Source organism: Bradyrhizobium sp. 179, from assembly GCF_023073535.1.
Taxonomy (GTDB): Bacteria; Pseudomonadota; Alphaproteobacteria; order Rhizobiales; family Xanthobacteraceae; genus Bradyrhizobium.
In genome coordinates this window covers 1-45,326 of record NZ_JADPJR010000032.1, presented here as the reverse complement: position 1 = coordinate 45,326, position 45,326 = coordinate 1, and the positions used below count along the sequence as shown (strand labels likewise).

General features: G+C 59.5%; 40 protein-coding genes and 4 pseudogenes. 27 read left to right on the top strand and 17 right to left on the bottom strand.

What is annotated here, in order from left to right:
- Positions 1–876 precede the first annotated feature (876 nt).
- The 4 genes from repA to IVB12_RS07770 all read left to right on the top strand — a co-directional run bounded on the left by repA (position 877) and on the right by IVB12_RS07770 (position 5,063).
- Positions 877–2,091 carry a plasmid partitioning protein RepA gene (gene repA / locus IVB12_RS07785; protein ID WP_247297394.1) on the top strand — a complete coding sequence of 405 codons (1,215 nt, stop codon included), beginning with the start codon at positions 877–879 and terminating at the stop codon, positions 2,089–2,091.
- Positions 2,088–3,107: a plasmid partitioning protein RepB gene (repB, locus tag IVB12_RS07780; RefSeq protein WP_247297392.1), complete on the top strand. Its 1,020-nt coding sequence runs from the start codon at positions 2,088–2,090 to the stop codon at positions 3,105–3,107. The genes repA and repB overlap by 4 nt, the downstream gene beginning before the upstream one ends.
- A 197-nt stretch (positions 3,108–3,304) precedes the next feature.
- Positions 3,305–4,537, top strand: a complete 1,233-nt coding sequence (gene repC, locus IVB12_RS07775; protein WP_247297391.1) for a plasmid replication protein RepC — start codon at positions 3,305–3,307, stop codon at positions 4,535–4,537.
- A 106-nt stretch (positions 4,538–4,643) separates the two neighbouring features.
- The gene (locus tag IVB12_RS07770) at positions 4,644–5,063 is read left to right on the top strand and encodes a hypothetical protein (protein WP_247297389.1); all 420 of its coding nucleotides are present in this window, start codon (positions 4,644–4,646) and stop codon (positions 5,061–5,063) included.
- A gap of 86 nt (positions 5,064–5,149) precedes the next feature.
- Here the strand turns inward: IVB12_RS07770 and IVB12_RS07765 are convergent, their stop codons facing one another.
- Positions 5,150–5,485, bottom strand: coding sequence for a hypothetical protein (locus tag IVB12_RS07765; protein WP_247297387.1), 336 nt, complete (start codon positions 5,483–5,485; stop codon positions 5,150–5,152).
- A 123-nt stretch (positions 5,486–5,608) separates the two neighbouring features.
- Positions 5,609–5,809, bottom strand: a complete 201-nt coding sequence (locus IVB12_RS38345) for a hypothetical protein (protein WP_247297380.1) — start codon at positions 5,807–5,809, stop codon at positions 5,609–5,611.
- A 1,006-nt stretch (positions 5,810–6,815) separates the two neighbouring features.
- On the opposite strand from IVB12_RS38345, the gene IVB12_RS07755 reads away from it, so the two are divergent.
- The gene (locus IVB12_RS07755; RefSeq protein ID WP_247297378.1) at positions 6,816–7,127 is read left to right on the top strand and encodes a DUF736 domain-containing protein; all 312 of its coding nucleotides are present in this window, start codon (positions 6,816–6,818) and stop codon (positions 7,125–7,127) included.
- A gap of 62 nt (positions 7,128–7,189) precedes the next feature.
- On the top strand, positions 7,190–7,333 hold the full coding sequence (locus IVB12_RS07750) for a hypothetical protein (protein WP_247297376.1): 144 nt from the start codon (positions 7,190–7,192) through the stop codon (positions 7,331–7,333).
- A 47-nt stretch (positions 7,334–7,380) separates the two neighbouring features.
- Here the strand turns inward: IVB12_RS07750 and IVB12_RS07745 are convergent.
- The 7 genes and pseudogenes from IVB12_RS07745 to IVB12_RS07715 form a co-directional block, all read right to left on the bottom strand.
- Positions 7,381–7,656: pseudogene (locus tag IVB12_RS07745) on the bottom strand (HU family DNA-binding protein); the annotation flags it as partial.
- A gap of 735 nt (positions 7,657–8,391) precedes the next feature.
- Entirely contained in the window at positions 8,392–9,627 is a 1,236-nt protein-coding gene (locus IVB12_RS07740) for an arsenic transporter (protein WP_247297374.1), read from the bottom strand.
- A 17-nt stretch (positions 9,628–9,644) separates the two neighbouring features.
- Positions 9,645–10,930: pseudogene (locus IVB12_RS07735) on the bottom strand (MFS transporter).
- A 49-nt stretch (positions 10,931–10,979) separates the two neighbouring features.
- A complete protein-coding gene (locus tag IVB12_RS07730; protein WP_247297372.1) occupies positions 10,980–11,597 on the bottom strand; it encodes a hypothetical protein in 618 nt (205 codons plus the stop codon).
- A gap of 41 nt (positions 11,598–11,638) precedes the next feature.
- The gene (locus IVB12_RS07725; protein WP_247297370.1) at positions 11,639–12,367 is read right to left on the bottom strand and encodes a hypothetical protein; all 729 of its coding nucleotides are present in this window, start codon (positions 12,365–12,367) and stop codon (positions 11,639–11,641) included.
- Between the two features lie 113 nt (positions 12,368–12,480).
- Positions 12,481–13,855 (bottom strand): annotated as a pseudogene (locus IVB12_RS07720) (sigma-54 dependent transcriptional regulator).
- Positions 13,840–15,294 (bottom strand): HAMP domain-containing sensor histidine kinase, encoded by a 1,455-nt coding sequence (locus IVB12_RS07715; RefSeq protein WP_247297368.1) that lies wholly within the window; start codon positions 15,292–15,294, stop codon positions 13,840–13,842. Before IVB12_RS07715 ends, IVB12_RS07720 begins: the two are co-directional and overlap by 16 nt.
- A gap of 411 nt (positions 15,295–15,705) precedes the next feature.
- On the opposite strand from IVB12_RS07715, the gene IVB12_RS07710 reads away from it, so the two are divergent.
- The 4 genes from IVB12_RS07710 (at position 15,706) to IVB12_RS07695 (ending at position 19,516) form a co-directional block, all read left to right on the top strand.
- Positions 15,706–16,512, top strand: coding sequence for a ParA family protein (locus IVB12_RS07710; protein ID WP_247297366.1), 807 nt, complete (start codon positions 15,706–15,708; stop codon positions 16,510–16,512).
- Positions 16,502–17,488 (top strand): ParB/RepB/Spo0J family partition protein, encoded by a 987-nt coding sequence (locus IVB12_RS07705; RefSeq protein WP_247297365.1) that lies wholly within the window; start codon positions 16,502–16,504, stop codon positions 17,486–17,488. The genes IVB12_RS07710 and IVB12_RS07705 overlap by 11 nt, the downstream gene beginning before the upstream one ends.
- 436 nt (positions 17,489–17,924) lie before the next feature.
- Complete coding sequence (locus IVB12_RS07700; RefSeq protein WP_247297363.1) at positions 17,925–18,443, top strand: MobC family plasmid mobilization relaxosome protein; 519 nt, start codon at positions 17,925–17,927, stop codon at positions 18,441–18,443.
- The gene (locus IVB12_RS07695; protein ID WP_247297361.1) at positions 18,440–19,516 is read left to right on the top strand and encodes a relaxase/mobilization nuclease domain-containing protein; all 1,077 of its coding nucleotides are present in this window, start codon (positions 18,440–18,442) and stop codon (positions 19,514–19,516) included. Before IVB12_RS07700 ends, IVB12_RS07695 begins: the two co-directional genes overlap by 4 nt.
- Positions 19,517–19,668: 152 nt before the next feature.
- Here the strand turns inward: IVB12_RS07695 and IVB12_RS07690 are convergent, their stop codons facing one another.
- Genes IVB12_RS07690 through IVB12_RS07680 form a run of 3 tightly spaced genes read right to left on the bottom strand, consistent with a single transcriptional unit; the run spans position 19,669 to position 21,374 of the window.
- Positions 19,669–20,088 (bottom strand): hypothetical protein, encoded by a 420-nt coding sequence (locus IVB12_RS07690; protein ID WP_247297359.1) that lies wholly within the window; start codon positions 20,086–20,088, stop codon positions 19,669–19,671.
- 57 nt (positions 20,089–20,145) lie between these two features.
- Positions 20,146–20,772 (bottom strand): tetratricopeptide repeat protein, encoded by a 627-nt coding sequence (locus tag IVB12_RS07685; RefSeq protein ID WP_247297353.1) that lies wholly within the window; start codon positions 20,770–20,772, stop codon positions 20,146–20,148.
- A gap of 11 nt (positions 20,773–20,783) precedes the next feature.
- The gene (locus IVB12_RS07680; RefSeq protein WP_247297352.1) at positions 20,784–21,374 is read right to left on the bottom strand and encodes a hypothetical protein; all 591 of its coding nucleotides are present in this window, start codon (positions 21,372–21,374) and stop codon (positions 20,784–20,786) included.
- A gap of 65 nt (positions 21,375–21,439) precedes the next feature.
- Between IVB12_RS07680 and IVB12_RS07675 the strand changes: the two genes are divergently transcribed.
- The 10 genes from IVB12_RS07675 (at position 21,440) to IVB12_RS07630 (ending at position 32,600) form a co-directional block, all read left to right on the top strand.
- On the top strand, positions 21,440–22,390 hold the full coding sequence (locus IVB12_RS07675; RefSeq protein ID WP_247297349.1) for a restriction endonuclease: 951 nt from the start codon (positions 21,440–21,442) through the stop codon (positions 22,388–22,390).
- 46 nt (positions 22,391–22,436) lie between these two features.
- Positions 22,437–22,799 (top strand): hypothetical protein, encoded by a 363-nt coding sequence (locus IVB12_RS07670; RefSeq protein WP_247297347.1) that lies wholly within the window; start codon positions 22,437–22,439, stop codon positions 22,797–22,799.
- 33 nt (positions 22,800–22,832) lie between these two features.
- Positions 22,833–23,651 carry a nodulate formation efficiency C protein gene (locus tag IVB12_RS07665; RefSeq protein ID WP_247297345.1) on the top strand — a complete coding sequence of 273 codons (819 nt, stop codon included), beginning with the start codon at positions 22,833–22,835 and terminating at the stop codon, positions 23,649–23,651.
- A gap of 291 nt (positions 23,652–23,942) precedes the next feature.
- On the top strand, positions 23,943–24,275 hold the full coding sequence (locus IVB12_RS07660) for a hypothetical protein (RefSeq protein WP_247297343.1): 333 nt from the start codon (positions 23,943–23,945) through the stop codon (positions 24,273–24,275).
- Positions 24,276–24,888: 613 nt separating this feature from the next.
- Positions 24,889–25,893 (top strand): ABC transporter substrate-binding protein, encoded by a 1,005-nt coding sequence (locus IVB12_RS07655; protein ID WP_247297341.1) that lies wholly within the window; start codon positions 24,889–24,891, stop codon positions 25,891–25,893.
- A 153-nt stretch (positions 25,894–26,046) separates the two neighbouring features.
- On the top strand, positions 26,047–27,012 hold the full coding sequence (locus IVB12_RS07650) for an ABC transporter substrate-binding protein (protein ID WP_247297339.1): 966 nt from the start codon (positions 26,047–26,049) through the stop codon (positions 27,010–27,012).
- Between the two features lie 396 nt (positions 27,013–27,408).
- The gene (locus IVB12_RS07645; protein WP_256467098.1) at positions 27,409–28,185 is read left to right on the top strand and encodes an ABC transporter substrate-binding protein; all 777 of its coding nucleotides are present in this window, start codon (positions 27,409–27,411) and stop codon (positions 28,183–28,185) included.
- A 169-nt stretch (positions 28,186–28,354) separates the two neighbouring features.
- On the top strand, positions 28,355–30,955 hold the full coding sequence (locus IVB12_RS07640; protein ID WP_247297335.1) for a cache domain-containing protein: 2,601 nt from the start codon (positions 28,355–28,357) through the stop codon (positions 30,953–30,955).
- A complete protein-coding gene (locus tag IVB12_RS07635) occupies positions 30,952–31,347 on the top strand; it encodes a response regulator (RefSeq protein ID WP_247297333.1) in 396 nt (131 codons plus the stop codon). Before IVB12_RS07640 ends, IVB12_RS07635 begins: the two co-directional genes overlap by 4 nt.
- Entirely contained in the window at positions 31,344–32,600 is a 1,257-nt protein-coding gene (locus IVB12_RS07630) for an adenylate/guanylate cyclase domain-containing protein (protein WP_247297331.1), read from the top strand. The genes IVB12_RS07635 and IVB12_RS07630 overlap by 4 nt, the downstream gene beginning before the upstream one ends.
- Positions 32,601–32,987: 387 nt before the next feature.
- Here IVB12_RS07630 and IVB12_RS07625 read toward each other — a convergent pair whose 3' ends face one another.
- Complete coding sequence (locus IVB12_RS07625; RefSeq protein WP_247297329.1) at positions 32,988–33,983, bottom strand: ABC transporter substrate-binding protein; 996 nt, start codon at positions 33,981–33,983, stop codon at positions 32,988–32,990.
- A gap of 189 nt (positions 33,984–34,172) precedes the next feature.
- Positions 34,173–35,156, bottom strand: coding sequence for an ABC transporter substrate-binding protein (locus IVB12_RS07620; protein WP_247297327.1), 984 nt, complete (start codon positions 35,154–35,156; stop codon positions 34,173–34,175).
- A gap of 286 nt (positions 35,157–35,442) precedes the next feature.
- Here IVB12_RS07620 and lspA point away from each other — a divergent pair, with 286 nt between their 5' ends.
- The gene (lspA, locus tag IVB12_RS07615; RefSeq protein WP_247297325.1) at positions 35,443–35,934 is read left to right on the top strand and encodes a signal peptidase II; all 492 of its coding nucleotides are present in this window, start codon (positions 35,443–35,445) and stop codon (positions 35,932–35,934) included.
- Here the strand turns inward: lspA and IVB12_RS07610 are convergent.
- Positions 35,846–36,478, bottom strand: a complete 633-nt coding sequence (locus tag IVB12_RS07610) for a hypothetical protein (RefSeq protein ID WP_247297323.1) — start codon at positions 36,476–36,478, stop codon at positions 35,846–35,848. The two genes, lspA and IVB12_RS07610, sit on opposite strands and share 89 nt — an antisense overlap.
- A gap of 252 nt (positions 36,479–36,730) precedes the next feature.
- Here IVB12_RS07610 and IVB12_RS07605 point away from each other — a divergent pair.
- From IVB12_RS07605 to IVB12_RS07595, 3 genes and pseudogenes are all read left to right on the top strand, one after another.
- A pseudogene (locus IVB12_RS07605) lies at positions 36,731–36,982 on the top strand (transposase); the annotation flags it as partial.
- A 402-nt stretch (positions 36,983–37,384) separates the two neighbouring features.
- Positions 37,385–37,747 carry a hypothetical protein gene (locus tag IVB12_RS07600; protein ID WP_247297321.1) on the top strand — a complete coding sequence of 121 codons (363 nt, stop codon included), beginning with the start codon at positions 37,385–37,387 and terminating at the stop codon, positions 37,745–37,747.
- Positions 37,748–38,393: 646 nt separating this feature from the next.
- Positions 38,394–39,353, top strand: a complete 960-nt coding sequence (locus IVB12_RS07595; protein ID WP_247297319.1) for an ABC transporter substrate-binding protein — start codon at positions 38,394–38,396, stop codon at positions 39,351–39,353.
- A gap of 88 nt (positions 39,354–39,441) precedes the next feature.
- Here IVB12_RS07595 and IVB12_RS07590 read toward each other — a convergent pair whose 3' ends face one another.
- Positions 39,442–40,014 carry a tyrosine-type recombinase/integrase gene (locus IVB12_RS07590; protein ID WP_247297398.1) on the bottom strand — a complete coding sequence of 191 codons (573 nt, stop codon included), beginning with the start codon at positions 40,012–40,014 and terminating at the stop codon, positions 39,442–39,444.
- A 415-nt stretch (positions 40,015–40,429) separates the two neighbouring features.
- Here IVB12_RS07590 and IVB12_RS07585 point away from each other — a divergent pair, with 415 nt between their 5' ends.
- Entirely contained in the window at positions 40,430–42,457 is a 2,028-nt protein-coding gene (locus IVB12_RS07585) for a GAF domain-containing protein (protein ID WP_247297317.1), read from the top strand.
- A gap of 2 nt (positions 42,458–42,459) precedes the next feature.
- On the opposite strand, the gene IVB12_RS07580 is transcribed toward IVB12_RS07585, so the two are convergent.
- Positions 42,460–43,689: an MFS transporter gene (locus IVB12_RS07580; RefSeq protein WP_247297315.1), complete on the bottom strand. Its 1,230-nt coding sequence runs from the start codon at positions 43,687–43,689 to the stop codon at positions 42,460–42,462.
- Positions 43,690–43,743: 54 nt separating this feature from the next.
- Here IVB12_RS07580 and IVB12_RS07575 point away from each other — a divergent pair, with 54 nt between their 5' ends.
- Both IVB12_RS07575 and IVB12_RS07570 read left to right on the top strand, forming a co-directional pair.
- Positions 43,744–44,352 carry an Ada metal-binding domain-containing protein gene (locus IVB12_RS07575; protein WP_346658488.1) on the top strand — a complete coding sequence of 203 codons (609 nt, stop codon included), beginning with the start codon at positions 43,744–43,746 and terminating at the stop codon, positions 44,350–44,352.
- A 116-nt stretch (positions 44,353–44,468) separates the two neighbouring features.
- Positions 44,469–45,326: transposase (locus IVB12_RS07570; RefSeq protein ID WP_247297314.1), on the top strand; the 858-nt coding region annotated here is incomplete at its 3' end.

Genomic DNA, 45,326 nt, shown 5'->3' with positions numbered 1-45,326 from the left:
TGTCCAGAGCCCTAATGGACGGACCGAGGCGTTCGACCGTCAGTAAGGTCTGGCCCAAAAAGTTCGTGAAGCAAGGTTGGTCAAATCCGGCCCGGCGCGAGATCAACCTGCAGCAAATGCTGGCCGACCGGCCCGACTGCACGTCGCCTTGCTCTTTCGCCGTGCCGGCACCGCACCGAGGCCCGGACCTGTAGCCGCGTCGCCTACGACAGGCCCGGCGGTGCAGCGAGGTGACGCGGCGGCCTCGATCAACCGCCGCGACGCTCCGGCGTGTGGCGGAACCCCAGCGAGCCGACATCGCCGATTATACGCTGCCTCGCCATCCAACTCGGGCGCCTACGGCCGGTGTCGCAGGCGAGGCGGGGAGGGTGCTTCTGGGGGCCGTCGGTCGCAGCGTCAGACCAACGGCCCGAGTGAGTCGACGCTACCATCGGCGCGATTCTCCAGACTAACGATCGCTGGGAGGCGGTGGAAGAGAGTTAGTGCCGCAGTCGATCAATCTTTCGACAAGCGGTGGCGCGCTGGCCGGCCTGGAAGCGAGGGAGTTTGCCGCACATCGGAGGAAATTAATGGACGGTTGCGCGCCGCGGCGACCCGTTGCCCCAGGTGGCGAGCTACAAAGATGAAAACTGAACGAGGACGCGTGGAAGGCCATCAGGCTCACGTTATAGGAGATGTCCAACCCACTCGTTGGAAGTCGCTGTTGTCGCTGACAACAGCAAGTCGGTGCACAAAAGTCGCTACCCACCGTTGGACACGCCATTAGGCGTTAACAACTCGTTAACCCTTTAATTCTTGCTCAAATCATAGAATCGTGGCCATCTCTCAAGACGGAGATCAGGCGTCTGACGCGCAGAAGCCGTCTTGAGAAAGCAAATGCCAAGCTTAGCGGAAGATTCGCTTACCATGAGCGAGACTGCGTCTGCGCGGATCACCCGGCATGCCGGCATCCTTTCCGGCCAGCTTCGCTCGCTGGCTACAACGCTTTTTCCGCCTTCAGCCAGTAAGTCTCTCCGCTCGTTCACCTCAGGGGAGGTGGCGCGAATTGCCCGCGTCTCCGACGGGTATCTTCGACAGCTCTCGCTGGACGGACTTGGACCAACCCCAGCGACCGGACTTGGGGGGCGCCGATCATATACTCTGGCTCAGATTCACGAGTTGCGCGCGTATCTAGCCACGGCTCGGCCCCGAGAAGCCCTGGAATTTCTCCCGCGCCGCCGCCCGGGCGACAAGCTTCAAATTATCACGGTCGCGAACTTCAAGGGCGGTTCCGCCAAGACAACGACGGCATTGTATCTTTCCCAATACCTCGCGCTTGCCGGCTTTCGGGTCCTCGCGATCGACATGGATCCGCAAGCTTCGCTTTCCGCAATGTTCGGGTACCAGCCCGAGTTTGACATCGCGGCGAACGAGACGCTCTACGGCGCCATCCGATATGACGAACACCGGCGGCCAATGCGCGAGATTGTCCGGCCGACCTATTTTGACGGGATAGGTCTCGTTCCGGGCAATCTCGAACTGATGGAGTTCGAGCACCATACGCCTCGCGCAATGATCGAGCGGCGTGAACGCGGACACGACCTGTTCTTTCGCCGCGTCGCCAGCGCCATCGACCAGGTCGCCGACGACTATGACGTTGTCGTCATCGACTGCCCACCCCAACTCGGTTACTTGACCATGGGCGCGCTAAACGCGGCAACCGCGATGCTGGTGACCATCCATCCTCAGATGGTCGATGTCGCATCCATGAGCCAATTTCTCCTCATGACCTCGGACCTCATGTCCGTCATCGAGGAGGCTGGCGGGCGACTCGATCACGATTTCATCCGGTATGTCATCACGCGTCATGATCCTAATGACGTGCCCGAAGCGCAAATCGTGGCGCTTCTCCGGACTCTTTTTGGATCGGATGTGCTCCAGGCCACTGTGTGGAAATCGACTGCGATCGCCAACGCCGGTCTCACTAAGCAATCACTCTATGAGCTGGAGCGCGGCGCCGTAGGGCGCGGCGCCTACGACCGGGCGTTGGAATCGGTCGACGCGGTCAATGCCGAAATCGCGCAACTTCTTAAGAAGGTGTGGGGTCGATGAGCAAACGCACTGACACTATCAAGAGCCTTTTCACGGCCCCGCAATCAACTGCGTTGTCAGCTGACAACATGCCAGGTGCCCTGCCGCGGGTCTCGTCAGGCTCGGTCCGCTCGTTGAAAGACTCTTTTTCCGAAGTCGAGAAAGAGAACGAGGAGCTTCGCGAAAGAATCGCATCCGGGGCCATGATCCTTGAAATCGACCCCTCGCTTATCGATCCGTCTCCGTTGGCCGACCGCTTTCGCGACCAAGCTGATAGCTCGTTCGAGGCACTTAAGCAGTCGATCGCACAGCGTGGCCAAGAGGTGCCCATTCTCGTTCGGGAGCATCCTGAAGCAAAAGGGCGCTACCAGAGTGCGTATGGTCATCGACGCGTCCGCGCTACGCGCGAACTAGGCATTTCCGTCAAAGCGATCCTGCGAGCTCTTTCAGATGAAGCGCTTGTCGTGGCGCAAGGACTCGAGAACGCTCCACGCGAAGACCTGAGTTTCATTGAGCGCGCCACCTTCGCGATGCATATCGAAGATGCCGGGCATAGCCGAGCAATCGTGCAAGATGCGTTGTCGGTCGATCGGGCGGAGGCCTCGAAACTCCTTGCTGTCGCTCGATCGGTTCCGGCCGAAGTTGTTCAAGCAATCGGGAAGGCTCCGAAAGTTGGCCGCGGCCGCTGGCAGTCATTCGCTGAATTGATCAAGGATGCCGCGGCGCTCAAACGTGTCAGAGCGGCGATTGCTGAATCGAAATTTGCAGAGCGAGAAACCGACGCCCGGTTTCTTGCAGCATTCACAGCGGCAAGCCGTCCATCTTCCGCGGGCACATCGAAGGCTTCCGAAGAGAAGCCGGTCTTTTCCGCATCCGGAGACAAGATTGCGCACGTGCGTCACGCCGAGCGCGAATTGAAGCTTATCCTCGACAAGAATGTCTCGGCGACATTTGCGGCATTTCTTGTCGATCAACTCCCGGCGCTGTTCGACGCCTTTTCCAAGACGAGCAGTGGTCAGGAAACTACCGAGGCCTGACGGCCTCGTCCCGTAAACACGAACCAGGAGCAGACAAGGCAAAAGAAAAAGGCCCCCGAAACGGAGTTCCGGAAGCCCTTCTCTTCAAGTTTGGCGACTGACAGAGAATCACTTTCGCGAATCGCAGTCAAGAGTTTCTACGCGATTTCATCGTCGTTTCGGCGAGCAGGTTTCCTTTGCCCATCTGAGGCAAAGACATGCAGTCACATTCTCCAACGACGCCCTTTGGGCGGCGATCGTTGACGCTTGCCCACGTGGCAAGCCAGATGGTCGCAACCGAACGCCCTCCCGAAAAGATCGTGCACAAGTGGAAGATCTTCCACGCCATCTGTACGGCACGGCCGCGCCTTGGCGTCTCCGAGCGCTCGCTGTCGGTGTTAAATGCGCTCCTGACCTTCCATCCTGAGACCGCGCTCACAGGAGAGGATGATCTGATTGTCTTCCCGTCGAACCATCAGCTCAGCCGGCGGGCGCATGGCATGCCGGCATCGACGCTGCGGCGTCACCTCGCTGTGTTGGTCGACGCGGGACTGATCGTTCGGCGCGACAGTCCAAATGGGAAGCGGTATGCGCGGAAGGATGGTGCTGGCGAAATCGAGCTCGCCTTCGGCTTCGATCTGTCGCCGCTCGTCGTGCGTTCGGAGGAGTTTGAGCGCCTGGCGGCTGATATCGAAGCCGAGGCCCGCGCCCTCAAGCTCGTGCGCGAGCGGATCACGCTGTGCCGGCGCGACATCGCGAAGATGATTGCAACAGGCATCGAGGAAGCCGTCCCGACGCGGAGGGGAGGGCAGGGGCCTGCCGATTGGCAGGTCGTGCATACCGCCTTCCGTGCGATCGTCGATCAGATTCCGCGTACTGCCACGCGCCAGCAGCTCGAGCCGATCGCCGAAGAGCTTTCGCAACTTGCAGACGACGTGCTCAATCTGCTGGAATCGCATATCAAATCCAAGAATCCGAGCGCCAATGAGTCCCACTCTGAGCGCCACATACAGAATTCAAATCCAGACGCCCTTATTGAACTTGAACCTGTCCTTCGAGAAGGCAGGGCGGCGGGAGCTGAGCCCAAACCTCAGCCATCGCGAGTCGGGGAGGGAGCTTATCCGTTAGGAATGGTCCTGAGTGCGTGCCCGGACATCGTCGATTATGCGAAGGGTGGGATTTCGAACTGGCGCGATCTCCTGGCCACAGCGGCCGTTGTACGATCGATGTTGGGGATCAGTCCGAGCGCCTGGGAGGAGGCGCAAGCGGTCATGGGCGAGGTCCCCGCAGCCATCGTCGTCGCGTGCATCCTGCAACGTGGCGCCGCGATCAATTCCGCCGGCGGCTATCTGCGCGGTTTGACGCGAAAAGCCGAGGTCGGCGAATTTTCGCTTGGCCCGATCCTGATGGCGCAGATCAATTCCCGGCGGCGAGACAAGCAGCGGGCGTGAGGCAATGAGGTGCCGCTCCCAGACCTTGCCTTTTTCGTGTGATCGAAGGTGCGCGCTGGCACGGCTGCTGCACTGTGTCGGTGCAAAGCCGTTCGGAGAGATCGTCATGGCAAAATGTCCTCCAATCATGCTCACGCCGTTCTTCCAGCTTCGCGATGAAGACGCCGTGGAGCAAGGGATGTACGTGGCAGGTTTCGCCGACGAGGCGGGCGAGGCTTGGGGGACGCTGGTCCCGTTGGATGCGGAGATGGTCGAGAACGCCGTTCTGGGGCAGCAGACGTTTACCGTCTGGTGCAACTCTGACGGTTGCATCCAACCGCAGCCGACCAGCGATGGCCTGTTTGAAGAGCTTCTGGAGAGGGGCCAATTGAAGGAGATGCCCCTCGATGAACTCGTCGCCGAAGCCATCGAACAGGGCAAGAATGAACCGAATGATGACATCCTCGATATGTTCGAGACCCTGCATGATCGGTTGGTGCGGGCGCAAGGCATGGTCGCTGACGAGATCGCGCGGCGCAGGCGATGACTCCGCGCGCCGCGTATGCGCCTGCGCGGTTCAGTTCTGCGTCGAGCGCGCGAGTTGGCTGCAACAACGGTCGCGGCTGTATTTCTTCAGAACGGCTCCGGGCCAAGAGCAAGGCCGAAGGCCATAGCCGCCACAAGGGTGAACAGCAGACCGGCACCGCAGAAGATCGCGATGGTCTTCAGTTCCTCAACGTCGGTTGCCGGACGTCTGACGCGCGAAAGCGCCCTCGCCAAGGTGGCTATCATCTGTCTCCTCCGAAGAACGCGAGACGAGACCATAGAGGACCGGGCCGCGGAGCCGTGTGAGCTACGTCTCAATGACAGCTCGATTTTCGAGAGCCGGTTGGCGGGCAAGCATTGCACCAGCTCGGTGCCGCCGATTTGCAGTTGTCGACCACGCATCTCGACGCTGTCGAGCGGCACGGCTATCTCGTAGCAAAGAATGCGAAAAGCGGGCCGAGATGGCCCGTGGACCGAGTCGTGAACACTCGTCCCGCTTGATGAAGACACCGAAAACTGACGACCGGCCCGCGCTCGGACGACGTCTTAAGCTTCGCCGGACCCGGAAAACAGCGCCGTCGGTGGCATCGCGCGCGGCGGCGGAAGAGTCCGACCGCCTCCGGATCCTGGTTTGCTCTTGAGGTCGTATCGCTGGGCTAGGTCGAGTAGCCGCCGCCTGGTGAACGGGTCTGCGTTCTCGGCCAGATTGCGCGCCCGCTGCGCAAAGCCCCTGTAAAATTCTTCCACGACGCCACCCCCCGCAACACCACTGAAAACCGGATTTCAGTGTGAGACGCGCTCCGCGTCAAGCGGTCTGATGCATGCGGACAATTTCGGCGATCTACTTGTGCTCGCGGCGCACCGGGAACTAAGCTGGTCCTAGCAGGGAAAAACCATGACTCCGCTCTACCTGAGCCGGAAGCCGTGCCCGACGACGTCGCGCCCAGTCGGCCGCGCTCCGTCTGCCTGGTCTGCGAGGACGATCCGCTGCGCGATCCCGCCGCCCGGAAGTGGGCGGAAAGCCCGCTGCGGCCGCCGGCCAAATAACGTTCGAGTCGAAATCGAGCCCGGCAGCCGGATTGCTGTAGAGGCCAATGGTGCTCACAACCCTCTCCAAATGCTGTTGCAATCCGAACGCCCAGCTTCGTTCCATCGCGCGCGCCGGCGGAACCGCTCGGACTCGGTGGCGGCATGTCCAGCGACGCTAGCATCTGTCTGACGCCTCGCAGCGCGGTTGGTCGCATGGATGGGGAGGCGAGGTTGCATCCACATGGCGAGGACACGGCATGCCTGGTTGTCGATCTTGCGACGGCGACTTCGACAGGAGGCGCCGTCATTGATGACAGCGACGATCTCCATCGTAGGTGACGACGCGGTGCTTAGGTGGCCTGCTTAAGGTGAACTACATTCCGCTGCGACGCGCGTTGCCTTGAGATGCGAATGACCGAGCCGACTAGCGCCTGTCTTTATTCCATGTGTTTTCGCGGCGGGCGCACCCATCTGCGTCCTCGATAAAGGCTGGTCTGACCGAAGGCCGATCCCGCTTTGCGGGCTCTCGATCTTGTCCCTGCAACGTCCGTCCTCGACTTTCTTCCCCTGGCGCTGCGCACCATTCCTCGCGGTCCAAGAAAGTCGCTGCCGGCCGCCCTCCATTTCATTTCGGCCCTTTGGGTGCAGGTCGGTCGCCTCCGGTCTCACGACCGCCATCGAGGTCGCGATAGGCGCGGCCCGAGAAAACAAAGGGAATGAGACAATGGCTACCATCGGCACCTTTACCTCCACGGGCAACGGCTTCTCCGGCGCGATCAAGACGCTCAACCTCAACGTCAAGGCCAAGCTGATCCGCGTCGAGAACCCTTCCGACAAGGGACCGCACTTCCGCATCTACTCCGGCAACGTCGAGTTGGGCGCTGCCTGGCAGAAGACCGCGAAGGAGACCGAGCGCGACTATCTCTCCGTCAAGCTGGACGATCCGAGCTTCCCCGCTCCGATCTTCGCCACCCTGACCGAGGTCGAAGGTGCGGAAGGGCTCCAACTGATCTGGTCCCGGCCGAACCGGGACTGAAGCTCAGCCAGTGGGCTCCGCCGCAAGGCGGGGCCTGCTTCCCTTCGATCGGAGATACGATCATGACCATCGACACCATTGAAGAATTACGCGCGGAGCTGCGCGGATGCGTATTCACGCCGGCGGAGCGCAAGGCGCTCGAATTCGAACTGGCTGAACTCATCCGCCAACGCAACGAAGCGCTTGCGGCCGAGGAGGGGGCATAAGCCCCCTCGTCTTGCGTCTTATGATCCAGCGTCGCTAGGTCCGCTGCTCCGTTGAGGACATCCTTGATGGCTTTGGCAGGCGCAAAAGTCAGCTTCCTGGAAGCTGTGATCGCAATCGTTGCGCCGGTCGACGGATTGCGACCCTCACGCGCGGGGCTATCCTTGACCTTGAATTTGCCGAACCCAGGAAGGCTCGTCTCGGCTCCGCTTACGGCCGCATCCGCGATCGCCTTGAACACGCTATCGACGATCGTTTTCGCCTGAGCCTTCGTCAGGTCGTTCTCGGCTGCAATCTTTCCGGCGATCTCATCGGCAGTGGTCATCGGACGAGCTCCGTCTTGTTTCGATTTTGCTCGGTCCGACATCAAGGGCGTGGAACAGATAGAGCCGGCATCACATGCAGAGCCTTAATCCCCGGCTGTCGGGACGCGCGCGTCGCAATACTTGGTTTGTAATTGCGGCTGTCTTTATCGCAACGGCCGGCCGTGGACGAGCTCGAGCTGGCGACACGACTCTCGCTCGCGATAGGTAGAATGTATTCTCATCGATGCAAATAGCCGTCGCATAGAAGCATTCGTGTCCCGTAGGCAACTCTTGCAGCAGTGGACGCTCGGGCGAGCCCCTCCGGGGACGGCTCTACTCGCGCCGCGCTGCGACGCTCCCGGAGCCCGCAAGCGGTCTCCGCGCTTCACGTGACGATCCTCTCGCGACCGTGTCGCAGAACCGCCCAGCAACGAGCATGGGCGGCTGACGCGGAAAGCGGAGGTCGGGGAGTTTTCCCTTTGGCCGATCCTGATGTCGCAGATCAATTCGCGGCTGCATGAAAAGCGACGTGCCTAAGGCGATGGAAGTCTGCGCCTCGCAGTATCAGCGCCTTGGACCGATGCGGTGGCACGCCTTGCACCGGCTTGGAATGGGATTCCGTGTCGGCGAAACACAAGAGGGGAGACTCGGAAGAACCACTGCTTCACCCAGAACTGAACTAAGGCGTTCTTATTAGCCGCGCCGCCTTACTCGTTCCAAACTTCGTACCGCCTTCCGGTCGTCACGAGTTGCGATCATAGGACCGCAAACGAGATTGCCGCCAACAACGCAGGTGGCATTACGAGTAGGCCGAGCCAGAGGAACTGCCAAGCACTGACGTCGATTTTTTCCCGGCGCAGCGCCACGAGCCAGAGAATAGTGGCGAGCGAGCCCGTAACGGACAGGTTCGGCCCAAGATCGACACCGATCAGCATGGTGCCAAACACCTGCGGCGGAAGATGATCGCTCCCGACCACCGATCCCGCGATCAACCCGACCGGCAGATTGTTGGCGATGTTGTCGGCGACGGCGGTGATGAGGCCCGCCGCCCATGCTGTCCTTGGGACGGACTGCGCCACTGCTGCGTGAAGGGTGTCGCTCAGTTGCGCGATCGCGCCGCTGCGTATGAGGGCCTCCACCATGACGAACAAGCCCGCGACCAGCGGCAGTACGCTCCAGGATATTCCCTTGATTAACGGCCGCGGCGACTGGCGGCTCAGCACCAGTACGGCGGCGGCCGTGACTGCACCGCAGATGAAGGTTGGCAACCCCAATTGCATGTGAAGCGCCGAAGCGCCAATCAGCACGATGCCGATAGCCACAATGCCATAGGCTGTCAGCCAACCGCCGCGGCTGAGCTTTGGATGAGGTGCGCGGCATTCGATGCGTTCGGCGCTCAACGCGCGATGCTGGGTCAGGCGCAGCACGACGTAGGTGACGACGATCGATGCTAGCGACGGCAACGCGAACTGGCGCAACCATTCCGCAAGATGCGGCATGTGCGCGCCGAACACCACGAGATTGGCCGGATTGGAGATCGGCAGCACGAAACTTGCGGCGTTAGCGATGAAGGCGCAAACGAGCAGATAGGGCAACGGTTTTGCGCCGGCCGCGCGGGTGGCGGCATAGACGGCCGGAGTCAGCACGATAGCGGTGGCATCGTTGGACAGAAAAGCGGTGATGAGGATGCCGACGAGATAGATCAGAATAAACAACCGCTGCGGCGAACCTCGCGCATGTTCGACTGCGAGCGCCGCCAGGAAATCGAACAGGCCTTCCTGCCGCGCGAGCTCGGCGATCACCATCATGCCGATCAGGAACAAGTAGACGTCGATGCCCTTGCGCATGCCGTTGATCGCGTCGCCGAAGGGCAGGATCCCGAACAGCACCAGCGCCGCAGCGCCAGCGAGCGCCCAGGTCGCTTCTGGCAGGCGGAAGGGCCTGATGATGACGCCTGCGGTAGCAAAGACAATGATGCTTGCAGTCAGCAAATGACACCTCGATGAGACTATTCTGGAACGACGCCGGGGATCGGCTGCGCGACCGGCGTGCAATTACGCCTGCTCCTGCCGAGATCGCTGCACGTTTCCGGCAGCGCCACGAAGCAAACGGCAGCTCCGACGCCCGCGACAGCGCCCAATGTGAGAAAAGCTGCGCTGTAACTGGCGTGGACGGTGACCAGTCCCGCAAGCGTGGTTGACAGCGCGGCGCCGATGCTCTGCGCGGTGATGATCGTCCCCTGCGCTACGTTGAAGCGCCCGGTGTTGCGCATGAGATCGGCGATGATGACCGGAAAAATCGCTCCGAAAATCCCGGCCCCGACGCCGTCGAGCAACTGCACCCCGACCAGCCAACCAGGGCTGTCGGAGAGGGTGTAAAGCGCGCCACGGATCGGGAGAATGAGCAGCGCGGCAAGAAAGAATCGTTTGTGTCCCACTCGTCGGCTTTCGCGCCGACCAGCATGGCCATCGGTACCATCACGACCTGGGCCGCGATGATGCAGGCCGACATCAGACTGGTGCCGAGATTCCTGTCCTGGAGAGCGAGCTTCTGTCCCACCAGCGGCAGCATCGCCGCGTTCGACAAGTGGAAAAGTGTCACGCATCCCGCGAAAATCAGGAGCGGGCGGCAGGTAAGGAGGATGCTCAGCCCAGAAGGCCTGTTTTGATCCTGCCCGGCCCCAAGCCTGGCCTCGGGCAGTCCGCGCGCGACGTCGTGGTGAACGGCGCTCTCCGGTATCGCCAATACGCTCGCGATGCTTGCTATCGAGATGGCGGCCAACAAGAAGAACACGACCGTCGGACCAAACATGTAGGCCGCAAGGCCTGCAATCACCGCAGCCGTAGCATTGCCGGCGTGATTGAAGGTCTCGTTGCGGCCGATTCGCCTGGTGAACTTGCGTGGACCGACCACGCCCAGCGATACACCCGCGATCGCCGGAGCGAAGACCACGCCTGCGGCATGCGCAATGCCTTGCGACACGGCAACTGGCCAGAAGCTCGGGAATACCGGCAGCAATAGCGAAGCTAGCGTAACGAGCAGGGCGGCAGCGACCATCACAAGCCGCTTGGCTCTCGTTCGGTCAATCAGGGCGCCTGCCGGCGTCTGGGCGAGGATGCCCGCAAAGCCTGCGATCGACATCACGAGGCCGATTTGGGCTTCATTCCATTTCTGCTCGGTCAACAGATAGATCGCGAGATAGGGGCCGAGCCCATCACGGACGTCGGCGAGGAAGAAATTGGCGGCATCAAGCGCACGGTTGGCGCGTTGCTTCAAGTTAGCATCTTCCGTCATGGCAAACCTCGGCTTGATGCCGCCTCCTTTTCGCGGGAGTTCGCAACTGTCAGGCGCGCGCCTCATGTTGGTGCTTTGGCTTCGGATGATCGTGCTTGGGCTTCGGCTTTTGGACGGGCCGAAGATCGCCAGGCTCGATGCCGATCGCTTTCACCTCGACGACGGGCCCGTGTTTGGTTTCGATGCCGTCGCCGCTCGCTGCGACCTTTGCGCCCGGAGCAAGCAATTCGGCGACCTCTCCGGCTTGCTTGGGGCCGATGCGCAGGATCGTGCCATCTGCAAGAAGCGCCCCGCGCAGCTCGCCCTTGGGGCCGAACAGCGAGAGTCGCACAGTGCCATTTACATCCATCTTGCGATGGTCCGGCTTGGGGTGTTTCCGGTCGTGCTCCGGACCGGGGTCGACGATGTGGCGGCCGTTTGCTGCCAAGACCGCCACTGCCGCAATCAGTTGAGTGCCGCGCGGCCGTACACCTCGTACGGCGACCTTGTCGGTCGCCTTCACGTGGTGCGTCAGCTCATGTTCCATGTGCGGCGGCGTGTGAATGAGGATCGGCACCTCGGCCTGATCCACCATCACGAAGCCGTCGACCTCACCATGAGCATTGACGACAAAGCGTTCGAGCGTACCTGCGACTTCCGGCAGGCTTTCGGGGTCAATCCAGTGCATGCTGTTCTCCTGTTTGCTTCTGTTGAACGAGATCTTCGCCTTCAGCCCCGCGGCGGGGGTGGCGGCCCGAAACCCGGCGCCGGTGGCGATGGCGGCGGAGGGCCGAGCCTGTCAGGACCTCCCTTGGGTCCGCGCGGCGGACGAGGTCCAGTGAGCTCGGTCATCTGTTCAGGCGAGGTTCCGAGCGCGCGCACGTCGATCACCCTGCCGAGCGCGGAATCGAGCGCCTCACCGCGGACCGAGACCGCTTGTCCCGGACGCAGCCAGGACTCCAGGCGCTCGGCTTCCGGCGGCGGAAGGCGAAGCACGGTGCCGTCCTCGAGCAGCGCGCCGTTCACCTCCCCGCGCTTACCGTGCAAGGTCGTGGCGATCCTGCCGCTGTAGGATTGCTCATCGCCGGCCCGATCCGGAGGACCGTTGTCGACTACGCTCTTGCCGGTCGCGACATTGGTGATGAATGACGCATCGATCAGTGGAATGGCGCGTGCACGCAGTCCTCGGATCGAGACCGCGTCGCCCGGCCGGATCGCAAACACGATCTGCCCTGTGAGATGCGGCGGAAGCTTCACCTCGGTGCCGTCGGTCAGGATCAAACCGTCGACATCACCGCGCGGGGTGAGCGTGTATTGCTTGACCGTGCCGCGCGTTTCCGGAAGCTGCGAGGAGTCCCACACCGCGCCCGCGGTCTGCGCTCGGGCGGTGGGGCTGGTGATGATTGCCGTCGTGGTGAGAAGCGCGCCTACGAGCGCAAGCGTCCATGGGATCTTCATCGGAATACTCCTTCGAAATTGGCGACGATGTCGCCGACAGCGAAAGGCACAGCAACCGGCGTGCCAGGGCCGATGTCGTTGATTTCGAAGGAGTTCTCTTGAGCGCTGGGGCGTTAGTTGTCGTCTTTTCCGACGGAGGGCGTCGGCCTTCCTGACAGCTCGCCGTCCGCGAGCCCGTAGCGCTGCATCTTGGTGTAAAGCAGCTGGCGATTGATGTTGAGACGGCGCGCGGCTTCCGTCCTGTTGCCGCCACTTGCCTCCAGCGCGTTCCGGATCATCGTCTCTTCGAGCTTCGCCACGGCGGAAGGCAAGTCAGCGTCGAGTAGGGAAGACGCACCCGGTGAGCGCTCCTGGCCGCCCACCGATATCGAGATCGCCTGCGTCGATGAAGTCGCTTCTTGTCAGCACGCAGGCACGTTCGATGACATTGCGAAGTTCGCGAACGTTGCCGGGCCAATTGTATTGAGAGAGTTTTTCGATCGCCGCCGGCGTCAGTTGCTTGTCCGAGCCTCCGGCTGAGGCGGCAAGTGTCAAGAAGTGTTCAGCGAGCGGCACGATGTCGGATGGCCGCACGCGCAAGGGCGGAATCGCGATCGGCACGACATTGAGACGAAAATAGAGATCCTCGCGGAATTGGCCGCTTGTGACGAGATTCGTCAGATCGCGGTGCGTGGCCGCCACCACTCGGGCGGAGACTTTCACCGGCTTGCCGCCGACCGGCGTGACGATCCGCTCCTGCAGCGCGCGCAGGATCTTGGCCTGCATTGCCAGCGGCATGTCGCCGATTTCGTCGAGGAACAAGGTGCCGTTCTCTGCTTCGCGGAAGGCGCCCGTGCGGTCGCTGGATGCCCCCGTGAACGATCCCTTCACATGACCGAACAGCTCGCTTTCGAGCAGGTCGGCAGGAATAGCGGCGCAGTTCACTGCGATGAATGAATGATCCTTGCGGCGGCTGTGGACGTGCAAGGCGCGCGCGACCAGCTCTTTGCCCGTACCCGTTTCGCCGAGGATCAACACCGTGGAATCGCCGTCGGCGGCAAGACCGATGGTCTTCTGAACTCGCCGCATGCCGTCACTCAATCCGATCAGCGCATCAGCCCGGCTTTGCCTGGCGGCCGCTCGCGTTGGAGTTCGCTGCGGCAGCCGATCGAGCAGAGCCTTCAGCTCGGCCCGTCCGATCGGCTTGGTCAGATGATCAAAAGCGCCCAGCCGCATGGCTTCGATCGTGTTTTCTGCGCTCGCAAACGCGGTCAGCACTACGACCGCCGGCGCGTCTTGCTGTGAGCGAATACGGCGGAGAACGTCGATACCATCGAGTCCGCCGGGCATGCGCAGATCAAGCAGCACAGCATCGATCTCGTCCGACAGCGCAGCCAGGCCGTCTCGACCCGAGGACGCCAGACGGGGTGTGTGGCCGAGATCGGTCAAGGTCTCGGCCAAGCTCTCGCGCAAAGCCGCGTCGTCATCGACGATCAGGACGGTCGCCATGGCACCTCGATTTCAAAGCTGGCTCCGCATGGGCTGGCCGCAAGGCGCGCATTTCCGCGATGAGCCCGCGCGATTTCGCGCACGATTGCGAGGCCGAGTCCCGTTCCGTCGGGCCTCGCCGTTACGAAAGGCTCGAACAGGCGGTCGCGAACATCTTCGCCGACGCCAGGACCGGTATCGCTCACGCGCAACAGCAAGTGTTCTCCCTGATGAAGCGCCTCGACAGTAACACATCCGCCGGCGGGCGTATTCTGAACGGCGTTGAGGATCAAATTGTCCAGGGCCCGTTGCATCTGAGAGCGATCAAAACGTGGCAACGAAGGATATTGCTGATGATCCCCCACCCTCAAGGATAGCCCCTTCGCACTTGCCACCTCTCGGTGGTTTTCGATGGTGTTTTTAAGGAAGGGCGTGAGTTCGACGTCCGCGAGCTTAGGTTCGCCGCCCTGGGTCATTGCGAGGAGATCCCGCAGGAGCGCATCCAGCCGGCCAACCTGCTGCAGGATAGCTTCCAGTGCCTTCGTCTTCCGCGCGTCCTCGTTCGTGGCCAGCGCATTCTCCGCCTTCAGGCGCATCGCTGCGATCGGATTGCGGATTTCGTGGGCAAGGCCGGCGGACAGTCGCCCGACGGCGGCGAGCCGCTCGGCGGCGGTCGCCCGCTGGCGCTCCCGCGCAAGGCGTTCGCCGGTGAGGTTCAATGCATCCACCAGGCGGTCGAGTTCCTGTTCGCCCGTTCGGGGCATAGTCGGAAGATCAGTTGCACCGCTGGTGCCCTTGCCGAGAGCTCCCTCGATCAGCGCAATCTTGCGCGACCAGGACACGAGCACGCGTGCGAGCCACGCCGCCGAGCCAAAGATCGTCAAAGCGAGCACGGCAAGGCCGGCCAGCAACTGGTTGTAAGCCGGTCCCTCTGCGGTAAAGGTTCGGGTCATGGTCCAGGCCGTTGCGCCGGGCAGCGGCCCGCGTAACGGACAGGCCTGCACGATCAGAACCTGCGAGCGTCCGGCCTGGCGAATGACGGCGGGACGCCCTGAGCGCAAGGCTTCCGCATTGACCTCGCGAATGGTGCTCTCTTCGGCTGCCGGAAGGTCCGTCTTTGGCCCCGTACCTTCATAAGACGGGAACGCGTAGGCCAGCGATCCCGAATCGGCCTGCCAAATCCCGCCCTCAACACCGGTGGTCCCTGAAAGCGCGGTTTGGACTACAGTGATGAGATCCCGCCTCAAGCGGCCATCGATGGGCCCGCCGCCCCAGCCGGACACGAAAAATTGGTAACGGTCGGCGACATCGCGACAGGCGCGCGCCACCAGTTCTTCCGAGCGCGCCACCCGCGCATTCGACGTCTGCCGGAAGGATTCGAACAGAAGATATCCGGTAGCCGCCCCTGAGACGACCAGCATGATCCAGAGAGCCAGCAGTCGGGATCGAAGAGATCGCATCGAGCCGATTCCGAGATGAGAAAGGCCTAATCTTATCCGAGATCTTTCGCACGATCTCTCGTGAGCGTCGATGCGTCCATTCTAAATCATGTTCTCCGCCCGGGGCACCACCCTGGCACTGTGGCGCAAAGATGACCACGCGGTCACTCCAACACTCCTCCGTGCCCTCCGGCCATGTTGGTTTAAACCAACACGGCCGGAGCGCAGAGGGCGAATATGGCCCCGCAACATTCGCCCTCGGCACTTTCCCGTTTTGCCGTCGGCCCACCTGACTCTTCTGGCAGGGGATTTTGGGTCTGCTTTTCAGGAGTCTGCGGCACGCGCTGGTCCGCAGCCGGTGTTGGTTCAAACCAACACCGAGGATGAAGAGGCCGGTCTAGTCAGGACCGAGCCGGTAGGTGTCGGAGGAACATGGATGAAACGGGCGCTGATAGCTTCATCGAGGTCAACCCGGTGAACACGATCGTCATCAATAATCAAAAGGGCGGCGTCGGCAAGACGACGCTCGCCGTACATCTGGCCTGGTTCATGGCGGAAGCTGGCCGCCGGGTTCTGATGATCGATGTTGATGCGCAAGGCAACGCAACCGACACGCTCAAGCAGCATACCGGCTCGACCTCGGCGGCGGATCTCTTCAAGCCGGCGGCCCGATTTGTCGCTGGCGAAAGCGACGGTATCACGCTCGCGCCGGCCGATAGCTCCTTGACGGATATCGATCGCGGCAATGCTGCCGCCGTCATGACCCTGCAACAGAATCTCGCCGATGCCGCCGAACTGTTCGATATCTGCGTGATCGACACTCCGCCATCGCTTGGCCTTCGTACCGTCGCTTGCCTGGTTGCCGCCTCGCACGTGCTGGCCCCAATTTACCTGGAAGATTACTCGATAAAAGGCGTCAAAAGCCTGATGCAGACCGTGATTGGCGTTCAACGACGATACGATCGCCAGGACACGAGATTCCTCGGCCTGCTACCGTCGAACTTTAATACGAAGTCGCCTCGTCAACGAACACACTTGGAACAGTTATTGCGCGAAGCCGGAAAGTACGTGTTCCCAGGCCAAATTGTTGCTCGGGACGGCTATGCCGAAGCCGTGGCGGAGAGGGTGCCGGTGTGGAGCTTGAAGCGTCGCTCGGCACAAGAAGCGGGTCGGGAAATCCGCGCGGTTCTCGCCAAGGTCGCCGAACAGCTCGATCAGGGGACGACGAATGACGCTTGATCTCAGCTTTAAGGAGCTCGTCGACGCTGCTGCAAACCCCAACGCGGCAACCGGGCGGCCGCTCTTGGTCGCGATCGACTGCATTGACGAAGACCCCGATCAACCACGCCGCAACTTCAGCGAAGAGGAACTGGAGGAGCTTTCACAATCGATTGCCGAACATGGCGTGCTGCAACCCATCGTGCTTCGCCGTTCCCATGATGATGGACGCTACGTCATCGTCATGGGTGCGCGCCGGTACCGCGCTGCGCGGCGCGCGAGGCTGCGTGAAATGCCCGCATTTGTTCAAGACGCCGGTTTGCCAGACCGATACGCGCAGATGATCGAGAACATCCAGCGCGATGATTTGCGCGCGCCTGAGATCGCGAGGTTCATCGCAGACCGGTTGGACACTGGCGATACCCAAGCGGATATCTCGCGCAAGCTCGGCAAGTCAAGAGACTGGGTGTCCCGCTACGCGTCGGTTCAAAGCATGCCGGAATTCCTCAGGGCGAAACTTAAGAGCAGCTCGATCCGAGCGCTTTACGAACTCTACCAGGCCTGGCGTACGCATCCCGATGAGATCGAACGGCTATGTGCGACCCAGGACAGCTTCACGGATGCGCAGGCTCGGCAGCTGGCCCGGGACGTGCGCGCCGATGTTGACCGCGCCCAAGCTCGGAACCAACCGCGTCCCGAGCTACCCCGATCCGAAAGACCTAACCTCCTTCCGGAAGCAGGGCCTCCACGCGCCGCTCCGAAAGACCAAGAAGCAACAACCGAAGATCAAGCTCCAAAAACTCGCATCCTTTCACAATCCAGGTCCGTAGCACGGCTGGCGATCAGGGTTCGCTATCAGAATAGGGTTGGACAGCTGATTATTGATCGACTCGCGACGCAAGGCTCCCGCCACGCTGTGGTTTTGGTCGATGGAGCGGACAACGCCGAAGAAGTTCCAGCATCGGCACTCACGATCGAGGAGATCTTGCCGAGATGAACTCGTCCGACGGTTTCGTATCCGCGAAGACAGAGTACCGGTGTGCGCTGGCGGAGCGGATTTCCCATCCGAAGGATGGCGCGTTAGCGCAGCAGCCGGAGGCCGAACGCGCCCCGCACAGCGCTGTAGAGAGGCCGGAGGCTGCTGGAAAGCCGCGGCCCACATGCTCGGTGCCAATTTTGCGAGTCTGGACGCGCGGTGCTCGTGGGATACGAGCATTAGGGGTGACGGCTGCGTCATTCCGAAAGGTCAGGTCTGAAGAACTCTCAGCATCGACCGTCGGCCGCGTTGGATCTCGCCTTCAGCAACTCCCGAGCCCTGAATGCCGTGCGCGTTGGTTTGAACCAACATGGAGGGGGTGGAAGGAGTCGCGTTTTCTAGTGCAGGATAGGCTTCGCGCCAGCGATGTATTACATCGCAATTGGGACTGGCGTGCATGGCTCTGATCTCGCTTCGCGTCTCCGATGACGTCGCGGCGCGGTTCTCCGCTCTTGCGGCGACCCAGGGCGGCAAATCCGCGCTGCTGCGACGTCTCATTGCGGATGCACTAGCTGCACCAGCGCCGCGTATGTTGGCGCTGCCGGTTGGACGACCGGAGAAAGTGACGGTGCGATTTCGCGAGAGCGAGATGCGGCAGCTCGCGGAAGTGTCACATCAGCGCGGCATGACCCGAACCGGCTGGATCGTCGCACTGGTGCGCTCGCGGTTGGCGTCACCCGTGCAGCATTCCCCAGGCGAGCACGAGGTGCTCCGCGCGATCGTTCGCGAGCTCAACCGGATCGGCGGCAACATCAACCAGATCGCGCGTGCCGCAAACACCAGCGTGCTGCAGGGCAGGGTGGTTGAGCCCGATCTGTCCGCCATTCAAGAGGCGAAGTTGGCCATTGAAGCAGAGCTGGCGCGATTACGTAATGCGCTGAATGGCAACGCGGATTATTGGGACGGACGGCGATGAGCCGGCGCTCCTCGCCGCGCCCGAATGCTCTGGGCTCCGAGCTTCCGCCGATCTCGTATGTCTGGGAAACGCCCATTCGGCGTCCACGGCGGCCCGAGTGGGATATCCCCGATCCAGCTGCTCCCGGTCGCCTGACGCCGGCGATGCGGGCAAAGCTCGAACGCATCGTGCGCCGAGCACCAGAGGTGATGGTCAAGATCACCGGCCGCACCAAGGGCGTGGCGCATCTCAAGTCGCACCTTGCATACATCACGCGAAACGGTGAGCTCGATGCGGAAACGGAGCAGGGCGCGACAATGACGGGTCGTGCCGGATTGAAAGATCTGCAGCAACGATGGGAGGATGATTCTGTTCTCGACAACAGGCGCCGCCGCGATGCGTCGCTTTCGATCAACATCATTCTGTCGATGCCGGCTGGTACCGATGCCGTCGCCGTCAAGGATTCGGCTCGTGCATTTGCCATCGAGACGTTTGGCGATAAGTACGACTACATCTTTGTGCAGCACCTCGACGACAAGCATCCCCACGTGCACTTGACCGTCCGGTCCCTGAGCCACGACGGCAAGCGACTCAATCCCCGCAAGGCGGATCTTCAGGCCTGGCGGGAACGATTTGCTGGCGAACTCCGGCTTCGCGGGATCGCGGCGGAGGCTACGCCCCGCCGAACCCGCGGACGGGTTCGAAAGGCCGATCGCGGGGCGGTGCTCGCTATGCGCAAGCGAAAGATCACGCCCGAGGTTGATAGGCTCGCCCGTAAGGAGGTGCTTTCGGAAGTGAGGGGCGGCAGGGCCGCCAAACATCCTTGGAACGAACAGATTAAGTCACGCCAGGACGCTATCCGCCGGCGATATATCGACTATGCCGCCGAGCTAGAGCGGTCTGGAGTGGCAGAAGATCGCGTGCTAGCGCGACAGATACGGCAATTCGTCAACGATATGCCCGCTGTCGAAACCCGACGTCATGCGTTGATGAATGAGATTGCGGAACTCGCCCAAGGCCGGCGCCACAATGTCGGACGGGGAGTCGATGCCGATAGGCGCGGTCACAAGCGAGACGATGAGCGGACGAGGTAACTGCCCGGAGGATCTCGACGAAGGCCGTCGTCACCTCGTCACCGTCCGCAAAGCGGAAAGCGGGCGGTTAGAGATTGACTTCAAGCCCGAGCTGGGACGCGCCTTCATCGAAGCGTCCAAGGGTGTTCCCGACAATCGGCCAAGCTAGTGGCTTAATCCTTCATATAGGGATCTAATAGCCGCAAGAACTCTTGCTCGGAAGAACAGTGCACCTCGTCAATCGAGCAAATGAGGTCTCCTTGCGTCTCTGGGCCTGCGAAGGTGGAGTATTCCCTGTTTTCATTGATATCGAATAGTCGCAGCGTTTTGAAGGTCTCGGCGCCGCGCTTGTAGGTCGTACTGATCTCTAGATAGAAGCATTTGTTAAGCCGTTCGTTGTAATGGTTTTGGTAACTTGCACGTATTTGTCCGCCATTAGAATTTACGGTATTGCCTCCCCATTCAGCTTTGAACGTTGCAGCGGCTTGTTTGCTGCAACGTTCCTGAAGCGCGTAGCGCTCTTGATTGGATTGAGAGTGGGCCGGGTAGGTGACAACGAAAAGGCAGGCGACCAAGGCCTTTGTGAAATCCATCAACCGCATTCTTGTCTCGCCTTGTTAGCTCTTGCCGTGCATCATCCTGCGCATATGTCAGTGCGGCTTCCAGTCTCGCGACAATCTTTGCGCCTCAGCAATCTGTTCGGGAGTCATCCTAGCTGCAACTAGGTCCCGCATCTGCGTAGCATTGTCTTGATTTTGTTTGTTGGCGTCTGTCGTGGACCGAGACGCGGCGAGGTTATACCACTTGTACGCTTCTACGTAGTCTTGAGGCACGCCCGTACCGCTGGCGTAAAGACCACCGGGGACGGTCTGTGCGTAGACATGACCTTGCTCGCCAGCAAGCCGCATCCATTTCGCGCTTTCGGCATCATCCCGAACGACGCCCTTTCCCTTGGAGTACATCATTGCCAGATTGAATTGCGCGAAGCCAAAACCTTGCTCTGCCGACCTACGATACCACCTTGCCGCCTCCACATCACTCTGCGGGACGCCTCGCCCCGTTTCGTACATTCCTGCAAGGACGAATTGCGCGGAGTACGCGCCGCTCTCGGCGAGCGGTCGATAGAACGCAAGCGCTGTAGCGTAGTCGCCGCGTGCATAAGCTGCATCAGCATCCTCCACCCGCCCCGCAAGGGCGAGGCCAGCGAAAGGCGTTAACAGCGCGAGGGCCACAGCCGTAACAGTCGCGCGAACTAATCCACCATCAAGACGCAGCATTTAGGCTCTCATTACTTGCAGGCGATTTCTAGTTCGTCCGTGTCGCGAATTGCTTCGTCCTTTTCGCTGGCCTTCGCGCTGACAAACTTCATGTTCACGCGGGGCGGGACCGCGAAGTCTACGTCGAGATATGCGGTGCCTAGCCGCATCGTACTTTGGATGCGCTTTGCGGTCGCGGCGCTTGTGATAAGGGCGGAGACCAGCACCCCGCCGCTAGTCGCCTTAGCCGTGACGGCATTCACCTTCTGAATGTCGGCGTTTCCATTAGACTTCAGTCGAAGCCGAGCCTTTGGCGGAAGAGCCCACGTCACCTTAAACGTAGTGACCTCATAGCCCATCTGTTCTAGTATCGGCAGCGCCTCCCCAACTTGTTGCGTAAACGTATTGAATTCTGTCATCATCCTGCCCGTCGCGTCGGAGAAATCGGGGAGGGATAAGTCAGGCATCGACGGCAGTGAAACGGACGGGAGCGAGGGCATAGCAGGCATCATGTCGCGCGCCGACTTGGTAATGCTGTCGATCCGGCTGGGAGCGGGAGCGTCTTCCGAGTGAGCGGCGCCGGGGGCAACCATTAGCAACATCAATACAAATGCCGTTCTCATATCTATTTCCTTGGCTAAAGTATCGCGTGCAAATATAAGGCGGTTCGCGACCTTAGGACGCAACTATGTTCGATGCAATTACAGAAGGCATTAAGATTTGGCTTGTTGGACGCTTTGCGTCAGCCATTAAACATACGACGCGGGCGGAAGATCGGGTGTTTGCCATTCAATGGCTGAGCGATTCACGGGCTGTTGTCGCTAGCGATCTGCGCCCGGTCGAAAAATTCAAGAAGCTGAACTCGCTAATCAATTCGCGGATTGCAATCAGCGCGATTGCGAAGAGTGTTTCGGAGGCTGTTTCAAATTACCGCAACTCGGACCTTCCGTTGCCGATGAAGATCGCTTTACCTGCGACATTCGCTGCTCTTCCGTTGGTCGGGGGACAAGCGGCCGGTATCGCGGCGTTTGGCGGTGCTCTTGGTGTCCCAGTTGTACTGCTGATCTTTCTCGGAGCGGCAGGCATTACGTCGATAATCGAAGCGGTAGTTACTAACCCAGAAGCGCGGCCCCACATTGCTGAAGTCATTGATGCCATAGTCCAAGATGAGCGTTTGCGACGTACTAGCGCGCAAATGAAGGCCGCGATGAAAGAGCAGCCGATAGACCCCACCCGCTTTTCTGTTCCGCCAGAGGACGCCGCGCTGCGGGCTTACCTACTTGGCATGGACCCGTTCCAGTTCGAACGCCATACCATGAGTTTCTTCAACGCTGCGGGCTTCGAGGCCTGGGCGACGCGGAAGTCGAACGACTTTGGCGTTGATGGCTTTGCTATTCATCCGGAAGGTTTGATGATTGTTCAATGCAAGCGCAGTTCCGCAGACAATAAGGTTGGGCGGCCTACGATCCAGCAATTCAAGGGAGTTATTGAAGAGCAGAACGCTTTGCGTGGTTACGTCGTCACAACATCCACCTTTACTGAAGAAGCAATGGAGTCAGCCCAACTATCGGAAAAGCTCATTTTGATCGACATGGAGTCTCTCGTGGGATGGCACGCTGAAACTCCGACGTTCTTATGAAGAGTGGGAGACGGGCGGCTCTAAAGATCAAGCCATAAACAGCGACATGACGGACAAAGCCACAAAGGACAAAGAGGAAAGACGGCGTGCGGCCTGCTTCGGGGTTGGTCTAATGCTGCTCGGGTTGGGCGCATTAATATTCGAGTGGGTCAATAGAGACACTGTTGCGATTGTCGGCGCGGTGCTGCTCGGCTTTATGATTGGAATGCTTGTCGGCTTCTTTGTGCAGGAGGCCAAAGAGTGGACGCAATCAGCGATGGCGGCATCTGTTGCAGTGCTTGCCAGCGCGGGCGTTTTGGCGTTGTTGCGTTACGGTGCCCCTGATCCGCATGACGTTTGGTTCTATCCGGCGGGTCTTGTCATCGGTTTCGGCTTCGGGACGTTTTGGGATGCAATCGATCCGGCGTAGCGCCAGCGGTCTGCTGGAGCGGGAGTGGCCTCAGTGCGGCAATTGATTTTGACTGGCATGGGGGTTCTCGTGCTTTCTTGCGTCGATGTTCATGCGGACGACAGAGCCCTTATTGAGACCGTCAAGAACAAGTGGCGAGCGCAAGACGGCGAGACCGCCGAACAAATCATCGTCAAGGCGTCAAAGGTGGCCCACTTCGTTCCGAGAGGATGGGAGGCCGGTCAAAAGACTAACGTGGGCGAGTCCGTGATTTTATCGTGGGCGAGGGATCGCACCGATAAACCAGACGACGAATATACGATCTTATGGGAATTGCATTCGGATGGCGCGATCACGGTGGGGTCGCCCTACGCCAAAACAATGGTATTGGGCTGGCAGGCGTTCGCGCTCTCGCTGATCGCTAGCGAGGCTACAGACGAAGAAAAGGGTGTCAACCTTCGCTTTCTGCACGACCCCGCCAACTTCAATTTCGTGACGACGGGGCGTGGCAAGCTAGGGGACCTTCTCAAACGCGGCCGTTGCACTATCGGGGATCCGATAGGCGTGGATTACTTGCCGAGGGTAGATGAGAAGCAGACCGCTAAAGGCGACCTGTGGCGTGTTCAGCTGTCGGTAAACTGCGACATTGCTGGGCCTCGATACTTCACCCGTGACGGAGCCATCGTTTTCGAGAAGCGCGAGGGGCACGATTGGGAGCCGCAATCGTTCTTTGCCAAGCGTATCGCCACCTATGCGCCCGGCTCTTGGTTTGACCTTGCGGACCCAAAAGAGCAAGAGACGTTCGATGCGGTCCGAAAAGCCAATGAGGGCGCAGGCATTCCGACACAGGGATTGAAATCGCCGTTGAGGTGATAAATCAATTCTCACGCGGTAAAGCCGCGATGGCTCGACGGAGCTTGATCTCAATGCATCGCGCGCAAATCAGCTCGCCATGGCCAGACGGTGGGTCAAGAACGACCAGTTGTTCAGGCATGAATTCTTCTTCGCAGTGATCGCAACGGAAGTTTTCGGGCATCCGGCATCTGGTCATGTGTCTGTGGCGAAATTCGGTAAGCGTCGGAGTCGGGTTCCTCTGCGAATGGAAATTGCAAACGAATTCGGCAGGCCTTAAAAACCGCTCTTCGCTAGTGCCGGAGATGCTCGATGTCTTACGATGATGACGACGAACCGCCGTCAAAGGTTTTGTTCCAGAATCACCAGTGGTCAGTGACCGACTACGGCGTTGAGGCGGTGAAGCCCGCGCCCTACTATCATTTTGACAAAACGCGGTTGCTGGAAGCGACGGACCACGGCAGCGGTACAATGTATGATTGGCCGGTCCACATGGCGGAAAAGACTTGGGTCGACATCGAGGCATTCATAGAGGTTTTCGTGAAGGCGCTTGATCTACACGCCGGGAGTTATGGCGGGACGGTTGATAAAGGGATGTTGGCAAAGAGCCTCGCCACTGCGCGGAAGGAAGCCGTCCGGAGGTGAAGACGTGGGGTAGGTGGAGAAGGACCAAAAACTAAAAGTCTATAGCAAATTCAATGTCAAATGGCGGACACTCTCTCCGCCATCCGCGATTGAAATTGTTGATTTGTTTTCTCGCTGATGGGTTCGACCCCCGGCTCCACCCCCGGCATGCCTCAGCAGTGCCCCCTCCAGAGCATTTCAGAGTTAACCAGATTGTTCATTGATGACTCTTGGTTCTTGTTTCGTTCTTTTGGGCAAAATCCCAGGTCCGAACATGCCCACACTCGAGTACGTCCGCTCGGAAATCGAGCACATGCGCTCGCAGATTAGCCGCCAGCGCAAGGAAATCCTCCAGCTTCAGCGCGCCAATATCTCGACCGCGTGCGCATATGCGCCATCCCGCATCTTACCTGCACCAGCGGAGTTATCAGTACGCCAACCACCTCGCCCTTAGCCAACCACCTTGTCGGCTATCAGCGGCAGAGCGAACACAGAGTCGGATGGCTTCTAGTGCTGCTTGTGACCTAAACCGGCCCAACACTCCGTGAGGAAAGACTTTCAATCAGCCTCACCGAGGATGCGACAACGTGGTAGTCTCCAACTCGTACCGGGCGTGGACTTTTAGGAGGGAGTCATGCGACGGCGGGAGTTCGTTACGGGTACGGCAGTCACCGCCTTGGCCCTGACTAGGCAAGCGCATGCCCAGACCGTCAGATCGACAGAAAGAAGACGAATTGCGCTAGTCTCACCCGCACGCCCCGTTGAGGGACTCAAAACTCAACCTTACTTCCGGTCACTTCTCGACGAACTGAGCCGGCGCGGCTTCGTCGATGGAGAAAACCTAGTCGTCGATCTCTACTCAGGGCGAGGTCACACAGGCCGCTATGCCGATCTCGCGCGAGCTGTTGTGGACACCAACCCCGACGCCATATTCACTAGCGGGTATCCGATGGTCTCAGGGCTTAAAGCTGCCACAACGACCATTCCGATTATTGCGACCATAGATGATCCGATCTCCGAGGGGCTCGTGCCCAGTTTGGCCAGGCCCGACACTAATCTGACAGGCGTGACTGTCGATGCCGGTTTAGAGCTGTATGGAAAACGGCTGACGTTGTTGGTCGAAGTGCGGCCAAAAGTATCGGCAGTTGGATATCTGTCATCGCATGAAAATTGGAGCAGGCCGACGGGTGCAGCCCTGCGGAAGGCGGCCCAACAGTCAGGAATGGCATTGCAGCATGTGGACCTTGGAAAGTCATTCAGCAAGGAGACCTATTCAGCAGCGTTCGCGTGGATGCAAAAAGCCCAAGTAGACGCACTTCTCGTATCCGACGAGGCGGATCACAATGCGAATGTCAAAACGCTGACTACTCTTGCCGCGAGCGCTCGAATTCCAACGATGTATCCATTCCGCGACTTGGTAGTGGGGGGCGGGCTTATGGCCTATTGCATCGATCTACTCGACGCGTTCCGTTACGCGGGAAGTCAAATCGCTAGAATATTGCGAGGCCAGACCCCTGCCGAAATTCCGTTTTATCAGCCGACGAAGTTTCAATTCATCCTCAATACGAAGGCAGCCCAGCAGATCGGCCTTGAGATCCCGCCACGGCTCCTTGCCCGCGCCGACGAGGTGATCGAATAACACGCAAAGTGCTCAAGTCCGGAACACGCTATGCTCAACCTAAGTTCTTCCGGGGCCCGACCCCACTGCGACATAAGGGTTCATTGTATTCGGTCGGCTTGTGCAGTTTTATTAGCTACGGACGGCACGCGTCACACGTTCAACGAGGTTTGAATGAGGCGGCGTCAGGTTCTCACCCTTTTGAGTGTTTTCGCCGCCTATTCGGCTGCCACGCTAGCTCAATCTAAGAGCATTCCGAAGGTCGGAATTGTTGGCTCACTTAACCAACGTGCAATAGATGAGTTCAAGGGCGGGTTGCGCGACTTTGGCCTTATCGATGGCGATACGGTCATAGTGGTTGGAAATCCAGCAAGGGCCGCTTCCCCGGAAGCAGTGTCAAAGACCGTTTCTGATTTCATCTCACAAGGTATAAATGTGATCTTCGCCTCGGGAGCGGTCGCTGGAAAGGCCGCCAAAAACGCGACTAGCACGATCCCCATCGTTTGCCTCACGGGCGATTTGGTCAAGGCGGGACTAGTTGAGAGCCTCGCAAGTCCGGGCGGAAATGTTACCGGGATTAGTATTTTGACAGCGGAGGCAAGTGCAAAGCGATTGGAGTTACTGATTCAGATCGTTCCCACTCTTGAACGGGCGGCGGTGTTCTACAACCTTGACGATCCTACGGCTTCCCTTTCTGTAGAGCCGACCAAAGCTGCGGCAGCTAAGATGCAGGTCAGACTTCAGGTAATAGGAGTACACGGACAGAGCGATTTCCCGAGCGCGATTGCCGCGGCGGTGAACGCCAACGTGCAAGCGATCGCCCTGACGAGCAACCCTCTTTTTGATATAGCCGGGCAGCAGATAGCTGAGCTCGCGCTACAGAACAAACTGGCGACAGTCAGTTTCGCAGACTCCTTTCCCGAAGCGGGTGGACTGTTGTCTTATGGCCCGAGTATCTTTGCCGAATATCATCATGCTGCTCATTTTGCTGCTCGGATCTTACGCGGGGCCAAACCAGCAGATCTTCCGGTCGAGCAGCCCACTAAATACAGGCTGGGCATCAATCTGAAAACGGCAAGAGCGCTTAATTTGAAAGTACCGGAGATGTTGTTGGCGTCTGCCGATACGGTGATTGAATAGCGCCATATTACGGCACATAAGTCCGAAACTGGCCCATCGCTTCACTCAGTGCGATGCAGCGGCACGTCCGGAGTTTTTGGGACAGACCGCAACTGGCTGGCAAAGCGCCAAACTGACTAGATTGACCCAATTCGGAAGTTGAGCAACGTGGTGTTAAGACGTAAGCTAGGGACGGAGGGCTGAGGAGAAGGCGCTAATGAAGAGGCGCGACTTCATAGCAGGGTTGGGTGTTGCGGCTGTTCTACCTGCTATTTCAACAGCCCAACAGACGGCCCCGACCATTGCTTTTCTCAGCACGCGTTCGCCCGATGAAGCGGCAGCACACACGAATGCTTTTAGGCGTGGCCTCGAAGAGATGGGTTATGTTGAAAGCCGTAGTATCAACATCGAGTATCGCTGGGGCAGGGTGACTATGGCAGCTTGCCGTCGTTGGCGGCTGAACTGGCCAACCAGCCGATTTCGTTGATTGTGGGAGCGGGGGATCCAGCTGCACGCGCGGCCAAATCGGTGGCCCCGGCGATCCCCCTTGTTTTTCTCGTCGGCGAGGATCCCGTCCGCGCGGGGCTAGTCACCAGTATGAACCGGCCCGGCGCCGCAACGGACGTAAACTTCTTCACAGGGGATTTGGGCGGCAAACGTCTGGAACTTATCTGCGCGATGGTTCCCGGCGCACGCGTCGTGGGCTTGCTCGTCAACCCAAGCTTTGGGGTTGAAGTGGTCGAGCAGCATCAGCAGGCAGTGGCCAGAGCGGCCCAGTCCCTTGGCCGCGAGCTCGTCGTACAGGCCGCGACCACGCACGCCGAAATTGAAGCGGCTTTCGGCCTGCTCGCGGAGGCCGGCGTTGCTGCTCTCATCGTGCAGAACGATCCGTTCTTCGACTCCCGACGGAGGCAGATACTGGCACTCTCATCGGGTCATCAGTTGCCCGGCATCTTCCACATTCGAGAGTATCCCGCCGATGGCGGGCTGATGAGCTATGGCGCCAGCCTTTCCGATACGTATCGCCAACTTGGTGTGTATGCCGGCAAGATTTTGCACGGAGCGAAACCCGACAACCTTCCGGTATTGCGGCCAACGAGGTTCGAACTCGTCATCAACTCGAAGTCGGCCAAGGCGTTTGGCCTCGCAGTGCCGCAGCCCGTTCTTGTCGCGGCCGATGAATTGATCGATTGACCGCTTCTGGCGCGAATGCGAACTTCGGAGGAGGCTTTGAACTCTCGGTCTACCAGGGGCAAACCGGAAGCAGTTCGACGAACTTGCGAATGGCGCTCTTCGACCCGAAACGCCCATTTATATGTTGCCACAGAAGACAAGCTCCGGCCATCTCGTTAGGCTCGTTTGAATGAGCATTTCACTTCACCCTGACACGTCGCAGCTCCGACCGCTGCCCAGCTCCGCTCCGGCGGATTCCGCCACCCCCGCGGTGGGCGGTCATCGAAAGATTAGGACACGGCTGTTCACCAAATATGTTGCGCTGTTCGTGGCGGTCGTCGGCATGGCGCTGCTCGCCAACGGCGTTTTTGAGGTCATTTTCTATTACCGCGAGCACAAGGCCGCCCTGATCCGAATCCAGCATGAGCAGGCTGAGGCGGCGGCTGCCAAGATTGGCCAATTCGTCAAGGAGATCGAGAGCCAGCTCGGCTGGACCACCCAGTTGCCCTGGTCGGCGGGTTCGGCCGAGCAGCGCCTCTTCGACGCGCTTCGGCTGTTGCGGCAAGTGCCGGCCATCACCGAGCTTGCTCAGGTTGATTCGACAGGCAAGGAACGGCTGCGCGTGTCGCGAATCGCGATGAACGTGATCGACAGCGGAGTCGACCTGTCGCAGGATCCGAAATTTGCCGAGGCTATGGCCCATAAGATCTACTACGGCCCGGTCTATTTCCGGCGGGAGTCAGAGCCCTACATGACCTTGGCTCTCGCCGGTGCGCGCAAGGACGGCGGCGTCAGCATCGCGGAAGTGAACCTGAAGCTGATCTGGGATGTGGTCTCGCAGATCAAGGTTGGCGAGCATGGACATGCCTATGTGGTCGGCTCGCAGGGGCGCCTGATCGCCCATCCCGATATCAGTCTCGTGCTGCGCAACACCGACATGTCTCGTCTCGCTCAGGTGCAAGCCGCGCAAGCCGGCGGTGGGACCATGCCGGACGCACTGCAGGAAGCAACCAATATTCAGGGTCAGAAGGTGCTAACTGCGTCCGCGCCGATCAGCCCACTCGGCTGGACCATGTTCGTGGAATTGCCAGTGGAGGAGGCCTACGCCTCGCTCTATGCTGCGCTCAAGCGGCTTGCGCTCGTACTGCTCAGCGCCTCGATCTTCGCGGTGCTGGCGGGAATCCTTCTGGCTCGACGCATGGTGGGACCTATCAAAGCGCTCGGCCACGGAGCGGCGCGGCTTGGTGGTGGGGACTTTTCCCAGCGCATCTCAATCAAGACGGGCGACGAACTCGAAGGTCTCGCTGATCAATTTAACGAAATGGGCGCTCGGCTCCAGGAATCGTATGCCAGCCTGGAGAAAAAGGTCGAGCAACGAACCGCTGAGTTGCGGGAAACGCTTGAACAGCAGACCGCGACGGCCGAAGTGCTGAGGGTGATCAGCAGCTCACCAGGGGACCTGGTTCCGGTGTTCGATGCCATGCTCGATAAGGCAATGCAGCTCTGTGAGGCCGATTTTGGCGTGCTCAATACATTTGATGGCCAGTCGTTCCACACCGCCGCAACCCGCGGACTTCCTGCTGCCTATGACTCCTATCGGCGGAGGCAGCCCCTAAAATACGGTCCAGGCACTGCGCCAGCGCAGTTGTTGGAAGGTGATGAGTTTGTCGAAATTGCCGATCTTCTCGAATCTGAGGCCTATCGAAAAGGTGAGTCTAACCGGCGGGCGCTGGTCGATCTCGGGGGAGCGCGCTGTCTCCTCGCCGTGCCGTTGAAGAAGGATGCCCGGGTCGTCGGAAATGTCATGATCTTCCGGCAGGAGAAGCGTTCATTTTCAAAGAAGCAAATCGCGCTGCTTCAGCAATTCGCCTCCCAGGCGGTGATCGCAATCGAGAATGCACGGCTGTTGGCCGAGTTGCGCAAACGAACGGAGGAGTTGTCCCACTCTCTCGAAGAGTTGCGCACTGCGCAGGACCGCCTGATCCAAACCGAGAAGCTGGCCTCGCTTGGCCAGCTCACCGCCGGAATCGCGCACGAGATCAAGAATCCGCTCAACTTTGTCAATAATTTCTCGTCACTGTCGACAGAATTGATCGACGAGCTCAACGGCATTCTGCAATCGGCAGAGCTTGACAACAAAACCAAGGAAGAAGTCGACGAACTCACCCACATTCTCAAGGGGAACCTCGAAAAGGTGGTGCAGCACGGCAGGCGTGCCGACTCGATCGTGAAGAACATGCTCTTGCATTCGCGCGAAGGCTCCGGCGAGCACCGCGCCGCCGACATCAACGCGATTGTCGAGGAGAGCCTAAACCTCGCCTATCACGGCGCGCGCGCCGAAAAACCGGGCTTTAATGTCACGCTCAAGCGTGACCTGGATCCAGCCGCGGGCATGGTCGATATTTATCCGCAGGAGATCTCTCGCGTCTTTCTCAATCTGGTCTCGAACGGCTTCTACGCGGCCGCCAAGCGCAAGGAGAGCGAGGGCGAGGGCTTCGAGCCGACGCTGAGTGCCGGCACGAAAAATCTAGGCAACAGCGTCGAGATCCGGATCCGCGACAATGGTACCGGCATCCCGCCGCAGGTGAAAGAAAAGATGTTCAATCCCTTCTTCACCACCAAGCCGGCAGGCGAGGGAACCGGTCTCGGCCTGTCCATGACTTACGACATCGTAGTCAAACAGCATGGCGGCACGATCGACGTAGTTACTGAGCCTGGTGCATTTACCGAATTCGTCATTACGCTGCCACGAGCGCTGGTGGAACAAGGCAATAAGGGAGGCAGGACTTGAGCGTCTACATTCTGGTGGTCGACGACGAGCCCGACGTTGAGGCGCTGTTTCGTCAGCAGTTCCGGCGCGACCTGCGTGCCGGCCGCTTCCAAATGGAATTTGCACCGTCGGCGCAGGCAGCGCTTGAGCGCGCTGTCGAGGTTCGCGATCCCTCGCTGATCCTGATCCTGATCCTGTCCGACATCAACATGCCAGGCATGAGCGGGCTTGACATGCTGCCGAAAGTGCGCGCCCAGCGTCCGGACGTTCCCGTGATCATGATCACGGCTTACGGCGACGCCGAGACGCGCAAGAAGGCGATCGAACGCGGGGCCATTGGGCTCCTGACCAAACCGGTTGATTTTGCCTTGCTTCGACACGAGATCGATAGCAGGCTCGGGCACGCGGCATGACCACGCCGGTTATCCTGGTCGTTGATGACGAGCCTGATCTCGAAGTCCTCGTCCTGCAGAAATTTCGCAGGCAGATCCGCGATGGTCTCGTCTCCTTCGTGTTCGCCCACGATGGCGTGGAGGCGCTGGAGTCGATCGAGCAGCATCCTCATGTCGACCTGGTCGTCTCCGATATCAACATGCCGCGTATGGATGGGTTGTCCTTGCTGCAGAAGCTGCAGGAAGCGGAGGACAAGAAGTCGACCATCATCGTCTCGGCTTATGGCGACATGAACAATATCCGCACAGCGATGAACCGCGGCGCCTTCGATTTTCTCACCAAGCCGATCGACTTCGCCGATCTCGAAACCACGATCCAGAAAACCCTCCGCCATGTCGAGATGTTGCGCGAGGCGCGACTGCGCCAGGCGGAGGCCGAGCGCGCCCATGCCTCGCTGTCACGCTATTTCTCTCCGGAGATCGCCAGACGCCTCGCTCTGGCCAATAGCGAAGGCAATGGCATGGACGTGCAATGGCGGGACATTGCGACGATCTTCACCGATATTACGGGCTTCACGACCCTAGTCGAGAGTGCGGCGCCTGAGACGCTTGGCGCGCTGCTGAACGAGTATGTCGGCGGGATGACCGACATCGTGTTCAAGCACGAAGGAACGGTTGCGAAGATCATCGGCGATGCCATCCAGGTGCTGTTCAATGCACCCGGCGATCAGCCGGATTTCGCAACGCGCGCGGTCGCCTGCGCTTACGATCTGGACGCCTGGGCCGAGGGCTTTCGCAAGCGCTGGAAGGACAAGGGTGTGAATTTCGGTGCCACCCGCATCGGGGTTCATGCCGGCCCTGCGCTGGTCGGCAATTTTGGCGGCAGCCGCTTCTTCGACTACACGGCCTATGGCGACACCATCAACACGGCAGCTCGGCTGGAAGCCGTCAACAAGCACCTCGGGACGCGCATTTGCGTCAGCGCGGCGGTTGCCAATACGGCAGAGAACTTTCAGGGGCGCCCCGTTGGGGATCTCGTGTTGCGTGGGCGAAGCGCGCCACTGCGAGCTTACGAACCGCTGCCGGCTGCGACTTTAGCCGGAGACGCTGCGGCGCGGTACACCGAGGCCTTCGCCAAGTTGGAAGCGGACGATAGCGCCGCAATGGCAGCTTTTGCCGCTCTCGTAGGTCTCCACGCGGATGATCCTCTCGCCGGCTTCCACCTAAAACGCCTGCTCAATGGGGCAAAGGGCGTACGCATGCATCTCGAATAGTTTGCTTCTTGGCAAGTTGCGGGGGGCTATTATGCCGGCCACGGAATTGAACTCGACGGGACCAACTACCTGATCCCCACTGACGCGACGCTCGAGACTGACAGCGATGTCCTCGACGAAACGCCCCCGCTAGATCGGGCCCTGTTCGCCGTCGAACCTGCCAAGCAACTGCGCCTCGTCATCCCGGGACGCCTGCTGAGACAATTCCGTCGCCAGGTCCGTGAGCGCACGATTGCCACAAGGGCCATCTCGGAGCGGCAAAGTCCGTTTGGGGTCAATCGCATCGGTCTTGCCCTCTGCCGGTCACTTCCGGTCTACCCTCCACAGCTGACATGTGGACGGAAGCTGGTATTCGTCGGTATGGGCCAAACTCGGAAGCAATCTCTCTCATTCGATGACTTCGTCGGCGCGGGCCAGCAGCGAGGGAGGAATTTCGACGCCAAGTGTCTTTGCGGTTTTGAGGTTGATAAAAAGTGCAAAGTTGGTCGGTTGTTCGACGGGCAACTCAGCAGGCTTCGCGCCTTTAAGTATCTTATCCACGTAGGCGACACAGAGCCGGTTGAAGTCGGTAATATCCGCTCCATAGGACATGAACCCGCCGAGTTGTACAAACTCTTTGCCCATAGCCATTAATGGCAGCCGATTCTCTGCCGCGAGATCGACAATGCGTTTTCGTTGATTGAAAAGCATCGGGCTAGGAAAGATGAGAAGGGCATCCGCCCGTTGTTCGGCAACCTTGGAAAAGGCGCGATCTAAATCATCGGGAACGCGCACGGCAACAAGTCGAAGGTGAACTCCCAGGGCCAGTGCCGCCGCCTCTGCTTCGTTCATCATGTCATTCATCGTGCGCTCGCCATAGGCACCGGGATGCCAGAGGGCGGCGACCTGCGAAATCGTAGGTAGCGCTTCCTTGAGCAGGGCTAGGCGCTTGGGGACAAGCTGCGGGCCAAGGAAAGTTAAGCCTGTGATGTTCCCTCCCGGTCGAGCGAGGCTGGCAACGAGCCCGTCACCGACAGGATCGCCCATAACCGGCACGACGATTGGAATAGTAGTGGTCGCTTGCTGTGCGGCGCGCGCGGCGAGCGAATTCGAGGCAACGATGAGATCGACGTTAAGACGGACCAGTTCACTCGCCAGAGCCGGAAATTGCTCGACCTTCAGGTCCGCCGCTCGGACCTCTACGAGGACGTTTTGACCATCAATATAGCCGTATTCGCGTAGACCTCGACCGAAAGCTTTGAGCGATGCGCGCGCCTCGGGAGATTCGATCGAGCCTGTCACCAGGAAGCCAATTCGAGGAACGTGCTTGGGTTGCTGCGCCAACACCGTGAGCGGCCACGCCGCTGCTCCGCCGATAACACCAAGCGCTTTTCGCCGCTTCATAGGCTCTCTCACAGTCGAGAAACAGCATCCTATCGGCTAACACGAGTACCTTGATAGGCTGAAACCAGCTTCGCTATCAGAAAATGGGAAACTGGCTGATGTCTGGACAGGTCCGGTCTGTCCTCAACTAGGGAATGGGCAGCCCACGCCCAGACGGCTGCGAAGGGCCAATTCCGGACTTCTCTGATCTCACTCAATTATTTCATCGGCTTCGATGAGGATGGATTGTGGTACCGCAAGGCTGAGTGCTTTCGCGGTCCGCATGTTGATAACCAGTTCGAACCTTGTCGGCCGCAGGACTGGAAGATCTACCGATTTCGTTCCGCGGAGGATCTTGCCGGTATACACGCCGACTTGGCGGTAGGTGTCGGCGAGGCTGGCGCCATAGCTCATCAGCCCGCCGTCGGCCGGAAACTCCCGGATATGGAAGATGCCGGGCAACCGGTGTTGAGACGAGAGAGCAATTATCTGGCTCCGCCGAGAGTCGAAGAATGGATCGTTCTGCACCACCAGCGCAGCGGCGCCAGCTTTGATCAGCGCCGCGAAGCCAGCCTCGACCTCGGCATCCGTTGTTGCGCTCTGCACGACCGACTGGCGGCCGAGCGACTGAGCTGCGCTGACTACGGAGCGTCGGAACTCGTCGAACGCTTCCTTCCCGAAGGTTGGGTTGAGCAGAAGCCCCAGCACGCGAGCAGAGGGAACCATCGTGCAGAGAAGCTCCAGTCGTTTGCCGCCCAGATCGCCCGTGAAGAAGTTTACCCCAGTGGCCATACCGGGCCGGTTCATGCTTGCGACCAGACCGGCGCGCACTGGATCCTGCCCCACGACGAAAACAAGCGGTACACCGAGGCCCGCAGCCTTGGCCGCCTGTGCGGCCGGATCGCCCGTGGCAACAATCACGGACAGTGGTCGGCTGCCTAGATCGGCGAGAAGGAGGCCCAACTGGTTGTAATTGCCCTTTGCCCAGCGATACTCAATGGCGACGTTACGACCCTCGATATAGCCCGTTTGTTCGAGCCCGCGGCGGAACGCATTCATGTGAATCGTGGCTTCCTCGGGCGAGCGCGTGCTAAGGAAGCCGATCAATGGCTGCGCAGCTTGCTGCGCGCGCGCAGCAACTGGCCACGCCGCTGAAACAGCCGCAACTCCTCGAATGAACTCTCGCCGTCGCATTTCTCGCTCCAAGCTAAGCCGCAAAGCAATTGCAGCCGCGATGAGGAGACGGCTCTAACGTCAATTTGCGCTCAAATTTTCAAACTGTCCATGTCGCAGATGGGTCAAAATCGGCGGTCCAGACCGCTGCAATCAGTTTCCGCTCTACACCCGAGAGCCGACGCCGCACGGAGCATTCCGCTGGGCAGCGATGGGCCAACAGCCGACATTGTCGGTGTCGCTTCTTTACATTCGTCTGATACAAGGCTTTCGGGGATGCGTGCGTACGCGAAACTGGGAGCTGGTTTTGAACAGCCGTCTGACCGTGGGCACCGTCGCTGTGATGACTGCATTTGTAATGCTGTGTCTCGATCAGCTCACAAAGCGGTGGGCGCTTCATGCTCTGGGCGTCGTTGGCACAAAAATTAAGCTGCCAGGCGCCGTCGACGTCACACTATTGTTCAATCGGAGCAATGCATTTGGACTGATCCCGGATTACGGCGAGTTCTCACGTTGGGCGCTCGCCGCTCTGGGCCTGACCGCCGCGGCAATTTTGCTGGGACTTGCGTTGCGCCGATCGACGTCGATCTTGAACGCTCTTGGGTTCGCCTTCATCAGCGCGGGAGCGCTTGGTAACGCCATCGATCGTGTTCGATTGGGGGCTGTCGTCGATCTATTCGATGCATCGAAACTTCGGTTCGTCTGGGTTTTCAACGTCGCGGATGTTTCGATAGATCTAGGGATCGGATTAATGCTGTTAGCGGCTCTCTTTCCCGCTCTGGCGGCTCGTAAGGTCTAGCAGGCCAAGCCCTAAACACTTTAATCATTGTCGTGTCGTGGCGTCGCAAGTTTTCGAGCAGTTCGGCAACTTGTTCTTGGTTCTCCAGGCGCAACTTAGTACGGGAGAAATCGTTGAACAGCTTAGAATGGCCAGCAAACGAGGACGGTGTCTGGCGGGTCCAGTAAGCCTCCGCCCACTTCATCAATTCGGCGGCGTCATCATTTGTCGCTCCTCGCCGCGGGCCGCGGGCCAATAGCCCAGCGCGGCAAACGCTCCACGGCAAATCTAGCCAAATGAGAGCGGTGGCTTTGGGAAGGGCCGTCTCAGCAAGCCATCCGAAGACGCCTTCGATAATCCAGCGCGGCTGGTCAGAAACATCCAGAACCATCTTTCGCGAAACTTCTTCATTGCGCTTCAGGCCATAGCTACCTTCTTCCCAGTGCAGCAGGTCGAGATCAATCGCTGGAATATGGGCCAAATCGGCGACGGCTTTGGCCAACGTACTCTTACAAGAGCCACTGTTTCCAATAACCACCGTGCGCTCGGTCAAAGGTTCATTCATTCAAGCCGCCGATTGTCGATTCTCGTTTGGATGATGGATAGCATCTCGTTGGTCCGAAATCGACATCGCCGTCCGAAAGACCGCCAATAGGTCCCGATGTCAGGCTGCGAGTCATTTTCGAGCGATTCAGCGCGGGGGTGTCGGCTGGTTGACGTCCGCTTTTCCCCGGAAGCGCCCGAGCCCGGCTAGCCAACAGCGTTGTGTTTGGCCGGACGCTCATGATTCAAGCTCCCAAACGTGGGGACTCGAATCATGCGCTACGAACTCGCCGATGATGAATGGGCTGCCATCAAGCCGATGCTGCCAAACAAGCCGCGCGGCGTTCCCTGGGTGAACGAGCGTCCTGTCCTCAATGGCATCTTCTGGGGTTTGCGATCAGGAGCACCCTGGCGTGATCTGCCGGAAGCGTTTGGTCCGTACACCACTTGCTATAACCGCTTCGTCAGGTGGCGGCGAGCTGGCGTCTGGCGCCGTATCATAGACGCGCTTGCCGCTGCTCATGATCAAGCCCTGCGGTGAGCTGGAGTGCCCTTCAGAGGTTTGCCGGAAGCATAGGTTGGCTGCTTACCCCTCTCCTCGCTCGTAAGCCGATCTCGCTCGGCGCAGAGCCCTTCCACTTTGGCCTGCATTCGCAAAAGAAGCGCTTCGGCGCACGCGGTCGAGATATTGGCGCGCTGAAGCTGGAGGATTTCCTTGCGCTGGCGGCTAATCTGCGAGCGCATGTGCTCGATTTCCGAGCGGACGTACTCGAGTGTGGGCATGTTCGGACCTGGGATTTTGCCCAATAGAACGAAACAAGAACTAAGAGTCAAGCAGCGCCGCCCGGCGGCCGCGCATCAATGAACACTCTGCGTCAGCGTGCGCGCGATTATGATAGTGCTCATCGTGATATCAAGCGCCAACTGCATGGCTGCAGCTGCGGAGCCGACAAAGATTAAGGGCTCCTATATCGGGATGACGCGCGCAGAGGTTCTTGCTCTCAAGCCGTCCGATGTGGACTTTTTCGAGGAAAAGCATTCCCACCTCGGAAATGAGTCGGTGGACCTGAATTTTACGGCACAATATGACGGAGCGCCGCGAAATATAGCCTGGTTTGTTTTGAAGAATGACACTGTCGACAGTTTCAACCTGCGCCACCGGCGGGCGCACGCTCGACGGGTCGAGAGTGCTGTTGAATTGGAACACCTCTCCCGCGCCGATCGCATCGTATGCCCAAATTTTGGTGAGCCGACCGCCGGACATGCCAAGCGGACCGAAACCGTCCTTTGATTGAAAGGACGGCTCCGCGCGGGAGATAGAACGTCTCAATTTTAGCGCTGCAGCGGCTCGCTAAAGTGAATTTTAAGAAACCGTTCGAGCGTCAGTTCCGATCCTTGGTCACCAGACCGGACCATGTCTTTGCTGTCGCTCAGAAACCTAATGGTACGAACATCGCTTCCCTTTTCTGGCAACGCCAAGCGCGCGCCCTTACATCGATCAACACGCGACCGTCGGGCATCTTCGGCCAGTCACTCGCCACTGCACATTCGGCCGCAAATAGAAGGCCATCAGGCCGCAGCGAACGACAGTCTTTGGTAGCTCGTTTTCAGCGTCACCCTAGTCACTGCATTGCCTCTCGCCCTAGACGTCATATTCTATACTCAATGGCGGGGATCGGGTTGTTTGGGACGTGATCTCACCGCTGAAGTAACGGTTAAGGATTGCAAAACTCCATCGTCAATGGACGACTGTAGGCCGCTTCTGTGCCCGAAGCTGTCTCTCTGCTTCTACGCCCTGACGTCGGCTTGCAGGGTACAAACGCACCAAGGACGCATATGGCCGCGACGCCCGCATGTGACCCAACGCGGACACAGACCCCTATCCACCTTTTCTGCGGCGCGATACCATTAGCGCATCTGAAATCTAAGGTGGGCGCATGAGGAGGCGGGAGTTCATTCTCGGTCTTGCGATGCTCGCCAACGTCAACGGCGCGAGCGCTCAAGGCCGCGCGCGTCGTGTCGGGTTTCTCATTTCCGAGCCAGGTCAAGGTAGCTTTCTCGAAACCTCCCTCAGAGAGAAGGGGTGGATGCTCGGCCAAAATCTCCAGATCGAGTCTCGAATAACTCGCGGCGATACCAATCTCTCACAGGCATATGCCCGGGAACTGCTCGCTTTGCAGCCGGATCTTCTATTCGTGGCGACCAACACCTCTATGGCCGCACTGCATGCCGAACATTCTAACATCCCGACCGTCTTCGCGATGGTCAGCGATCCAGTCGGAATGCGTTATGTCGAGAGCTTCTCAAGGCCCGGGGGCAACGTGACTGGTTTTACGCCATTTGAACCGTCCCTCGGCGGCAAATGGGTTGCGCTGATTAAGGAAGTGGCGCCAAACGTTGAGCACATAGGGATCGTAAATAACCCTGAACCGGGCAACAATTCCTCAGCGTTTCGCAAATCAATTGATGAAGTCGCGGGCAAAGAAGGGATTGACTCGATTGAAACACCGAGCGGCGATAGCTCCGACATTGATCGTCTTATTCGCTCGCTCAAGGATAAGCCGAATAGTGGACTCATTTTTCTGTCAGATGCGATCACTTCTGTGCGGCGTGTTCAGCTTACTGCGCTGGTTGCAGAGTGCAGGCTACCGGCGATCTACTCGCTTCGCATCTTCTGCGAGGCCGGCGGCCTAATGTCGTACGGGGTGAAAATCGAGAAGATTTTCGCAGGCGCAGCATCCTATGTTGATCGAATTTTGCGCGGTGCCAATCCTGCCGAACTGCCTGTTCAAGCCCCAACCGAATTTGAGTTGGTCGTGAACCAAAAAGCTGCACGGCAGTTGGGCCTGCAACTGCCGCCCGCGTTGCTCGTTCACGCCGACGAGGTGATCGAATAGAGTTTTCTTGCTGCGACGCATGAGTCCGGTCGTGGCCCGAGGTGGCCGATAACTGATGGGCAGAGCATGTCCGCTCTGCCCAGGTGATTCAGACATCCACTTGTTCGGCAATAGCGAGCGCGTCATCAACCTCGATGCCAAGATAGCGGACCGTGCTTTCGATCTTGGTGTGGCCGAGCAAGAGCTGCACGGCTCGCAAGTTTCCTGTGCGCCTGTAAATTAGCGTTGCCTTGGTCCGGCGTAGTGAGTGTGTGCCAAAAACCCTTGGATCGAGCCCAATGCTTGCCACCCATCCGGCGAGAAGGCGCGCATATTGACGGGTTGTCATGGCCCGGTTCGGGCCGCGGCGCCCAGTAAACAGGTATTCGCCTGACTTCCTATCGGCTGCGCGTAGGAAGTCATCAACGGCCTGACGAGTCTGATCTGTCAACTCGAACTTGACTGGTCTTCCCGTCTTCTTCTGTCGGACGGTCGCGCGGTCGACGGCGTAGCCATTTGGAGCGACATCTTCGACCTTTAAGGTGACGACGTCGCAACCTCGCAGCTTGCTGTCGATCGCAAGGTTGAACAGGGCTAGATCACGGGTCCGTCTTTCGATCAGGAGCCGGGTTCGTATCGACCAGACTTGGTTTGGCCGCAGCGGAGGCTTGGCTCCGATCAGCTTGCCCTTATTCCAGGGTGTGCGACGGAGGACGGGGTGGCGAGGCTCTCTTCGTCAGGCATGTTCGTACTCCTCGGGTTCTGAGGTCATCGAGCATGCGTGATGTTGGCAGATTGTGTCTGCTTTCAGAGACTTGCAGTCATGGCGGCCCTGTGGGGTCGCCTCCAGTCCGTCGCGGTTGACCCGGAGCCGACATCGGCCCGGCCATTTGGCAAGGGGTAATTCTGGCTATACCCGCCCTTCCAGAATTGTGGCCTGACCCGATAAGATGCGCCTCCTGAGCCCCGGGGAAGATATGGCGCGGCCATCAAAAACGAGCGGCAAGAGGAGCGCGGCGAAATCCCGCAAGGCGAACTCTATGGGCGGCCGCAAAAAGCCCATTAAAAATCGGCGCCGCATTTCTCCGATCTCCGATGTGACCAAAGAGTTGCAGGAGGCCCGCGAGCAGCAAGCGACTACGGCCGAGATATTGAAGGTCATCGCAAATTCGCCGGCCGACGTGCAGCCGGTGTTCGAGGCGATCGCCGAGAGCGCGGCTCGCCTCTGCCAGGCCGCGTTCTGCAACGTCTTCCGCTTCGACGGCGAATTCATCCATTTCATGCATTCGTACGGATACTCGCGCGAGGTTATCGAGGCCTTGCAGCACTTCTATCCGATGCGCCCCGGTCGGGGCAGTGGTGCGGGCCGTGCGATCCTGAGCGGCAAGGTCGAGCAGGTACCCGACGTCCGGGCCGACCCCGAGTACGACCAGGGCAACGTGCCCGATATCATGAAGATCAGCAGCATCATGGCGGTGCCGATGCTGAAGGAAGGCCGCCCGGTCGGCGCGATCGCGCTGGTGCGGGCTGCCAAAGGCACCTTCCCGCAGCGCCAGATCGATCTCCTGAAAGCTTTCGCCGATCAGGCGGTGATCGCGATCGAGAACGCGCGGCTGTTCAACGAAACCAGGGAAGCGCTGGAGCGGCAGACCGCGACGTCGGAAGTGCTGCAAGTCATATCCAGTTCGCCTGGCGGGCTTGGGCCGGTGTTCGAGGCCATGCTGAAAAATGCCGTGGGCATCTGCCGCGCCAGTTTTGGGACGCTGCTCCTGTACGAAGGCGACAGGTTGCGGCGGGTGGCGCGAATGGCCGCGCAAAACGTGCCGCAATCGTATGCGCCCGACCAGGAAACGCCGCGACACTTCATCGCGCCGTTTGATGGGGCGCCTTCGCTGGGGCGCCTCGTGGAGACCAAGGCGCTGGTTCACATTGCCGATATTGCCACCGAGCATCCCGACGATCTGATCTACAAGGTCGCCGCAGCCCGCACCGTGCTGATTGTGCCGATGCTCAAGGAGAGCGAGCTTGTCGGCGCCTTTGCCGTCTACCGCAAGGAGGTGCAAGAGTTCAGCGACAAGCAGGTCGAGTTGCTGGAAAATTTTGCGGCACAAGCGGTGATCGCCATCGAGAACACGCGGCTGCTCAAGGAACTGCGCGAGCGAACCGATGACCTCTCACGATCGCTCCACGAGTTGCGCACGGCGCAGGACCGCCTAATCCAGAGCGAGAAGCTCGCCTCCCTTGGCCAGCTCACCGCCGGCATTGCGCACGAGATCAAGAACCCGCTCAACTTCGTGAACAATTTCTCGACGTTGTCCGCAGAACTAACGGACGAACTGAACGATCTCCTGAAGCACGCCGCGCTGACCGACACGATGCGGGAGGAGGTCGACGAACTGACCAAACTGCTGAAGGAAAATCTCGAAAAGGTCGTGCAGCACGGCAAGCGAGCCGACTCCATTGTCAAGAACATGCTGCTGCATTCGCGCGAGGGAAGCGGCGAGCAGCGGGCTGCCGATATCAATGCAATCGTCGAGGACAGCGTCAATCTCGCCTATCACGGCGCGCGAGCAGAGAAGTCAGGCTTCACCATCACGCTGCGGCAGAACCTGGACCCGCGCGCTGGAGCGGTCGAGCTGTATCCGCAGGAGATCACACGGGCGCTGCTCAACCTAATTTCCAACGGCTTCTATGCCGCGACTAGGCGCAAGGTCGAAACGGGCGACGAGAGCTTTGAACCAGTTCTCAGCGCTTCCACGAGGAACCTCGGCAAGACAGTCGAAATCCGTATTCGCGACAACGGCACCGGCATCCTGCCTGAAGTACGCGAAAAGATGTTCAATCCTTTCTTCACCACAAAGCCGACCGGGGAAGGAACGGGGCTCGGACTCTCGATGACCTATGACATCATCGTCAAGCAGCACGGGGGCCGGATCGACGTCGAGACCGAGCCTGGCGTCTTTACCGAGTTCATCATTACGTTGCCGCGCGACAACGGCATTGCCCCCCCCGAGGTCCGAATGACCGCTTATGGCCCGCTGCTGACCTTCACGGGAACCATCGCAGCGTCGGCTGTCCAGCGTAGACCAGACCAGCCCAGCAACAGGTTCGAAGTCGCAGTTTGACCCTAAGCCGACTTTCTCGAGGAGACGGCCGCCGCACGCCCGAGGAGGACTACCATCGCGGCCAAAAGCTCGCTGCAGGCGACAATCCCGAACGGCAGCCCATAACCCGAACTCGCATCCCGGAAAACTCCAATAGTGGCTGGGGCGAGCGCAAAAACTGCTTGATTGATTGCAACGATCAGGGCAACCACCGCCACGACATCCTCACGATCGAACTCCTTCTGCGCGATCAATGGCGGCAGAGATGTGAGGTTGCCGATCCCCAGTCCGAAGACAATGCAGCCGAGCGTCAGTACGGCCCATCCGTTGCCGAAGATGAGCAGCAGAACTCCTATGGTCTGAACAGCGAAATTGATGGCAGCGGCGATCCGCCGGTCGTGATCTCCGATCCACCAACCTGTCAGAGTCCGTCCGATCACTGCACATACCGTCGCTAGGCTGAGAAGCAGGCCCGCACTTGTCACACCAACATCGGGTGTCAGCCGAGCGATCAAATGCGACAGGAGCCCGATCTGCGCAAACAATCCAAGGGCAAACGCCGCTGAAAGCGTGAAAAACCCCGGTATCCGAACTATCTCCGAGCGGGATAGTCTCGGCCTCGGTTTCACCACAGCTGTAGGCACTTCGTCGCCATCGGGGCCGAGACCGAAGCTGGCCGGAGACAATTTGAAGTATCGGACAGAAAGCCACCCCATAACGCCGACAGCAACAATGGCGATAGCCTGCGCAGCGGTTTGGACGCCTAACCGATCAATGAAAAAGAGCCACAAAGGCACGAACAGAACACCCCCAACACTCGCGCCGTTGAATGCCACGCTCATCGCTTTCGGACGATCGCGCTCGAACCATCTGGCAATTATGGCGTTCAGAGCTGCACCACTAGTCGCTGCCCAGCCTCCCGCGCTTGGAATAGCCGCCAAGAAGAGTTGCCATGGCTCCCACGAACCAGACCATCCGATCAGCCCGACGGCCATCAGAACAGCTCCGCCCAGTGTCGTTTCGGCAATCCCAATGCTGCGGTGGATCTCTGGCAGATACGCCACTAAGAGCGCACTCAGCAGGAAGTGGAAAGTAATGGCGGCTGAGATTTCCGAGATCGACCATCCGCGCGAGGCGTGGAGAGCCTGGAGGAAGACTGAAGGACTATAGAAACCGATGCCCCAGGCGAACACCGCCAGGGTAAAGGCAGCCCATGCCACCGACCAACCGATGAAATGCTTTTCGTCGCCCATTGTCTCCCTCATTCATGCTGGTAAGTTGATGATCGGTAGCAATTGGAGCGTGCTGTGGCTCGCCGGAATCGGACTCCGTCGTCGTTCTTGACAGACATCAAGACACTCGATGCGGCCGAATGCGAACACGCTCGAGTGAACCGCGACCGTCGCTACGATGGCCTGTTCTTCTCGGGCGTCCGAACAACGCGGATCTATTGCAGACCCGTGTGTCCCGTGCGACCCGCCAAGGCGCAGAACGTGACATTTTATCTTTCGGCAGCTGCGGCGGAGCAGGACGGATTTCGACCGTGCCTCAGATGCCGCCCCGAAACCGCACCGTTCTCTCCTGCGTGGAAAGGGTCGCGGACCACTGTGGAGCGCGCCCTTCGTTTGATTTGCAGTGGCGCGCTGGACGACGGCAGCGTCGAAGCACTAGCGGGGCGTCTCGGTATCGGATCGCGCCATCTATCGCGACTGTTTGAGAAATATATAGGCGCAAGTCCCGCCCAAGTCGCGCGAACGGGGCGTGTTCAACGGGCGAAGCGTCTCCTGGATGAGACGAAGCTTCCGATGACCGAGGTTGCGCTTAGATCAGGATTCCGTAGCCTGCGGCGTTTCAACACCGTGTTTGCGGAAGTGTACAAGCGCCCGCCCACCGCGATCCGGCGGGAGAAGGTGTGATCAGCTAACACGGGTCTTCCCGACGTCTGCTGCTGGCCGATTTTGTTGAAAAAGGCGGCAGTTGCGACTCAAGGATAGCAGTGATTCAGTCTGTCTAATTGGCAGGACTGAAGATCATGATGGGGCATCGGCAAGTCGAACAGACCGCGTTGTTCTATGAGTTCTCGCTCGAGAAGCATATTCCCGCCGACCATCTCTTGAGATCGGTCGACAGGTTTGTCGATCTGCAAGAGATCAGGCAGGACCTGGCACCCTTCTACAGTAGCATCGGCCGACCTTCGATCGATCCTGAACTGATGATCCGGATGCTCCTGGTCGGTTACTGCTTCGGCATCCGATCGGAACGGCGCCTGTGCGATGAGGTTCACCTCAATTTGGCCTACCGGTGGTTTTGCCGGCTCGGTCTGGATGGGGTGGTGCCGGATCATTCGACATTCTCCAAGAACAGGCATGGCCGCTTCCGGCAGAGCGATCTCTTCCGTCGCGTGTTCGAGAGCGTGCTGCGGCGCTGCATCGAGGAACGACTGGTCGGCGGTGAAGGATTTGCAGTCGATGCGAGCCTAATCAAGGCCGATGCCAATCGGCAGAAGGGGATCGAAGGCGATAAGGGACTTCCGCCGGAGGCTGCCGGCCGAGCAATCGACGAGTATCTGGCTGTCCTTGATGATGCCGCTTTCGGAGCTGCGACCGAGGTTACCCCGAAGTTCGTATCGCCCTCCGACCCGGCGGCGCGCTGGACGGGGGCGCACGGCGGCCAAGCGTTTTTCGCCTATTCGACGAACTACCTGATCGACATCGAGAACGCGATCATCGTCGATGTTGAGGCAACGACCGCAATCCGGCAGGCGGAGGTATTGGCCGCTAAGCGCATGATCGAGCGCTCGCTGGAGCGGTTTGATCTCTATCCGAGCCGGCTCCTCGGTGACAGCGGCTATGGCTCGGCCGAGATGCTCGCCTGGCTGCTCTATGGGCAC

Coding starts and splice junctions, on each gene's coding strand:
- repA (WP_247297394.1), top strand. CDS start 877: ATGCCAAGCTTAGCGGAAGATTCGCTTACCATGAGCGAGACTGCGTCT.
- repB (WP_247297392.1), top strand. CDS start 2,088: ATGAGCAAACGCACTGACACTATCAAGAGCCTTTTCACGGCCCCGCAA.
- repC (WP_247297391.1), top strand. CDS start 3,305: ATGCAGTCACATTCTCCAACGACGCCCTTTGGGCGGCGATCGTTGACG.
- IVB12_RS07770 (WP_247297389.1), top strand. CDS start 4,644: ATGGCAAAATGTCCTCCAATCATGCTCACGCCGTTCTTCCAGCTTCGC.
- IVB12_RS07755 (WP_247297378.1), top strand. CDS start 6,816: ATGGCTACCATCGGCACCTTTACCTCCACGGGCAACGGCTTCTCCGGC.
- IVB12_RS07750 (WP_247297376.1), top strand. CDS start 7,190: ATGACCATCGACACCATTGAAGAATTACGCGCGGAGCTGCGCGGATGC.
- IVB12_RS07730 (WP_247297372.1), bottom strand. CDS start 11,597: ATGCACTGGATTGACCCCGAAAGCCTGCCGGAAGTCGCAGGTACGCTC.
- IVB12_RS07725 (WP_247297370.1), bottom strand. CDS start 12,367: ATGAAGATCCCATGGACGCTTGCGCTCGTAGGCGCGCTTCTCACCACG.
- IVB12_RS07715 (WP_247297368.1), bottom strand. CDS start 15,294: ATGCGATCTCTTCGATCCCGACTGCTGGCTCTCTGGATCATGCTGGTC.
- IVB12_RS07710 (WP_247297366.1), top strand. CDS start 15,706: ATGGATGAAACGGGCGCTGATAGCTTCATCGAGGTCAACCCGGTGAAC.
- IVB12_RS07705 (WP_247297365.1), top strand. CDS start 16,502: ATGACGCTTGATCTCAGCTTTAAGGAGCTCGTCGACGCTGCTGCAAAC.
- IVB12_RS07700 (WP_247297363.1), top strand. CDS start 17,925: ATGGCTCTGATCTCGCTTCGCGTCTCCGATGACGTCGCGGCGCGGTTC.
- IVB12_RS07695 (WP_247297361.1), top strand. CDS start 18,440: ATGAGCCGGCGCTCCTCGCCGCGCCCGAATGCTCTGGGCTCCGAGCTT.
- IVB12_RS07690 (WP_247297359.1), bottom strand. CDS start 20,088: ATGGATTTCACAAAGGCCTTGGTCGCCTGCCTTTTCGTTGTCACCTAC.
- IVB12_RS07685 (WP_247297353.1), bottom strand. CDS start 20,772: ATGCTGCGTCTTGATGGTGGATTAGTTCGCGCGACTGTTACGGCTGTG.
- IVB12_RS07680 (WP_247297352.1), bottom strand. CDS start 21,374: ATGAGAACGGCATTTGTATTGATGTTGCTAATGGTTGCCCCCGGCGCC.
- IVB12_RS07675 (WP_247297349.1), top strand. CDS start 21,440: ATGTTCGATGCAATTACAGAAGGCATTAAGATTTGGCTTGTTGGACGC.
- IVB12_RS07670 (WP_247297347.1), top strand. CDS start 22,437: ATGACGGACAAAGCCACAAAGGACAAAGAGGAAAGACGGCGTGCGGCC.
- IVB12_RS07660 (WP_247297343.1), top strand. CDS start 23,943: ATGTCTTACGATGATGACGACGAACCGCCGTCAAAGGTTTTGTTCCAG.
- IVB12_RS07655 (WP_247297341.1), top strand. CDS start 24,889: ATGCGACGGCGGGAGTTCGTTACGGGTACGGCAGTCACCGCCTTGGCC.
- IVB12_RS07650 (WP_247297339.1), top strand. CDS start 26,047: ATGAGGCGGCGTCAGGTTCTCACCCTTTTGAGTGTTTTCGCCGCCTAT.
- IVB12_RS07640 (WP_247297335.1), top strand. CDS start 28,355: ATGAGCATTTCACTTCACCCTGACACGTCGCAGCTCCGACCGCTGCCC.
- IVB12_RS07630 (WP_247297331.1), top strand. CDS start 31,344: ATGACCACGCCGGTTATCCTGGTCGTTGATGACGAGCCTGATCTCGAA.
- IVB12_RS07625 (WP_247297329.1), bottom strand. CDS start 33,983: ATGAAGCGGCGAAAAGCGCTTGGTGTTATCGGCGGAGCAGCGGCGTGG.
- IVB12_RS07620 (WP_247297327.1), bottom strand. CDS start 35,156: ATGCGACGGCGAGAGTTCATTCGAGGAGTTGCGGCTGTTTCAGCGGCG.
- IVB12_RS07610 (WP_247297323.1), bottom strand. CDS start 36,478: ATGAATGAACCTTTGACCGAGCGCACGGTGGTTATTGGAAACAGTGGC.
- IVB12_RS07600 (WP_247297321.1), top strand. CDS start 37,385: ATGGCTGCAGCTGCGGAGCCGACAAAGATTAAGGGCTCCTATATCGGG.
- IVB12_RS07595 (WP_247297319.1), top strand. CDS start 38,394: ATGAGGAGGCGGGAGTTCATTCTCGGTCTTGCGATGCTCGCCAACGTC.
- IVB12_RS07580 (WP_247297315.1), bottom strand. CDS start 43,689: ATGGGCGACGAAAAGCATTTCATCGGTTGGTCGGTGGCATGGGCTGCC.